We start from the raw sequence: 57,671 nt of genomic DNA, 5'->3' as shown, positions 1-57,671 counted from the left end.
ATCCTAGATGATCAAAGGACATCTTTCACCTATAAAAACAGTAACAGAGCGCAGATACCAATAGTCTATAATATAAAACAAGAAAACAATCAAAAAATGATACAGATACAGGACCTTAAAAAGAGCTTTAGAACCGAAGAAGTGGAGACCCTTGCCTTGAACAAGGTAAACCTTAACGTGGCCGAAGGCGAATTTGTGGCCATAATGGGGCCCTCTGGCTGTGGTAAATCGACCCTTTTGAACATCATTGGCATGCTAGACAACCCAACGGAAGGGCGCTACCAATTTGCAGGGCACGAGGTTGGAGGCTTAAAAGAACGGCAACGTACCCAATTGCGAAAAGGCAACTTGGGCTTTGTCTTCCAGAGTTTTAACCTGATCGATGAACTCACGGTCTACGAAAATGTGGAACTTCCGTTGATCTACCTAAAAATGAGCAAAGGAGAACGCAAGAAGAAGGTACAAGCCGTCCTTGAACGCATGAAAATCTCCCACAGGGAAAAACATTTTCCCCAGCAGCTATCCGGAGGTCAACAACAGCGCGTAGCCATTTCCAGGGCCGTAGTGACCCATCCGAAACTCATTTTGGCGGATGAGCCCACGGGGAACCTGGATTCCAAAAATGGGATCGAGGTCATGAACCTGTTGACCGAATTGAACCAGGAAGGAACCACCATCATTATGGTAACCCACTCCGACAGGGATTCGCATTATGCACATAGGATCGTAAACCTGTTTGATGGGCAGATCGTTACTGAAAGCCAGAACAAACCTATGGGCGCCATGATCTCTTAATTTAACATTCATCATCAAAAAACAACGTCATGCTCAGGAACTACCTAAAAATAGCTTGGAGGAATCTAATCAAGAACAAAGTGTACTCTGCTATAAATATTGGTGGTCTTGCCATTGGTATTTGTGCTTGCTTGCTTATTTTACAATACGTAAGTTTTGAACTTAGTTATGAGGATTTCCATACTAAAAAGGACCGTGTTTACAGGGTACAGCAAGATCGATATGACAATGGAAAGCTTTCTACCCAATGGGCTGCGGGGGCCTATGCTGTTGGCACGGCATTCAAGGAAGCCATTCCAGAGATAGAGGACTATGTGAAAGTTGTACCTGCCGGCGACCTTATCGTAAACGTGGCCAATACGCCTTTGAAAATTGATAAGGTCTTTTTTGCGCATACCTCCTTTTTCAGCATCTTTTCCTATCCCTTGATCCATGGTGATTTGGAAACCGTCTTGGATGAACCCAATACGGCTGCAATTTCGGAGACCACCGCGCTACAAATCTTTGGAACCCGGGAGGTCATTGGTAAAACCGTACAGGTGAGTGGCGGCTTGGCCTATAAAATTACCGGCGTGTTCAAGGATATGCCCGTAAACACCCAGTTGAAACCCAAGTTTTTGGCTTCATATCCCACTTTTTTGCAGTTAAGAGGCGATGATCAACCGGATACAAACTGGGTTTGGGATGGTTGCCTTACCTACCTTTTGTTGCGCGAAAATGTACCTCCGGAACAGGTAGAGGCCAAGTTCCCGCCCATAGTTGAAGAAAACGTGGGAGAGCTAATGAAACAGTTCAACGCCTCGGTCACCTATTACTTGCAGCCCCTGACCGATATACACCTCTATTCCAACTATATGGAAGAGCCAGCGCCCAATGGAGATGCCAAGACCGTATATCTGCTGTTGGGTATTGCCTTTTTTATTATCATAATCGCTTGGGTAAACTATATCAACTTGGCGACCGCCAGGGCCATTGGAAGGGCCAGGGAGGTGGGCGTAAGGAAATCGGTGGGCTCACAGCGAAGACAACTGATCGTACAATTCTTCTTTGAGTCGGCCTTGTTCAACGGACTGGCTCTGGTTGTGGCAATCGCCATTATGATATTGGTCCTTCCCGCCTTCAATCAGATATCCGGGCAACCGGTATCCTATACCTTGTTCACGACCGCCAATTTTTGGTGGGGACTTTCGGCCCTCTTCGTTGTTGGTGTGGTTTTATCTGGATCTTATCCGGCCTTCGTATTGTCCAGTTTTAGACCTGTTGAAGTCCTCAAAGGCAAGATGGTCGGCACAAAACAAGGGGCCTTGTTGCGAAAATCCTTGGTAGTGCTTCAATTCGCCGCCTCGCTTTTTTTATTAATCGGCTCGCTGGTAGTCTACCAGCAAATACAGTTTATGCGGAATCAAGCCTTGGGTATAAACATTGATCAAACGCTGGTCATCAAACCACCTATCGAGGCGGATTCTACCTTCTCCAATCAAAAGAAAGCCTTGAAGGCGTCCTTATTACAATATCCCGCTGTCAAAAAAATCGCGGTGTCCTCCACCGTTCCGGGAGAAGGTGGTGGAATCAACGCTGGAGGCATTCGGTTGGTGAACCAGGACGTATCGCATCAAAAGCAATATCGGTTCATGCGGGTAGACTATGATTTTGTTGATCTCTTTGGGGTAAAACTGATTGCAGGACGTAGCTTTTCAAAGGATTTTGGAGCCGATAAGGGCGCCGTAATCTTCAACAGGCTGGGAATAAAACAACTGGGCTTTGATCAGCCAGAAGAGGCCATCGGGAAACAAATAGAATTTTGGGGAGACCAATATACCGTGGTCGGCGTTGTTGAGGATTTTCACCAACAATCCCTTAGGCAAGCCTATGAACCGCTGATCCTATGTCTGGTCCCCGATGTCTATGGCTATTTCTCGCTAAGAACCAGTACAGGTCAGATTTCCGAAACCATAGCCCAGGTGCGCTCGGAATGGGATACTTTTTTTCCGGGCAACACCTTTGAATACTTTTTCCTGGATGACCATTTCAATGCGCAGTACAAAGCAGATCACCGATTTGGTCAGGTCTTCGGGTTGTTTACGGTACTGGCCATATTTGTGGCCTGCCTAGGGCTCTTTGGACTGGCATCCTTTACCACCTTGCAGCGGACCAAGGAAATAGGCATCAGAAAAGTCCTTGGGGCATCGGCCCGGGGGATCCTAAAACTATTGTACAGGGAATTTGCCCTTTTGCTAGTGGTGGCCTTTATCATTGCAGTTCCCCTGGCCTGGTTTATGGCCAACAACTGGTTGCAAGCTTACGCTTTTCGAATTGATATCCACTGGACATTCTTTGTTTGGCCATTTATTGCTGTCGCCGTAGTGGCGGTACTAACCGTAAGTTTTCAATCCGTAAAGGCGTGTCTGGCAAACCCAGTAACAAGCTTACGAACAGAATAATCATCAACTTATCCCAAGAACCCGATAGCTATCGGACGGGATCAAAAAACGAATCATGTTAAAGAACTATATCAAATTCGGTTGGAGGAACCTCATGAAAAACAGGGGGTACTTTCTCATCAATGTGTTTGGACTGTCCCTGGCCCTGACCATTTCTTTCTCCATGCTCCTTTGGGTGCACGATGAATACAAGATGGACAAGTTCCATGAAAAAGATGACCAGCTCTTTCGGGTAAAACGTACCATTCCTCTGGAGGCAGGGGTCCTGGATGTGTACGAGAGCGTGTCCTATCCGTTGCTAAAAACGGCCGCGGAACACCTTCCCGAAATTGAAAAATACATGACCCTAGGGCGCTCTTTTGACGATAATCTAACGGTCGAAAACATCGATCACCGTGCGCGGGGAACCTTCGCGAATGCCAACTTTTTCTCGGCTTTTTCCTATCCGGTATTACAGGGCGATATTTCCCAGTTGGATGAAAAGATGGAGGCTCTGGCCATATCCGAAAGTCTGGCCAAACGGTTTTGGGGGGAGCAGTGGACCACCAAGGCCCTGGGCAGTGTAGTCCATATTCACGACAATGGGGACTATACCGTAGAGGCGGTGTTTGCCGACTTCCCCGAGCAATCTTCTATCCAAAACGATTTCTACTACGGTTTCAACAGATTCCTAAGTGAAAACGACTGGATGCTCGGATGGGCCAACAACGGTATGCAAGGTGCCTTTCTGTTACGTCCGGATGCCGATCCGCTACAAGTAGCGGCCAAGGTAAATACCCTGTTCCAGTCCCATATTGAAGGGGAACACAAAGAAGGGGCCTTTTTCCAAAAATTTTCGGATGCCTATCTCTATGGCCAGTTCGATGAAAAGGCACAGGTAAGTGGCGGGCGTATAGAATATGTTCGCATATTTACCATTGCAGCCATTTTTCTGCTTCTTATTTCCTGTATCAATTTTATAAATTTGTCCACCGCCTATGCCACCAAGCGTGCCGGGGAAATTGGGGTCCGTAAGGTCGTTGGGGCTCGAAAAAACATGCTTATCGGCCAGTTTTTGACAGAAACCGCACTTATTACCTCCATTTCCTTCATAACGGCCTATATCTTTACACTCCTGCTTTTACCGGGAATCAACGCTTTTACGGAAAAGCAGATGAGTATTGATCTTTCCCAACCAGGTATCTGGCTGGGCATCTTGGGGGTATACCTCTTTACCACTTTGTTGTCCGGGGCCTATCCCGCATTGGTCATTTCTTCCTTTAAACCCATTAGGGCATTGAAAGGACAGGGGCAGGAGAAAAAGAAGACCATTTCGTTACGCAAGGGGCTCGTGGTACTGCAGTTTGGGCTCACCATTCTCCTTATCGTCTCGGCCATTGTGGTGCGTTTACAGATCAACTACATCCACAGCAAAGACCTTGGACTGTCCAAGGACCACCTGGTCTATATCCACCAGGACAAAAAGCTCACCACAAATTATGAAGTCCTTCGTAACGAATTGCGATCGGCCGAGGCCATAGAAGATGTTACCCTGGCAGGGCCTTCTCCCTTGGATATGGGAGCTTCATCGAGTGGTATCGTATGGCCCGGCAAGACCCTTGATCAGGGAAACATAGAATTCTCACTGCTCTGGACGGCCTATAATTTTCCCGAAGTTTTTAACATCCCCATCACCAAAGGCGTTTACTATCGGGAAGGTACCCGCGATACCCTAAGTATTGTGGTGAACCAAAAGGCGCTTGACATTATGGACCTCAAAGATCCCGTGGGGAAAAGCATCGAGGTCTGGGGAAAACCACGACAGATCGTAGGCGTCTTGAAAGATTTCCACAACCGATCGCTCTATGAACCTATTCAGCCCGCCATCTTCTTCCTGGACCCCGAAGATGCCGGAATGATGTTCGTAAAACTAAAAGCAGGCAGGACCAAGGATGCTCTCGCCGCATTGGGAACCACCTTTAACAAGGTATTGCCCGATGTTCCCCTGCACTACGATTTTGTAGATCAACAGTACGCGGCACAATACAAAAGTGAAGCCATTACCGGTACGCTTACCTACTACTTTGCATTCATTTCCATTCTCATTTCCTGCCTGGGCCTCTTTGGACTGGCCACCTTTATGGCCAAACAACGCACCAAGGAAATCGGGATCCGTAAGGTACTGGGGGCGAGCATTGGTAACATTACGACCTTAATCTCCAAGGATTTCCTAAAATTGGTCCTGGTGTCCATTTTGATCGCCAGTCCTATCGCCTATTACTTTATGTTCATCTGGCTCCAGGATTTTAGCTTTAGAATCGAAATTTCCTGGTGGATATTTGCCCTTACCGGTTTTGCCACCATGATTATTGCTCTGTTGACCATCAGTTTTCAAACTATAAAATCGGCGGTCGTAAATCCCGTGGACAGTCTTCGGACGGAATAAGGTCTCATAGGGTCCAAAAATACCTGTACAGCACAAATGAAATGATGAAATTATGTTAAAGAACTATATCAAAATCGCCTGGCGGAATTTTATCCGTCATAAGTGGTATTCGCTTTTGAATGTGGGCGGACTGGCTATTGGAATGGCCTGTAGCATCCTAATACTTCTTTGGGTACAAAACGAAACGAGCTATGATAGCTTCCACACCAATGCTGATGAGATCTACAGACTTACCGCCGATGCAGGGAACGATTTTAGAGCGGCCGTGAGTCCGGCCGGGATGATCGCGCAACTGCCCGATGAAATACCAGAAATAAAGTCGAGCGTACGAATGAGCGCCCCTTTCGAGGCCTTGATCGAGATAGGAGACCAAAAGTTCAAGGAAGCGCCTATTTTTTATGCCGACACCAATTTTCTGGACGTATTTACCTTTCCCCTGATCCATGGAAATCCCAATACGGCCCTTTCACGGCCCGATGGCCTACTGATTACGGCGTCTACGGCAAAGAAGTTCTTTGGTACTGAAAAAGCGCTGGGCAAGACCCTAAAGGTAGACCATAGGGATACCTTTACCGTTACCGGGGTTTTGGCCGATGTCCCCCCCAACTCGCACCTACAATTCAACACAATAATACCCATGACCCACCTGGCGAAGGTCGATAACGACCTGATCAACAAGGTCTGGGACAGCTTTAATTTTTACGGGTACCTCCAGTTCGAAAAGGGAAGTATTAGCGCACCGGCAAGTCTGGCCAGTGCGGTTGAAAAAATCAACAAGGCCTACACCGACCGAATCACTGAATTTGAGATTACTTTTGACCTACAAGCCCTAAAGGATATCCATTTGCATTCCGATCTGCAAATTGATGTGCCGGGCCATGGAAACATTCAATACGTAAATATCTTCTTTATCGTAGCCTTTATCATTCTGATCGTGGCTTGCATCAATTATATGAATCTTGCTACGGCGCGGTCCACAAGAAGAGCCAAGGAAGTAGGACTGCGAAAGGTCATCGGTGCCGATCGCCGACAACTGGTACTGCAATTTTTGGGCGAATCCGTACTGATTTCCTTCTTTTCACTGGCTATCGCCATAGGCTTGGTGTACCTGTTATTACCCTCCTTCAACGATCTTGCGCAAAAACAGTTGGTGTTTCACATTTGGGACGTTGGTGTTTGGGTGGCTTTGATTTTGATAGCCTTGCTTACCGGTCTCCTTTCTGGCAGTTATCCGGCCTTGTTCCTTTCGGGCTTTAAACCTATCAAGGTCTTGAAGGGAAGAATGAAGCTGGCCAATTATTCATTGTTTTTCCGCAATGGCTTGGTCGTTACCCAATTTGTCGTTTCCGTACTCCTGCTTATTGGAACCACTGTTATCTATAAACAACTACATTTTATCAAGAATAAAAACCTGGGATTTGAAAAAAGCAATTTGCTGTACATTCCCATGGAAGGCGAAATATGGGGCAAGCAACAAGCCCTAAAGACCGCTTTGGACCAAAATCCCTTGACTAGTGATTATTCCATTGTTTCGGACCTTCCAACCAATCTTATCACAGGGGACTTTGATCTGCAATGGGATGGAAAAGACCCTAATTCCCAGACCCTGTTTCCCAATATTTCCATTGACGAAAGTTTTATCGATGTGTTTAAAATGGAGATGCTGAGCGGTAGGGGGTTTTCAAAGGCCTTTCCATCGGACAGCATCAATTATATGATCAACGAGAAAGCCGCCAAAACAATGGACATGGATATCCATGAGGCAGTAGGGAAAAGTTTGACCTTTCGGGGCACCAAGGGAACAATCATCGGTGTATTAAAGGATTTCAACTACAAGCCGCTGCAATACGCCATAGAGCCCCTCTTATTGCGGTTAAATCGCCGTGGTGGCACCGTAGTGGTGCGTACCGCTCCAGGCCGCACGGAAAGTACCATTACCGCCTTGGAAAAGATATATAGAACGCTAAATCCTTCCTATCCCCCGGTCTACAACTTTGTGGACGCCGACCTGGATGCGCAATACCAGGGAGAACAACAAATGGGCGCAATCTTTAACCTGTTTGCCCTGCTGGCCATTTTTATTTCTTGTCTGGGGCTCTATGGTCTATCCGCATTTATGACGGAACAACGCTTTAAGGAAATAGGGATTCGAAAGGTTCTGGGAGCCAGTGTCCTACGATTGACCAACATGCTTTCCAAGGATTTTTTGAAAATGGTCGTCATCGCCTTTGTCATAGCCATACCGGTATCGTGGTACCTAGCGGATTGGTGGCTGCAGGACTATGCCTTTCATATCAATATACAGTGGTGGATGTTTGCTTTGGCCGGTTTTGCGGTCTTTTTCATCGCACTCACCACAGTTAGCTATCAAAGCATCAGAGCTGCCAATGCGAACCCCGTAAAAAGTTTACAGACCGAATAGGCCACCGTTACAGGCGGGCAGCACAATGAAAATAACAAATGAAAAAACAAGATCATGTTTAAGAATTATATCAAAATAGCCTATAGGAATTTACTAAAGAACAAAGCCTATTCGGCCATAAATATTGGAGGGCTTGCTTTAGGGATGGCCGTTACGCTCATCATAGGTCTTTGGGTGGAAGACGAACTTACCCATAACGATTATTTTAAAAACCGCGAGCGCATTGCTCAGGTGTACCAGTCCCAGACCTTTAACGGGAACACGGGCACTGGCCCGGCAATTCCTAGACCACTGGAAAAAGCCTTGCGTGAAGGCTATCAGGACAACTTTGAGCACATCGTGATGTCGTCCTGGAACTTTTCACAGTATTTGAAATACAAGGATATCAGCATCTCCAGGGAAGGTAGCTCAATGAAACGCCCCGCCCCGGAAATGTTGGATTTAGATATCCTTAAGGGGGAACGCGACGGCTTACGAGAGGTAAATTCCATTATGCTTTCCGAAAGTACGGCAGCCGATCTTTTTGGTTCGGAAGCCCCCATTGGCAAAGTGGTTAAGCTAAACAGCCAGTACGATATGATGGTGACCAGCGTTTATAGGGATATCCCCTTCAACAATTCTTTTAAGGACCTCAACTTCATCATTCCATGGGCACACTACATCACTACCCAGGACTGGTTAAAGGAAGCGGAGGACAATTGGGGCAACAACTCCTTTCAACTTTTTGTGCAGATTGCCGATAACACCACCATGGACAGGGTAACCTCTGTCATCAAGAACGTAAAAAATGATCTGAACGAGGAGACTCGGGAATTTAATCCGCAGTTGTTTCTATTGCCCATGAAAGATTGGCATCTGCGCTCCAACTTCGAAAACGGCAAGCAGGTAGGGGGCAGAATACAATATGTGTGGTTGTTTGCCATTATCGGTGCCTTTGTGCTGCTCTTGGCCTGTATCAACTTTATGAACCTCAGTACGGCCAGGTCCGAAAAACGGGCCAAGGAAGTGGGCATCCGCAAATCTGTGGGTTCCCAAAGAAGGCAGTTGATCAAGCAATTCCTGAGCGAGTCCTTTTTAGTAGTGGTCCTGGCCTATGTGGTCGCCCTCATTTTTGTTTTGTTGTCGCTCAACGGTTTTAACGAATTGGCCAAAAAGGACATTGCTTTCCCATGGGGCAGCCCCTTTTTCTGGGGCAGTTCGGTCATTTTTATCCTGTTTACCGCGATGCTTTCGGGCAGTTATCCGGCCCTCTATCTGTCCTCTTTTAAACCCGTTGATGTGTTAAAGGGCACCTTGCGGGCGGGCCGATTTGCCGCTACGCCCAGAAAGGTGCTCGTAGTAATTCAGTTCACGGTCTCGGTGGCTTTTATCATCGGTACGGTACTCATTATGCAACAGATTTACCATACCAAAAACCGCCCCGTAGGGTATGACAAGGAAGGGCTGGTCCAAATTCCCACCTTCAGCCAGGATTTTATCGGCAAGTATGACCTTATGAGGAGCGAGTTCCTCGCTTCTGGCGCTGTGGTGGAAATGTCTACCTCCAGTAGCCCCACCACCAACATATGGTCTAATATGAGTGGGTTCACCTGGGAGGGCAAACCCGATGGGTTCCAGGAAGATTTTGCATGGACGGAGGTCTCGCACGACTATGCCAAATCGCTCAATCTCAAAATACTGAAGGGTCGGGATTTTTCAAAAGAACTTGCCACCGATTCCAATGCGGTACTCATCAACAGGACAGCGGCAAAATACATGGGCATACCCGATCCTGTGGGCAAATACATCAAGGATTCTGACGAGGAAGATCCGAGAGATCCCCTTTTGATCATCGGTGTGGTAGAGGACATGATCGCACAATCGCCCTACGATCCTGTAAAACAGGCGCTCTATGTTTTTGATAAGGAAGGGGAATCTAACTTCTACAATCTAAGGCTGAACCCGAAAAAAAGTGCGGGCCAAAACCTGGAGATTATTGAAGGAGTGTTTAAGGAACACTTTCCCGACCTGCCCTTTCAATATCAATTTGTAGACGAGCAGTACGGGGCCAAGTTCGAGTCCGAGGAACGGATCGCCAGTTTGGCAGGGGTCTTTACCGCTTTGGCTATTTTGATCAGCTGTTTGGGACTTTTTGGCCTTACCTCCTTTGTGGCCGAAAGGCGTACCAAGGAAATCGGTGTCCGGAAGGTATTGGGGGCCACCGTTTTCAACGTTTGGCAAATGCTCTCCAAGGACTTCCTGTTCCTGGTCGTCTTTTCATGTTTTATCGCAGTTCCTATTGCCTATTATGTGATGAATGGGTGGTTGCAGGGTTATGAATATCGAATAGACCTGTCCTGGTGGATCTTTGGCCTGGCCATTATCGGTGCCCTGCTAATCACACTCTTGACAGTGAGCTTTCAAGCCATCAAGGCAGCGAGGGCCAATCCCGTAAAAAGTTTACGGACAGAATAAACATCAATCATCAAAAATGAACAATCATGTGGTCTAATTTTGTCAAAATCGCCCACCGAAAGTTATGGAAGCAAAAGGGTAGTTCCTTTACCAAGTTATTTAGTCTCTCCGTAGGGATTGTAAGCCTTTTTTATATCGGGATCTACATGCACCAGGAGTTGGCTTTCGATACCTTTCACAGAAACTACGAACGAATCGTAAAGATCAATACCTCCATAATGTCTCCTACCGGCGATCTTTCTTTGGGACTGACCGCCGCACCGCTAGGACCTTATCTAAGTAGCGTTGCTCCCGAGGTGGAAGCCTTGGCCAGAATAAACAAGGAATACGGCAGCCATTCGATCCGGAAGGGCGAACGGCTATTTTCGGAGAGCGAAAATATCTTCTATGCCGATCCGGGATTCTTTACGCTTTTTGATTTTGATCTAGTAAGTGGAAACAAGAACACTGCACTGGACGGACCCAACAAGGTGATCATTACCGAACGCATGGCCCAAAAATATTTTAGCTCAACGGATGTCCTGAACAAGGTGCTGTACTACGACGACAAACCCTTTACCGTTTCCGGGCTGATCCAAAAGATGCCCGCCCGTACACACCTGCAGTTCGATTTCCTGATTTCCATGGCCACCTTCTTTGCCAAGAGCGACCCAAATGCTGCCCAAAATTGGACATGGCTTCCCATGAACACCTATCTCCTTCTCAACAAAAGGGAGCAGATTGCACAACTGGAAGACAGGTTAAAGACCATACCCCAATACCTGGAAGAAAACCAAACCAATGATCGGTATTCTGCTTCCTTGGAGCCCTTGGACGGATTGCACTTTAGTGCGCCCAAATTGGGGGAATTGGGGCCCAAAGGAAAACGATCCGACCTTTATTTGCTCCTGGCTATTGGTATTATGATCTTGCTCCTGGCCATTTCCAACTTTATCAACCTCACTACGGCCCAGGTGGATGTACAGGGCAAGGAAGTTTCTGTAAAAAAGACCATCGGTGCCTCAAAAAAGGACATTTTTAAGCAGTTTTTCGCGGAATCCTTGCTCCTGACTTCCCTGGCCACCGTGCTCTCCGTGGGAGGGATTCTGGGCTCAGTTCCCTACTTTGGACATTTTATGGGTGCGGAGTTCAATATCGAATTCCTATTGCACCCGATTACGTTTATTTTACTCCCCCTGGTCCCCTTGGTCCTGTCCTTATTGGGAGGTATCTACCCGGCCCTGAAGTTCTCCAATATCGCTTCGGTGCCCGTGCTGAAATCGAAGGAAACAAAATATACATGGCTAAACACGAGAAGCTCGTTGTTGGTCTTTCAATTTTCCATTACCAGTGCCTTGATTATTGGTTCGCTCCTTATTTTGAAACAATTGAATTTTATGCAAGATCAGGAGTTGGGCATAGACATGGAACAGAAAATAGTGTTGGATTACGGCCCCAACTCCGGTATTGGAAACGCTTTTGAGGCCCTAAAGGAAGAGCTGGGCGCTGTTCCAGGGGTAAATCGTATTTCCTTTAGCTCCCATGTACCTGGACAGGTACCCAACGGGGTGTCTACCCAAATAAGGGATGTCAAGGGGCGTACGAGCAATGGGGAGATCAACCTTAACCTTGTGGACCAAGATTTTATCAAAAACTATGGCCTGCAGGTGGTAGCGGGGCGCGATTTTAGAAAAGGTGAAAACGATCTAACCACTTCCCTGATCCTCAATGAAGCCGCGGTAAAGGCATTTGGTTACGAAAACCCTATGGATATTCTGGGTGCTTCCTTTGAGCAATGGGGCGGAAACGGCACGGTGATCGGCGTGGTAAAGGATTTTAACTATATGTCGCTACACGAGGATGTGGGCTTGCTGTCCTTAAAGATTTGGCCGCAACAATTCATGAAGATTACCATGCAGTTGGGCAAGCAGAATTTTGAGGAAACCCTTCAAAATTTAAAAAGCAAATGGGCCTCCCTGTATCCCAATATCCCGTTCACCTATTATTTTGCGGATGATCATTTCAGGGCGCAGTACGATAAGGACAAACAGTTTGCGGGCGTCGTTAGCTTGTTTACCGTAGTCTCCGTTTGTATGGGTATTTTGGGACTGATCGCCTATGCCACCTTTTGGTGTGCACGGAGGAGAAAGGAAATGTCCATCCGGAAAGTATTGGGTGCCCAAGTACCCCTGCTGATCTGGAAACTGTACAAGGGATTTAGCATTCCTGTGTTGATCGGTTTTATGATTGCCGTACCCGTAGCCTATTATCTGGGTGCCCAATGGCTGGAACAGTTTGCCTTTCGGTTCCAAATCCGTTGGCATTTCTTTGCCTTGCCCCTGCTTCTTCTACTGGTGTTCGTATGGATGGCGGTGGGGATGCAGACCCTGCAAGTAGTACAGGCCAACCCGGTGGACAATTTGAAGGAAGAATGAAAAATGTATTAATTTTCCCGTTTTTACGGGTTCAAAATAAAAAAAATGCTCTTACAACTAAACCATATTTTTAAATGGGTCAACTCGGGCGGGCAGCGTATTTTCCTGCTCAAGGATATTAACCTTAACGTGGCCGAAGGCGAGTTCATTTCCGTCATGGGGCCCTCGGGATCTGGGAAATCTACGCTACTCAACGTCATCGGCATGTTGGATACCTTTGATGAAGGCACCTATGATTTTCTGGATACCTCAGTGCACAATTTAAGGGAAAAGCACCGGGCCAATCTCTATAAGGAATATATTGGCTTTGTTTTCCAATCCTATCATTTACTGGACGAACTTACCGTAAAGGAGAACCTGGAAATGCCGCTCCTGTACAAAAAACACCGGTCGTCGGAACGCAAGGCCCTAGTGGCCGACATGTTGGATCGTTTTAATATGGTCGCAAAAAAAGACCTCTTTCCAGCCCAACTCAGTGGGGGCCAACAACAATTGGTGGGCGTGGCCCGGGCCTTGATCGCGAGCCCCAAGCTTATCCTTGCGGATGAGCCCACTGGAAACTTGAACTCCGAGCAAGGCGAGGAGATCATGGAACAATTTAAACAATTGAACAAGGAGGGCGTAACCATCATCCAAGTGACACATTCGGAGAAAAATGCAGCCTATGGCAAACGCATCATCAAGTTATTGGACGGACGAATGGTCTAAAGCCCAGCTAAAGCTGATATTTCCTGTTTTTTTATGAAGATGATTTCACTGGAACCACCCCATGCAGATCAGATGAAAGGTGTTCTCGCTGCCATTCTTCGGAAGCAGCTGAAAAGCCCATATTTGAAAATAGGGGCATCCCCTGCTCCTTTTCATAGGCTTCCAGGTCCCAAGATTTTGTAAATACGGCACGTACCATCAGTTTCAAGGCCTTTAGTTTGTTCGTGAAGGTCTGTTTGGCCATAGGATGGGGCAACAGATACGTCCTGACCAAGGTTTCAAAGTCGTCCGCTTCCTTGCCCACGATGTCCCTTACTACCGAAGTGGGAGCGTTTTGGGACCAAACCTTAGCATGATGGCCTTCTTTTATGTAGTACCGCACCTGCGAGGCATCCCGTTTTGGCAAGCCACTGGCCTTCATCACCTTTAGGATCATTTTTTCCGAGAGCTGGGCGACCTTTACTTTTCTTTTTAGCACGTTGGATATAATCTGGGCCATTTGCTGCGCACTAAGTACTTCTTTCCCAGTGACCCGGTAGGTTTTATCCCGATGGGCCGCCGGATCGTTCAAAATATGCGCGGCTACCTGTCCAATGTCTTCATTGGAGGGTGGGGCATTTTCACCAAAGTCCGGGAGCATCCCAAATTGTGCGAGGGGTTCGGGAGTCAGGAAATAGACAAAACCGAAAAGCCCGGGATTCAGGATGGTCAAATTCAATGCACTGCGTTTGAACATATCATCTACCAACCAATGTTCTTTGGTATACACGGAATAGTGGGTGTTGGAACTGAGCCATTGCGTAAGGAGGACCACATGATCCACCTGGGAATCCCCTAGGGCAGATAGAAACACGGAACCTTGAAACAGCAGGTTGGGGTAGGTTGGAACAAAATATACCCGATCAATCCCTATTAGAGACTTTCTTACGTCCCTAATATCCAGAATATTCCCTACGAAAATCTCCGCGCCCATACGTTTAAGTTGGGTGGCTTTTTCGGAATTTGGATTGCGGACAAAGGCCCTTACCTCTACACCCAACCGGAGTAATTCCAGAGCGGTGGGAAATCCCGTATTTCCATTGGCGGCCGTAATCAATACTTTTGTTTTCATAAATTCTTGTTTTATAGGTCAATGACCTTCGGTGACCCTTGAAATTCGTCCATGAACTGCATAAAGTGCCTCACCACCTCTTGGGGTTTGTCCATATGCACATAGTGTCCGGCCCTATCGATAATCTGGAGCTTGGCATTGGGCAGTTTCTCTTCAATTTCGTGACCGAGTTGTAAATGGATAAAGCGATCGTGTTTGCCCCAAAGAATAAGGGTGGGAACGTTCAGCTCGTGCGCTCGCCTTTCAAAACGTTTCTGCTGCTCCCTAAAATTCTGAAAGTAGGATTTGAATGCTATTTGGGTGCTTTTGTTTCGGCCATCCCTTAAAAATGCTTCCTGAATTTCCCTGGGAATAGTGTGTCCTTTATAGAATCCTTTGTGATAGGCTATTTGTGCCGAAATTTTGGGAAACCATTCGATAAGCGCTTTCGCCCGTATAGAACCTTTCCTTGCAAAACTCTTTAATTCCCAAGAATTGTATTGGGGCCTTGGGAAAGGAATTCCATCCATGACCACAAGTTTTGATACCCTACCGGGATGCTCAAGTCCTACTATAAAAGCGGGCAATAACCCTATATCCGTTGCCATTAGTGCGGCCTTCGAAATCTGCATCGTGTCCATAAAATCTACAACGACCTTGGCGAAAAAAGAGGAGGTATACGCTTCTGCCCGTGGTAACGGCTCACTACCCCCAAAGCCTGGCCAATCTATAGCCAATAGGTGATAGTCACCGGCCAGGTGTGGAGCTACATCGTACCAGGCCTGTAAATTCTCCGGAACCCCGTGCAATAGTACCACCGTCGGGTTTGAACGCTGGCCCAGTTCCGCATACTGGATCTTGAGATCCAGCTTCTTTAACCGTACTGTTTTCGTATCAAGCAGTCGGTTTTGTTTTGTGTAATGATCTGTTTCCATTGTTTAGATTTTTACTGTGCTAGGTTTTCTATCGTTTCTGCATCCACGCCCCTAGGTAGCACATCAGAAAGGGCATTATGGGGAATACCACTACGGAGACCACGAGGTACACCGTAATCATAAGTGCCACCTTGGGATCTAGAAGGTGCATGGGGAAAAGTTGTTTCAATAACCAACTCATGGCCAAAATCATTGGATAAACTGTTGTGGCGGTCACTAAGACCTGTTTCCAATAGACCGGCCTTATCATTGGGGGGTTTTCAATTTTTTTCCCCTGCGTCGTTTGTTCCATTGCTTTCATAGTAAAGCGTCCATTGACGTTTTTAAAGCACAAATCTGTACTGCTCCTTTACCGAATATCTTCGCTTGTTGTTCCATATTGCATGGGTCTTAAAACCTTCGGTTTGAAACTTTACTACGTTTTGTTGTTGATTTCTTTTAATTGTTTTCATGATGTTGATTTTAAATGGTTCATATTATGTTGCATATACAACATTAATTTCAAATTTTTTTATGTCAAGTTTTTTTCCAATTTTTCGATAGGGTCCATGCCACCATCACCCAAAAGTTCCATAAGACGGTCCATAGCCTTTTCCCACTTGGGAATCAACTGTACCACTAGTTGGTTACCTTCTGCTGTGAGTTCCACATGGGGTCTGTAGTCATCAGTTTTACCTACCAAGCCCTTCCTTTCCAGAATCTTGATGTTTCTGCTCACGGTAGAACGTTCCAAACAGAGCACCTCTCCTAGCTTTCCCTGTTCTACCCTACCCAATTCGTGCATAGTAAAGAGAATGGTCATTTGGTTCTCCGTTACCCCGGAATCGGTCAGGCCTCCCCTAATATAGCCATCCGCTATTCGCGACAACTTTCGTAAACGGGATCCTATACACTGTTCCAAACGATACTTCATACAGCAAAGATAATACTATATGTTGCATATACAACCTTATTAACACTTAATTAACTTCCGATTCTTCGTATTGTTCCATTTCGAGGGTCGTGCCAGACAGCGCCCGAAATGTTATCCTGGATGTATTTGTCTATCGCAACCAAAAGTTTTTTACCAAACGTTTGGTTACTTAAAAAATTATTTATAAGTTTGATCAGTTACTTAAAAAAAAATCGTTTGAGACCAAAGAAAATTGAGGACAAGAAATTAATATTAAATCTAATGTCTGTATTGCGAAAAAAGGGATACGAAGGTTCTAGCTTGAATCAATTGGCCGAAGCCGCCGATTTGAACAAAGCGAGCCTGTACCATCGATTTCCAGGGGGTAAGAAGGAAATTACCGATGCGGTGCTTGACTTTGCAGATGAGTGGGTTAAAGACCATATCTACAAGCTGGTAGCCGATAGTTCGGTTCCTCCCCAGGACAGATTGCAAGAAGCCCTTAAGATCATTAGTGAAGATCTGTATGACAATGGCCATGAAATGTGCCTTCTAAGGGCACTGTCCATGGATGCCGGACAAGGTTTGTTTGAAAAAAAGATTAAGGGGAGCATGACTACATGGATTGATGCCTTTACCCTATTAGGGGTAGATTTTGGGTATAGCAAGGAGGAAGCTGGCCAAAAGGCGGTCCGGGTATTGGTGCATATTCAGGGCGGATTGGTGGTTTCCGAAAGCTTGGGTTCCGTGGAGCCCTTTAAAGCTGTACTAAAGGCTATTGAACAACTGTATCAGGAATCTTAAAAAAATTTGAAAAGAAAAGTAACCAAACGTTTGGTAAATAACTTGGGGAACAACATACAAAAAGTAAGCTTATGAAAGATCTAAAGCTAGAAGATTATAAGGCGATAAGAGAAACTGTCCAACTGTATATTGCAGGCGGCAGATCCGGGGAATCAGAACTTATGAAGAAAGCATTTCATGAAGATGCCACCATCTTCGGTTGGATGTACCCCAATGCCGACGACCTGACAGAAAAAACGGAGGTGGCAGGGCCCATTCAGTTGTTGTTTGATTTTGTCCACGATATAGGTCCAGCGAAAAACTTGGAAGGGGAATTTGTTCGTATAGATGTCGTTGGTACCTCGGCCAACGTGAGACTCGAGCTATATGATTGGCAGGGCACACGTTATACGGATACTCTGAACCTGATAAAAAAAGGGACCCAATGGCTCATTGTGGGTAAAATATTCAACCAACTGGTATGAACCATATGGCTAAAAAAAATTTAAAAAAGTTAGTTACCAAACGTTTGGTAAGTTTAAAAATATGCGCAAAAACTTCCTGCCTAGGGGGATAATGTCTAATTAAAAGGGACTATATGGGGAAAGGACCAGCAAATTGAAAAATCGTATTGCCGCTAACAGAGCGGCCAAAGATACTATGGAAATGCACCGCTCAAATTAGAAACGTTCGACTTGCGGTAGCAAAACCAAAATTGATTCAAAAAAAATATTAAAAACAATTACAATGAAAACTTTAAAAGCAATTTTAATAGCACTAACGGTCACCTTGACCACCTCTGTAGCCTTGGCGCAGGACAAAAAAGCAAATAACATTGACAATAGCAATATTGCCCTAAGCGGTTATAGTCCGGTATCCTATTTGGATTTGGGCCTAGCCCAAAAAGGGGACAAACAGTTCAAATCGGAACATAACAAGGTCATTTATTACTTCACCTCGGCAAAACAAAAGTCGGTTTTTGATGAAAATCCGCAAAAATACCTCCCGCAGTATGGTGGGTTCTGTGCTTTTGGTGTGTATGCCGGGGCCAAATTCCGAGTGGATCCCAACAAGTTCATCGTAAAAAATGGGAAATACTATCTGTTTTTGTACAATCTTGAATTGGATGCACAACAACTCTGGTTGGCCGAAAACAATCACAACGGACTGGTAACCACCGCAGATAAAAACTGGAAAAAACTCGTTGCTACCTATAATTAGGAGGAACACTACTCCGCCTACCTGCGGTGGGCGGTGTTTCAGGGTATCCTTTAGGAATTACCTATTGATATCAAAATCTAACACACATAAAAAAACAAACACCAATGAAAACACAATTTTTAAAATCACTGCCCACACTGTGTATAATCATGATAGCCAGCAGCGTGGTTGCTCAATTACCGGATCCCGGATTTGAAATAGACGGCACAACCGCAATGGTGATTACAGATCCCCAGAACGATTTTCTAAGTCCCAAGGGGGCAACTTGGGGAGTTGTAGGAGAAAGCGTGGTGCAAAACAATACTGTAGCCAACATCGAAACCCTGTTTAAGTTAGCAGAGGAGCATGGAATACCCGTTTTTATCTCACCGCATTACTATTATGAACATGACCATACCTGGAAATTCGAAGGGGCTCTGGAAAAGGTGATGCATGATATACATATGTTTGATCGCGGCGACCAATTGTCCCTTGATGGTTTTGAAGGTTCAGGTGCAGATTGGTTAGAGCCTTACAAAAAGTATATGGATAAGGATTTTGTCACCGTTGTGGGACCGCACAAAGTTTTCGGACCGGAGCAAAATGACCTAAGCCTGCAACTTAGAAAACAAAGGGTGGATAAGGTCATCCTGGCGGGTATGTCGGGGAATTTATGTGTAGAAGCACATTTAAGGGAATTATTGGAGGATGGATTTGAGATATCCGTAGTGGGAGATGCTACAGCCTCTGCCATAGTTCCAGGTTATAATGGTGACACAGCAGCACAAACGAATTTCAGATTTCTTGCAAGCCATGTGTATACCACGGAAGAGTTAAAAAACGAATTGAACAAATAATTATCAAAAATGAAAACAATAGCAATTAAATCAATCATCGGTGCACTTCTTTTTGTACTGGGTTCCTTTGTTCTCTATTCTTTAAATTCTACTGAAGAACTAGAAAGTCCAAATGAAAAAGAAGATAAAGCACATCCCACCACCTATAAGACCATTGAAGTGAATGGCGTGGATATTTTCTATCGAGAAGCAGGTGACGCTACAAATCCCACCATCCTTTTATTGCACGGGTATCCTACTTCGTCCCATATGTTCAGGAACCTGATTCCCGAACTGTCACAGGAGTACCATGTCCTTGCACCCGATTATCCCGGTTATGGGAGAAGTGAACAGCCTGCAATGGCCAATTTCAAGTATTCCTTTCATAATATGTCACGGATTGTTGAAGGTTTTTTGAAGGCGAAACAGGTCAACAGGTATAGCATCTATCTTATGGATTACGGTGCCCCCATAGGGTTCCGTATCGCGGCAAAATACCCAGAACGTGTAGCCTCGCTGATCATTCAGAACGGGAATGCCTATGATGAGGGTCTGCGCGACTTTTGGATTCCGATAAAGAAGTATTGGGCAGATTGTACCCTTGAAAACGGCAAAGCACTGGAAGGGTTCCATTCGCCCCAAGGTCTTAAATGGCAGTATACCCATGGAGTACAGGACAGCACCAGGATAAGTCCTGATAACTGGCATTTGGACCTCCAGCATTTAACACGACCCGAAAATAACGACATTCAATTGGCCATGTTCTACGACTATCGTACCAATGTGCCGTTGTACCCTAAATGGCAGCAATACTTTAGGGAATACCAGCCGCCCACGCTTATCGTTTGGGGAAAGAACGATTATATCTTCCCCGCTGATGGGGCCTATCCGTACAAACGGGATTTGAAGAATTTGGATTTCAACATCCTGGACACCGGTCATTTTGCCCTTGAGGAAAAAGGAGATGAAATAGCAGAGCATATTTTGAGATTTTTAAAGAAGCATGACATCAAATGATGTTTAACAAGGGTCAACGGGAGTTGTTATACCATGAAATGAACTCCCCTTGGCCTTTACTCCCTACCAAAGCGTACTTGTTGAGAGCCAAAATGGAACCTAAATGGGGCAACCCAATTGTGTTTTGACAAACAACTATGGTGGGATTCAGTTAGTGATCAAATCATATAACATTTTACTCATGAAAATCAGATATAACATTCAGGCATCACTATTCGCCGCGGCCTTATTTATGACCCATAGTGCGCCAGCACAAAATTTGAAGGACAATCCAAAACTTATGAATAAACACATAAACAGCTCATTACAAACATTTTCCATACCTGATGGGGAAACCTTTGATGGTACCTGGCCTTTTAAGGCTAACTACAGCGAAGCCCCAGGCTTCCGCATGCATTATATTGATGAGGGGGAGGGAGAAGTTATCCTAGCCCTTCATGGAGAGCCTACTTGGGGGTACCTGTTTCGGCACCTCATCGGGGCCCTTTCTCCAAAATACAGGGTCATCGTTCCCGATCATATGGGTTTTGGAAAAAGCGAGACACCCCAAGAGAGAAAGTATCTGTTGCAAGACCATATTGACAATTTGGAGCAGTTGGTGCTGGACCTGGATTTGAGAGACATCACTCTGGTCATGCACGACTTTGGTGGTCCCATGGGCATGGGCCTGGCCATCCGTCATCCAGACCGTATCAAACGTATCATAAGTACCAATGGCCCCACCCCACTTGGGCAAGCTGGCCTTGGCGATGCGCTTATGAAAAACGGGGCCACTTCGCCCTGGTTCAGTTGGATTTTTAAGGCCTTTAAACAAGGTACCTTGGAACAGGTCCTAGGGCAGTTAGACTACAATATGCTGAGTACGCTTAAGCTCAATGGCTTTGAAAACAACAACTTGATCACCCCAACCTGGTTATACGCATACAGCGCTCATTTCAAATCCCCGGAATACACCTTGGGAGCCATAGGATGGGCAAAAGGTTTTGCGGAAGGAACACATAAATTTGAAGCTGTGAACACGGCCACTGCCGAAAAACTCTCCAAAAAACCCGCGCTGGCCATTTGGGGCATGGCCGATCAAACGCTGCAAGCAGCGCATTTTCTTCCCCTGTTCCGCGAGGCCTTTCCCGAAGGTAGGATTCACCGCCTGCCAGAAGTGGGTCACTATAGCCTTGAGGATGCTCCTGAAGAAATTGCAATTCAAATCGAAGCGTTTCTTGAAAAATCATAAATCAACACATTATAATGAAATAGGGAACATGAAAGGAAGAATTATAAAGACATTTCCTAGTTCATTGATCGGATGTTATCGAATAGCACTCGGAATTATTTTCACGCTCGTAGGATGCCTTAAATTAACGTTGGAAACCATTCAACATGCATGGTGCATCCAATTGACAGAAATTAAGATTCCGTATTGTATTTTATTCTTTTGGATGATACCTTTATTGGAAATCCTTGCGGGAACTGCTTTAATTTTGGGGTTTTTATCCAGGGTTGCGGCTTTGGTGGTCTTGCCCATTTTAGCAATGGCCTTTTATGCATACCTCAATGTTAGCAATCCCGAGGCGTTCCTCGCCCAACCCTACGAGGCTTATTTGCCTTCAATAACGATTATGTTGGCTACAACAATTTTCATTTATGGAGGAGGAAGTTGGAGCATGGACCTAAGAATGTTTATAAAAAAATGAGCCAACAAGGCCTGTTATGGATGTTATGGCCCAGCAAAACATGAATTTTTAAACAAAGAAGCAATGCAGCAGCTAACGAAGTACATGGAAATTTGTGAAACCCTTGCACGCAACGCTGCTTCCAAGGGAAACAGTGCTGTCGGAAGTCTGGTGGTGTTAAATAATGAAATTGTGGCGAAAGCGGAAGAAGCAGTAGCTACCAAGGAAGACGTGAGTTGCCATGCCGAAATGGAAGCAATCCGCAAGGCCCGGAAACGGATCGGCAAGGACATGTCCGGTGCAATACTCGTAACCAACAAAGAGCCCTGCGTAATGTGCAGTTATGCCATTCGGTACCACAAAATAAGCAAAGTGGTCTATCAGGAACGCTCCGGTAGCCTGGGTGGGGCAAACAGTAGTTTTAATCTGCTCACTTCCCTTGAAGTGCCTTCGGGATGGGACCCTCCAGTTATTTGTGTTGAACTAAAAACATTAAAATAAAACAGTATGAACTATTCAAAATTGGCTTTTACAGATGCCATTAAAGAAATCCAGGAGAAAGAAGGAAGCAGGGAGGCTTATGAACAAATGGAGCAAATGATATTGCCCGACGGCCTTTCCTATAGGGAAATGAGTTTTATCAAGGAACGTGACAGCTTTTATGTCGCCTCCTATGGTGAAAACGGGTTTCCCTATATACAGCACCGCGGAGGCCCTAAAGGCTTCCTAAAATTCATTGACACCAAAACCTTGGGTTTTCTGGATTTCCGTGGGAACAAGCAATACATCACTACTGGCAATGTTAAAACGCACATCAAGGTATCCCTGTTCCTAATGGATTACCTCAACCGGACACGACTCAAAATCTATGCGGAGGCAGAAGTAGTTTCGCTAACGGAACGACCCGACTTATTGGAAATGCTGCAGTTGGAAGGATATAAATACAAGGCAGAACGGATCTTTTTGTTCCATGTAAAGGCATTTGACTGGAACTGTCCGCAACATATTACACCTAGATATACCGTGGAGGATATCTCAAAACTGGCCAAAGAGCGGGAAGATTACATAGAACATCTAAAAGGGGAAATCAAATCCTTAAAACAAAAACTGGAAAATTGTGGTCCGGATTCCGGCCTCGTGAATTAATGAATAACATAAAGATTTATCGGCCACAATTTTAGACCTATGGCTAAAAATCGATTGAAATTAAAAAATCAACATCCGTTTATAATGCGCTACCAGTTAGCGTAGCTCAATTGCATTAAAATCATAGGTACTTTTGGGCGATTCCAAAACAAAGGAATCCTTAAAGGAAACATGTTCACCAAGAATATCCAATAGCTAATCATAGTAGTTCACGACCACCCCGTGGCTGTCGCGATCTATGGCAAAATACCCAATGGCCACGCGCCGACTCCTTTCCTCCATCATTGCTTGATAGTGTCCCCCTTCAGGGCCTTCCTGATAAAAAAGTTTGGGAACCCACCAAATGGATTTTTCTACCGTGCCATCGGAATCATCTCCGCCCCGGCCCCCTCCTGCCGCTCCCTGGGACCTCCATTCGCAACCGTCACTCCAATGAAAAGTTCCGTTCTGCACGGCCAAACGCGCCTCACGTGCGGCGCACAATTCATATTCAATGGCCCGTACGTATGGGGGCAATCCATGCTTTGCACGGTATTCGTTAATCTGATTGACAGCGTATTCCCCTACGTCCACATAGCCACAGTAGGGATCGTCAGACATGGGCTGCATTACACCCTCGGCACATAAGGCCTCGGGGTTTCCCTCACCATCCGGGGACTGTCCTACAAGTGAGGTGGTCAGCCTTTGTTCTACTTCGGCATCGTCTATTCCCAAATCGATCATGGGTCCATGTGGATCTTCGTCCGATTTTGAACAGGCCAATTGCAAAAAAGTACAGCAGATTAAAACAAACGGAATGGGAATTCCGAACTTGGGGCTTCGTTTTTTCATTTTTAGTGTATTGTAGGTTCAAGGATTATATAACGTTTTTTTTGACCTTAAATTGCGAAATATAGGCGGTGGTTTTTTAACCCCTAGCCAATTTTTCCCTGAGCCCTACCGGAAGGTTGGGTTTACCAACTACCCGGAGCAAATCATTATAGCCTTGAGAATGCTCTTGAAGAAATTGTAATTCAAATAGAAGCGTTCTTAAAAGCTAAAAACCCCGCTTTTGAGCGAAAGGCCCATTTTCGGGGTTTAAAAAACATCGGAAGGCTCTTATTCAACGTTAAATCGGCGCTCCCGACGCAGCCTCGGTAGTCAAACTGACTACATCCTAATGTAAGATGAATGCCGTACGATATCCGTCCCGTGCCTCGGCATAGGCAAAAACGGTACTGCCGCCGGTATAATTGGAGGAGTCATATTCATATTGCCCATTGCAACTTTCCGCAAAGGCGTAGTAATACCCAATGGTACCCGAGGTAACGCTTTGGGTGGCGGTCTGTCCACAGGGTTTGCTCTGATTTGAATCGCTTTGGCCCGGAGCCGCAATGGATACCCTGTTCGTGGAACTTCTTGCGGTCGCGTTCGAAACCTTAAAATTGGCATTCATGTAATTGGTGATGTAGTCCGATGCCGTTTCATTGGCCGATTTTCTTTGCTCTGCCCAAGCCATGACTTTGGCGATTTCCAATTGGGATATCTGTCCGCCATCCAAGGTAATAATACGGGCAATAATCTGGTGAAACTCGCCTTCGGCCAATGGGGCTTCCGTGGAAGTCTGTGCTTCTAGAACGGGCGATTCCTCCTCGGTACATGCCCAAAGGGCCATAAGGGCAAAAACTGCCAAAAATGTTCTCTTCAATGCTAAAAATGTTTGTTTTTTCATCATGGTATATTTTGAAGGGTTAATCAAATAAGTAATTCATAGTATTGGCTTGAACTATTGTTCAGACCATCACAATGCTCTATGTACTAAGCTATTAAAAAAAACGAGTGTATAGGAAAAATCCTACTTCACAAAAGTACATCAGTAAAACAAGCTCCTGATAATCCCCATTTTTATTGCATTTTTTGGCACATTATCGCTGAAGTCTCCAAAATTCCAAAGCCACTGTTGTAGTAATGATGTGGTGGCCGACCAAAAAGCTAGCTTAGGTTATGGAATAAAGTGGAAAAAGACATCACATTTAGGTTTTTGAGATTACGTTATCGAACGCGTTTACCTTTGAGGTCTATGTAAAACGTTTTATTCTTATAGGTCACGCGTGCCTTGATTCTATGTTTGCCATAGCTTTCTTTTTCAAAGTTAGAAGCGTTTTGGTATTGAAAGGGCAAGATGGCCTCGCCATTTTTATTTATAAAACCCCATTTCCCGTCTTTTTTTACGGCAGCTGCGTCCACATCTTCAAACGGTTTGTTCCCTATACCTATCTTTACATCATCGTAAATAGGCTTAATGATTATATTTCCCTTCATATCCACTACCCCTTTCTTTTCCTTTTCAACAAAAAGGAGGTATACGGATTTGGACGTATTGCTACCTATATTGAACAACTCCACAGCCTCATATTGAGGTTCTATGACCATTTCGTTTTTATCATTGACAACTCCCCAAAAACCATTGCTCTTTATCGGGATAAACATTCTCGCTCCCTGGGGAATTACATAATAGCTGTATCCCTGATCTGCTGGAGAAGTGGTAATCATTTCATTCTTGCCTACTTCGTCATACATGGGCGGAACTATTTCATTTCCAGCCCTATCAATTGCCCCTACCTTGTTATCTATATAAACCTTTGCGTAACTAACGCCGCCGAAGGAGTATTCAAAGGTGTCCATGCGATCGTAAGACCGTTGCGATTTGAAATCATCCGTGATGTAATGCTCATCACTCTTTTCCAAAGGGGCAAAGCCCTTCTCGGTTTTCACACGGCCTCGAAGGCCTTTATGAATGGCAAAAAAACCACTCCCCACCCATCCGGAACAACTGACGGAATCATATTCAAAAGGTACTCTCGTCTCCCCTTTGTTGTTTATATAACCCCCTTTGCCATCCACTTTTGCGGCTATAAGGTCAGACATCTCGCAAGCCTCAATATACTGAAACTTAACGGGCACTATGGGTTGTCCATTAATGTCAACATAACCCTGTTTTCCGTCTTTTTCAACTTTGGCCATGCTCAATTCAGGTTTTCCGACATACCTATTTGAGTTACTGTTAACGTCTATTGTCCAAGCTGCCCAAGCATATCGGTCCGAAAAGCGCGAAATATTATCGTATATCCCGGGGAGTATCGTTTTGCCCTGTTGTCCAAAATCGACCAATCCCCATTTATCACCTTTCTTTACCCGGACAGGCATATCCCGTTGCCCCAAAATAGCATCGTATTCAAATTTCGAATGATGCTTCCCACTTGGGTCAATAAAAGCCCATTTACCACCAAGTTTTTCCAGAAAGTAACCGTTTAAGAGCTTGGTTTCCTCATATTGAAAATCCACGGCAACTTCATTATTGGTTGTAATGAATCCCCATAGTCCTCCTTTTTTTGCTGGGATATAGGTAGTGGAGTATCCCGGTAAAGAGTCATAAACAGCAGGAATAGCTTCCCGTCCCTGTTCGTCTATAAAACCGTACTTCCCATTCTTTTCAACAAGAGCCAAACCCTGCCAAAAATTACCGATATAATCGTATTTCACATAAAACTTCTCACGTGGATCCTTTTCTTTTTTTAAATTAATAATCCTGGTGGTATTCCTTTTTTTGGCATGCGCCTCATTACCCAATAGAAGAATACTTTCGAAGCGTAATCCGATAACTAGGTTACCCTTCGAATTAACCACTCCGTAGCGCCAACCTATTCCATCTGTGGAATATGAGGTATATCTAGTACCTGTTGAATAGTTTGTGTAACCGCCTCCGGTGGGTGCAGTTACAGTTTTGTATTTACCTACAACCCTATAGCCTTCGCTATTGGGTGCCCCTATATAGGAAAACCTTTTTGAAAGTGAGGATTGAGGGTAAACCATAAGCAGGCCAAAAAAGAAAAACAGCAAGGCAGTACATAAAGTTTTCATAACGCAATTTTTTAATACTATGCTAAAGCTAAATGTTTTTTTATCAGCTTCTTAGCACGTGTGTTGCATTATGTAACACTAAGAGTGCACCGTATTGAAAAAGGACAAATTGTTCTTTTGGAAAAGGCTTCTGCCAAAAAAATTTCAGAATAATGAACCTAAAAGACACTTTGGAGTTAGCGATACCTGACGGGACGAGGATAGCTACAAAGGATTTAAATCAATAAAATGAGCATACCATAGTACCGACTTTTCATATCATTCGTTCACTACATTCATCAAATACCTGGATTTACACTCATTGACAGATATGCGGTTTGTCTAAACCAGATTACTGATAAGCACCTTTCCCGATACAATTTTATTGTTGATATCCACGCCATTAAAATTCCCTATTACTCCGCTTCCTTTTTCAATGAAGTCGAGCGCATTGATATATATGGATGTTTTTTGCAAATGGAACATTCCGGATACCGAGAAATCAAGATGTAGGATTTGGCCTTTGTTCAGTACAGAGACCCGATCGTCCTCGATGATTATGGAATCGTTTAGACTAACAATATTGTAATGGTACTTTTCTATTTTTAGGTTTAACCCATAGGTGTTTTCCCCAATGGTGAATTCAAAGAAATAATTTCCGGAAGACCCCATCAATACCTGGGCGAACGGACTCTTTTTGGAAAACATCAACGGGTTTTTCCTTATGTTACTTTCAACGACCAATCTCACCTTATTGAGTTCCTGACAGATGATAGGGTCAAATGATTTGTTGTTCACTTCTTCCTCGACCTCCGCCTTGGAGCTGTATTTTTTCAAGATCATTTTTCCGGCGATGGCCCTATCGTATTTATCAAATCCCGAATAGGTTCCTATGAGGTAATGCCGTTCGTTGGGCGACGATTTTCCAATAAAAAAGATAAATTTTGCACCCTCACTTTTTTTATTTCCCACATAATACTTGGTGTCAAAATGTGCAAAGTCCTCACTTTGACTAATGGTCCCGTAAAATGTATATACCCCCTTATCCCCATTCTCATCCACGTACACGTATACCATTTCAATCGTTTTCCACTCATTATAAATAATGATCTGGCCCTTGTTCATTTTGTTGTCCTCGCCGAAATAATAACACACATAGTAGTAATCGCTCAAACTACCGCCCTGGTTCAATAATTCCAATTGCTTATTTCGCTGCTTGATGGTAAACAGGTCACTACCGATAAACTCGGTGATGTTCTTATATCCCAAATAATTAAAAAAGAGCGACTTGTATTCCCGGCTGATCTTAATGAGGGGTTTACCAGAGGAGGCTTCCCGATGTTTGTTATAAAGATATTTCCCATTCACATACCCCCGTAGTACAAGTTCAAGGTCATTCTTCAAGCTGGGTTTTTCCGGATCGTAGTTTCCAAAACCATACAACTGGGAATCTTTATACTTTTCGCCGATGTTGTGCGACTTCTTAAAATGAGCTATAACGTTGTACAACAATACGTTAAATACCTGTTTGGTCAACAAAAGGGTTTCATTGTCATCGCCTTTTAAAATATTTTCCATTAGATTCCAGAATATTAGTTAGGAATTACAAAAATAAAATAAATTATTTGGAAGATGTTTTTAGGAAAATAACCCTCAATATATTTAACCAACTAATTTTTAATCAAATAAGGCATGTTTAGAAAAATCGTATTCCTTGTAATCTTTCTCCCATTTTTCTGCCACTCCCAACATATAGAGATAAGCGGCAAGGTAGAAGCCGCTGATGGACCTTTGCTTGGTGTTTCCGTTATTGAAAAAGGAACCACCAATGGAACAACAACGGATTTTAAGGGTAATTATGCCATAAATGTAAGGAACGGGGCTACCATTGTCTTTTCCTTCCTGGGGTATAAAACCGAGGAAATCACTGCTGATAGCAACATTTTGAATGTCACCATGCAGGAAGATGCTTCCCAACTCGACGAGGTTGTGGTGCAGGGCTTCGATGGTGTGGTGGGGCGCGCAAGACGTAGGGCAGAATCGGTACAGTCCATACCCGAATCGGTCGTAACATTCACGGCCAAGGCCATCGAAACCAAGGGTATCAACAACATTCAGACTTTTGCCGATCAGATACCAAATGTAAACTTCACCAACTCCCAGAACATTGGTAACAACTTTATTACGGTAAGGGGCATTTCACATATTAGAAACGGTGAATCGCCCATTGCCTTTGTCATTGACGGTGTCACCTTGCCCGACCCCAACTTGATCAACCAGGAATTGTTCGATTTGGCACTTATAGAGGTGGTCAAAGGACCCCAAGGCGCCTTATATGGTCGAAACGCCATTGCCGGAGCGATCAACATAGTCACCAATGAACCCACCAATACCCCGAGAAATAAAATTGAGATGGGTTATGCCAATGGAAACCTGTTCAAGGCACAATTGTCCTCGACCGGTCCGCTTATCAAGGACAAACTGTTCTATCGTATATCGGGAACGTACAAGGAAGGCGATGGCCTGTTGGATAACACCACTTTGGGCACCTCCCCAGATTTTATCGAAGATCTATCCATACGCGCACAATTGAAAGCCAATTTATCTTCCAAAACATCCGCTACTTTAACGGCCCAATTGATCGATGCCGAGGCCGGGGCCGTATATTATGCCGTGCCAACCAACGGAAGTGCCAATATTTCCCCGGATGACTTTGACAATCTGGCCATTCAGGCCGACCAGTTGGGTGTTTCTACCCTGGATGCCTTTTATGGCAACCTTAAGCTGAATTTCAATCTAAATGATGTTACGCTTACCTCCTCCTCTACCTACAACAAAGGGGATAGGAACCATGTAGGCGATTTGGATTTTACTCCGGCCGATGTGCTACGTCAAATACAGGACAGCAATACGGAGACGATCAATCAGGAAATTCGCCTGAGTTCGGCAAACAATCCGGATAGCAAGGTAACTTGGGATGTAGGGGCATTCTACCAAAAATTGGACAAGCTTTTGGTCACTGATGCCACGGCCGATTTTGGATTCTTTGCGCCCCCATTTCAGCCATCCGGCACACAGTCAAGACTGGCCATTTCGGATTTTACCAACACCTACTCTACCCTTGCCGCTTTTGGTTTTCTAGATGTCAAGGTTTCGGATCGATTTACCATATCCGCCGGGCTTCGTTTTGACAACGACGATATTGAGCAGGACAACAGGACCCTGGGCATCAAACCCACTAAAACGGATTCCCAATTGCAGCCCAAACTGTCCCTGGCGTTTAACGCTACCGATCATATGTTGATGTATGCAAACTATGGGAGGGGCTACAGAGCAGGGGGGTTTAATCAGGACAACACGGTACGTTTTAATTCCGAATACAACGCGGAGATTACCAATAACTATGAGGTGGGCATTAAAAACAGCTATTGGAACGATCGGTTTATCCTGAACATTTCGGGTTATTACATCGATTTTAAGGACCAGCAACTGTACGCCTTGCTGCTCGATGGTGGGGCCGGTAATATTCTTATCGGAAATTTCAATGTTCCCAATAGCGAGTCTGTAGGTTTTGAAGCGGATCTGAAATTAAGAACTTCAAAATATTTGGACATTCTAGCGAGTTACGGTGTCAGCAAATCCAGGATCATTGAAGGGACATCGACAGTGAGTACCGGTGCCAACGAACAAATAGACGTTTCCGAGAGGAATACCCCCTTGATACCCCAGGACAGTTATAGTTTTGCCCTGGAATCCAGTTTTGACATCTCAAAAAAGATCTCCTTTAGCGGCAACATCAATCTAGAGGGTACCGGAAAAATTTATTGGCACGAAGACAATGCCGCATCATCTTCCGGTTATAGTTTGCTCAACGCCCGGCTAGGATTTACGTTCGATAAGTTTTCCGTAAATCTTTGGGGGACCAACATCACGGATACCGAATATATTACAGAATTTTTTGCGCAGACCTTTTCCAATGGCGGTTCCGATTTGGCATGGCTGGGTCAACCAGCAGCCTATGGGGCGGGTGTAACATACAGGTTCTGATTTTACCAGAAATGTTTCATCACAATTTGAATTAGTTTAAGTGTATTGAGGTGAATGTCAAGCCACTAAAAACACCATTAGTGGCTTTTTTTAACCAAATTATATAAATCATGTTATGAGAGTCGCAACAGACATCGGCGGGACTTTTACAGACCTTGTATGCCTGGAATTTGATCGCAAAACAGGGAAACCCACAGGGGTAAAAGTAGCAAAAGCGGACACCACGCCTGCCAACTTTGAGCAGGGAATATTGGACACGATCAACAAGGGAAAGGTAGACCTAAAGGAAATTGGGTTTTTCGCCCATGGCACCACAGTGGTAATCAACGCCCTTACCGAACGTAAGGGGGCAAAAACCGCATTGATTACCACAAAGGGGTTTAGGGACGTCCTGGAAATTGCACGCTGCAACAGGCCCGATCTGTTCAACTTCAATTTTGTGAAACAACCCCCTTTTGTGCCGCGTTTTCTAAGGTTCGAGGTAGAGGAACGCATAAATTACAAAGGTGAGGTCATCAAAGCGCTCAATACAGCGACCCTAAAGGCCATTCTAAAAACCTGCAAAGAAGAAAATGTAGCGTCCATCGCCGTTTGCCTTTTACATGCTTATAAAAATCCAAAGCACGAAATCCAGCTCCTTCAAGAATTGTCCAAGTTGACCAACAAGATTGAAATAATTGCATCGCACCAGGTAACCCGGGAATGGCGTGAATACGAACGTACAAGTTCCAGTGTATTGTCTGGCTATGTACTGCCCATCGCCAAAAAATACCTGAACAAGCTTGAAGAAAAGCTGAAGGCCAAAGGTTTGCAGGATGCGCCCTATATCATGCAATCCAATGGCGGGATTACCACCCTAAACGATGTAAAATCCAACCCTATCACCATGGTGGAATCCGGCCCCGCCAGTGGTGTTTTTGGAGCCATCGCCCTGGGAAAGGTTATTGGTAAAAAAGATTTGATCGTGCTGGATATAGGTGGTACAACGGCCAAATGTGCCTTGATAGAAAATGGCCAGGTAAAAATCACCACCAACTATAAAATAGAACACTCTAGAACGGAAGCGGGCTATCCCATTCAAACCCCGGTAATCGATATTGTTGAAATTGGCAATGGTGGGGGAAGTATTGCCTGGATAGATGAAGGGGGTAAAATGCACGTTGGTCCTAAAAGTGCCGGGGCCATGCCCGGACCGGCAGCCTACGGTCGTGGAGGAAAAAACCTGACCACCACGGATGCCAATATCATTACTGGGCGTATACATCCCGATTATTTTCTGGGAGGCGAGTTACCACCAGATCATGCCAGCATAGCCGAGGCCTCCAAACCCTTGTGCAAAACATTGAACGGCTCAAAGGAAGCCATAGCCAAAGGTATTCTTCGTATCGCCAATGCCAATATGATAAACGCCTTAAAACTTATTTCGGTAAACAAGGGCCATGATCCGAGGGATTTTACCATGGTGGTCATTGGCGGCGGCGGAGCCATGCACGGCGCAGACTTGGCGAGAGAGCTTCAAGTGTCGGAATTGATCGTTCCACCCCATGCCGGGGTGTTTTCGGCCTTTGGAATGCTCATGTCCGACATCAGGAGGGATTATATCAGAACTAACGTCTTAACCCTTGTCCGCCAGCAAAAGGATACCATAGCCGCTACGTTTTCTGAAATGCAAAAGGAAGCCATTTCAAATTTTAAAGCGGATAACTACAAAGAGGAAGACATAAAATTCACCTACTATGCCGATTTGCGCTATGCAGGCCAGGAACATTATGTAAAGGTGCTGCTTACGCATTTTTCACGGCTAACCGCCTTGGAGGACATCATTGCGCACTTTCATGAAGAACACGAAAAGCACTATTCATTTCGGTTGGAAGCTCCTGTGGAACTGGTCAATTTTCATTTGGTGGCAGAAGTAGCGGTAGAAAAGCCGGATTTTCCAAAAATGGACGCTTCGGGCAGAACCGTAGCCGAAGCCATTTTTGATCAGAGGGAAGTTGATTTTGATGATTTGGGAAAACACGATACCCCTTTTTACAGAAGGGAACTGTTAGCGCCAAATATGATGTTGCACGGCCCGGCCGTCATAGCAGAAACAGCCACTACAACAGTGGTTACTCCACTACATGAGGTACGGGTTGATGCGTACGGGAACCTCATTCTAACCCTTCAAAAAACAGCCTAATGGAAAAGTTCACCTTGGAAATAATACAAGATACCCTGGTTGCTGCAGGAGATGAGATGTTTCAAACCCTACAGCGCACCAGTATGAGTCCCATTATCTATGAATCCCTGGATTACGCTGTTGGCATTACCGATGCAAAAGGGGAACTATTGGCCCAGGGCAACGGGGTGACCGCTTTTCTTGCGGCTTTGGATTCCGTGGTAAGGGCTACTTTGGAAAAGTTCAATGGAAAAAATGCCCTGGAGGAGGGCGATGTTGTGATTGCCAATACCCCCTATGCCGGTGGGGGCACCCACCTATCGGACGTCTCCGTAATCTATCCCATTTTCTATAAAAAAGAACTCATTGCATTTACCGTTAACAAAGCGCATTGGACAGAACTGGGCGGAACCTTTCCGGGTTCGGTCTCTACCGTAGCCACGGAGATTTATCAGGAAGGTTTGCACTTTCCGTTTGTCAAGGTAAAATCCAAGGGAAAAATCAACGAGGCCATTGTGGATTTGATCAAGGCCAACGTTAGGTTGCCCGACAGTACGCTTGGCGACTTATTTGCGGGTATTGCAGCGGCGGGCGTAGGGGCTAAACGCGTGATTGCCATAATTGAAAAATACGGCTTGGAAACCTTTAAAAAGGCCAAGGAAGATTTTCTGGATTATGGGGAACGAATGTGTATTGAAGCCTTAAAGGAAATTCCAAACGGCGTTTACGAGGGCACCACGGAAATTGAGGACAACGGTTTTGGCGAAGGTCCTTTTCCCATCAAAGCAAAAATTACCATCACGGATACGGAATTCATCGCAGATTTTAACGGCTCGCACCCCCAGGTCAAAGGGGCGACCAATCTGGCCTTTAGCGGTTTGGTCACTGGTTGCAGAAGCCTTTTCAAAGCCATTACCACGCCCCGTATGGATGCGAATGGCGGTGCCTTTAGACCCATGAAAGTGCTTTGCGAAGCCGGCACCATTGTCAGTGCCGAGGCACCTTCGGCGGTATCGGTCTATTATGAGGTGTTGATTACCGCCATAGATCTCATCTGGAAAATCCTGGCCCCATTGATTCCGGACAAATTGCCCGCCGGACATTTACGCTCGGTCTGTGCCACCTTCATCTCGGGCATGCACCCGGACACCGATCAGTTTTACATACAGGCCGAACCCTTGGCCGGAGGCTGGGGAGCATCGGCCACCCATGATGGGAACCGGGGGCAACTTTCATGCGGCAGCGGGGAATCCTACAACATTCCGATAGAAATACGGGAAATGCGCTACGGTATACAAGTAGAACAGTACGCCTTTCACAATGAAGGGGGCGGTTATGGGGAATTCCAGGGCGGGAACGGTCAATATGTGGACTATAAAATTGTTTCGGACGGTGCGCGTGTAACCGCGGCTTTTCTAGGTGAAAAAACCAAGACCTGGGGCATGAAGGGAGGACATGACGGGTCTTACAATTATTTTATGATCATTCGTAAGGATGGTACCAGGGAAAGACATAGCCTAGGCACGAATATCTTCCTTGAAAAAGGCGATGTCGTACGATGTGTTACCGCTACGGGCGGGGGTTACGGCAATCCCAACAAGCGCCCAAAGGAGCAGGTGTTATTGGACCTAAAAAATGGGTATATCACCAAAAAGGAAGCCAAAGAATTTTATCATATTTAAAATGAAAGACACGCTGAAAATCATGTATTTGAACCCGATCGGCTTTGAGGCCTACGACGCTTTTTTTGCCGGTATGATCAAGGAAAACAAGTTCCCGAACACCGAAGTGCACGTAACATCCCTGCATCCTTCTGTAGGTCAAATGGACAATCTGGAATACAGGACCTATAACGCCCTTATCGCTTCTGATTTGATCAAAGCGACCCGGCAGGCGGCAAAGGAAGGTTTTGATGCATTGATCATTGGTTGCTTTTACGACCCGCACCTATTGGATGCAAGGGAGATTTCTGGTGATATGATCGTCGTAGCCCCATGTCAATCCTCCATAGAGATTGCCTTAAAACTGTCCAACAGGTTTTCGGTCATCATTGGCCAAAAAAAATGGGAACACGAAATGCAGACCACCATAAAGGAGTACGGTTATGGGGAACATTTGGCCTCCTTTAGGGATGTGAATATGAACGTCTGCGAATTTCAAAAAGACCATGACGTAACCGCCAACAATTTATTCGAAGCCGCCCAAAAAGCCGTAGAGGAGGACTTTGCCGAGTCCATTATTTTAGGATGTACCTGCGAATTCGGTTTCTATCAGCACATACAGAAAAAACTAAAAGTACCGGTCATAGATCCCTCTTTGGCCGCCCTTAAACAGGCAGAACAAGCGGCGATGTTAAAAAACAAGTACGACTGGAAACCCTCTCGCAAGTGGAGCTGTGAGCCCCCTTCGGAAACGGATATCGAACAATTTGGCCTGTTTTCGGAGGCCTATCAATTTGGGAATAGAATTATTGTAGCCTAATGGAAATAAAAAAGATTGCCTACCCTTTGCAGGAGGACCATTACAACAAAACCTTGTTCCATGTCAAAAATGGGCCAACCGAATTTCAATTCGGTACCGTGTTTTTGCGCAAAGGAACCCGTATCCCGGAAAAAGGAGTTACAAGGCACCCGAGTCATGAAATCTCAATCATCCAAAAAGGGAAAATAGAAATGCTGTGTGAAGACGGTTCGATCAAAGGATACCTGCAAACAGGGGATGTGGTCTATATCAAAGCATTTGAGGCACAGGCGGGTAATATCCTAGAGGACACCAGCATCATCTATACATTGATCACAGCTCATGGAAAATAATCAAAACACCACCAAATGGTTTAGTCTCGCTGGCGTATGGTTCGGCGGTATCGTAAGTGTACCGGCCCTCTTGATAGGAAGTACCTTGATCACAGCCCTTAGTTTCAACAGTGCGCTTTGGGCAGGATTGATCGGGTTCAGCTTTGTCGTATTTTTTATGTCATTGCTGAGTATTGCCGCTGTGGTAAAAAGAAAGGCCACGGTTGCGCTGGCGTCCAGTAGTTTTGGGGAAAATGGCGCAAAATTAATCGTAGGTCTTGTTATAGGCCTATCTACTTTGGGTTGGTTTGGCATTCAAAGCAACATTGCCGGTGCTTCTTTTTCCAAGATTCTGGTAGACATGAACGGCCTGGATGTTCCTGTTTGGGCTTCCTCCGTTTTTTGGGGCATCATCATGGTGCTTACCGCGGTCTTTGGGTTTAAATACCTGAAATGGCTCAATTACATCGCAGTACCAGCCATTGTTTTATTGTTGATATACGGCCTTGTTATTACCTTTAAAACCCACAGCTTTCAAGAGGTACTGAACTTTACGCCTACAACCAGAATGCCCTTTTTACAGGCTATTGGTCTTACCATCGGATTTATTTCCGTAGGCGGGGTGATTTCGCCCGATTACAATCGCTTTGCACATACAAAAAGAGATGCGGTTTTGGGTTCCATTTTCGGGATTATACCCTCGGCGCTCTGTTTACTGGCTATTGGAGCCATTTTAGCCATCACACAGGGCACCTATGATATCGTTGAAATATTTTCGTCCCTGGGATTTCCTTTCTTTGCCATGTCTATCCTTATCCTGGCCACATGGACTTCCAATGTGATGAATATCTATTCCTCGGGCTTGGCGTTTAACAAGCTGTTCCAATTGGACGATGCCTCCCGGTCCAGAACAACCTTGGCAGTTGGACTGGTGGGGATACTGTTGGCCGCTATTGGCATCCTTTCCCATTTTATGGGCTTTATTACCCTCTTGACCATTACGATTACGCCCATCGCAGGGGTGATGATCTCCGATTACTACCTGGCAAAAACCTATCAGGAAAAACCAAAAAAAGTAAATTGGATAGGTATCATTTCATGGTTCCTTGGGGTAATGGTCATGCTGCTGATGACTTCACAGCTCAAAAATATCTTGGGAATTGTGGTGGCTGCGTTCATCTATTACGTACTTCAAAAACGCTCAAACAAGCATGCGAAAAATCGATAAAAATGACATAGAGTATATTGCTATGGGCTCAACCGTCCTGGGAACCGGTGGCGGGGGCGATCCCTATATCGGAAAGCTTTTGGCCAAAGAAGCCATTAATACATACGGTACGGTTTCATTGGTAACGGCAGAAGAACTGAACGATGATGCATTGGTAGTACCGATCGCGGCCTTTGGTGCGCCCATGATCCTCGTGGAAAAGTTATTCTCTGGGAATGAGTTCATCAGAGCTTTCGAAATGATGGAAAGTTACCTGGGAAGAAAAATCGACGCGGTGATGCCCGCGGAGGCGGGAGGGCTCAATGGGGTTATTCCCATATCCATCGCAGCTCAAAAACAAATTCCGTTAGTAGATGCAGATGGTATGGGCCGGGCATTCCCCCGTCTTGAAATGGTAACTTTTACCTTGCACGGCATTCCGGTTTCCCCGATTACCCAAGCCGATGAAAAAGGGAATAGAAATGTCTATCACACCATAGACAATACTTGGGGCGAAACACTGGTGGGTGCCACGACCATTCAGATGGGTGGCAGTTGCGCTATTGGGTGTTATCCGATGAGCGGGGCACAGGTAAAGAAAGCTGCCGTGCACGGTATCATTTCCTACGCCCAAGCGCTAGGAGAGTCCATTTTAGATGCCAAGGGGAAAAATCAAAACCCTCTGGATTCCTTGGTGGAAGCAGCAACGGCCATCAAACTGTTTACGGGCAAAATAAGCAATGTTACCATTAAAACCGAAGGTCGATGGAACAAGGGTATCTGCGAGATTATGGGGCTGGATGAAAATCAGGGATCCCTTATGTTGCTCGACTTTCAAAATGAATTTTTAATGGCAAAAAAAGATGGCCAGCCCGTCGCGATTACCCCGGACCTGATCGTGCTCATAGATGCTGAAAATGCACAGCCCATTACCGCCGAAACCATTCAATATGGTACTCGCGTAGTGGTTTTGGGCATGAAAGCGGATAAACAATGGCGCACATCCCAGGGTATTGAATTGGGAGGGCCAAAAAAATTTGGTTATCCAGAAAAATACGTGCCGCTCGAAGAATTAAATAAAAGATACTAAGATGTACTACAAAATAGGAGTTGATGTGGGTGGCACAAATACTGATGCTGTATTGGTTTCCCACGATAATCTTATCCTGGCAAAGACAAAACAAACCACCACTTTGGATGTCAGTAATGGCATAGAAAATGCTATTGGGAAAGTAATTGCAGACGCCAAGGTTCCCAAACAGGACATCAAGTATATTATGTTGGGCACAACGCACTGCACCAATGCACTTGTGGAACGTAAAGAACTGAACAAGATAGGGGCTATTAGAATCGGATTGCCCGCAAGTAGTGCCATACCCACCATGACCGATTTTCCAAAAGACCTCAAAACCCTTTTGGGAAAACATATTTACATGGTACACGGAGGCTATGAATTTGACGGAAGGTTGATCAGCCCCTTAAACGAACAAGAGGTAAAGGACTACCTTCTTCAGATGAAAGGGGCAGTGGAATCATTGGCCATTACCGGTATTTTCTCCAAAACCTTGCCCGACCAGGAATTGCAAGTAGCGACCTGGGCCAAAGAAATATTGGGCGATGCCGTAAGAATAAGTTGCTCCCATCAAATTGGCGGATTGGGTTTGTTGGAACGTGAAAATGCCGCAATTCTCAATGCGGCCTTACAAGATGTAGCCTCAAAAATGGTAAAAGCTTTTAAGGATACCGTGAGGCGTTTGGGCTTGTTATCGCAATTGTTCATTGGTCAAAACGATGGCACCCTGATGTCCTTGGAGCAGTCACAGGATTTTCCGGTACTGACCATTTCATCCGGGCCAACCAATAGTATTCGAGGAGCTGGAGCCCTGTCGGGGGTAGCCAATGGAATTGTAATTGATGTTGGAGGCACAACATCTGACGGTGGGGTGCTGGTCAATTATTTCCCCAGGGAAAGTACCCAGGCGGCGCAAATAGGCGGCGTACTTACCAATTTTAGAATGCCCGATATTGTCGCGGTCGGTATTGGAGGGGGCACTATAGTGAGGTTCAAGGATGGAAAATGCCATTTGGGGCCCGATTCTGTAGGGTATATGCTGAAGGAGCAAGCCGTTGCCTTTGGGGGCCATACCTTGACGCTGTCCGACTTCTTTTTGGCAAATGATGCCTTGCAAATTGGAGGTGCCCTAGGGATAAGAAGCCTAAAAGAAACCATAGAAAGGATTTCAGGACAAGCTTTTTCCGAGGCTTTGGCATCGGTAAAATATCAAATTCAACTTGCCATTGAAAGGGTGGTGGATAAATTAAAAACGGATGCTGCGGAAATTCCCGTAATCGCATGCGGCGGCGGGGCATTTTTGCTGCCCAAAACCATTGACGGGGCGTCGGAAGTACTATTTCCAGAGCATTTGGAAGTGGCCAACGCCTTTGGAGCCTGTATTGCCCAAATAGGTCATGAGGAGGAAATGGTGGTCAATACCCTGCAAAGTGATGAAAAACAAGCCATGGACAAACTCATGCTGACCGTAAGAAAGGCCTTGTTGCAAAATGGTGCTTTGGAGGACAGTATTAAAGTGCTGGCCAAAGAATCGACTCCCCTAGCCTATCTGCCCGGGGCGGTAAAACTGAAAGTGAAACTCTGTGGCGACTTGATTACCTAACGGTTACGATTTGGATTCAGCCGTGTTTTTATCCCTCCAATAAGAGGCCAGGGACGAGCCCGAAATGTTCATCCAAGGTCCAAAAACTGCGGGTGCGAGCCCCATAGTCGCCAACCTACCCATTTCAAGGGCAATCCCAGAGGCCAAGCCCGCATTTTGCATCCCCACTTCAAATGCAATGGTCCGCGCTGACGCTTTGTCCAGTCCAACCAAACGCCCACCCGTGTATCCTAAAAGGTAACCGCAACAATTGTGTGCGATGACCACAGCGATCAACACCAGACCAAGGGTCAGTAAGGAATCCCTACCCGCTGCGGTAATAATGGTAATGATAATGGCGATACCCGCCATGGATATAATCGGCATGGCCTTGTCCAACCACTTAAAACGGCCATGGACCATTTTATTGAAGATCAGCCCGGCGATAATGGGTAAAATCACGATTTTCATGATACTCCAGAGCATCCCTAGGAAGTCGATCGGCACCAATTGATCCGCCAACAACTTCATAAAAAAGGGCGTGACTATAGGGGACAGGAGGGTGGCACAAGCCGTAAGGGTAAGCGATAGGGCCAAATTGGCTCCTGAAATATAGGCCATTACATTGGAGGCCAGTCCACTTGGTGAGCACCCGACCAGAATGACCCCTGCGGCGATTTCCGGAGGAAGACCGGATACATAGGCCAATCCAAACCCGATAAAGGGCATAATGGTGAATTGTGCCAATAGGCCTACCAAAACGCCTTTCGGCATTTGAATGACCCCGCGAAAATCCTTAAGGCTCATGGAGGTGCCCATTCCAAACATGATGACCATCAAAAGGGGCACGATCAGTTTTTTAAGACTAAACCCACCTATCTCGGTAAAAAATTGCGGATAGAACATGGAGGCCGCCACGGCGGCAAAAATCCATATGGTAAAGGAAAACCCCTTGAGTTTTTTTGAAGTCTGAAAAGCAAGGGCAAGGGTCAAGAAAAATAACACTGCCAGGGGACCCGTTTTTGCTCCTTGGCCCAGCACCAACATCACCAATAGTATGAGAGAGACCAATGCACTTAAGACAAAAGAGTATTTACCCAAAGCCCTCATAATCGAATATTACGTTTAATCAAGGCTAAGAAATTCTTTACTTTTTCTTCCAATTGTTTGTGGTTTCTTTTCTCGTTTTCTACGACACCAAAGTACAGAATAAATTAATCGAAAATAAATTGAATGAAATTTTGTCCTTGATTTAGTTTTCTTGAGTTTTATACCCATAAATTTAAACTGTTCACAAAACCTTCCTTTTTACATGCTCTGGCAGAAAAAAGTATAAGAACCATGTCATTAAAAAAAATAATCAAATATATAAAGCGAATGTTATTGGTCTTGGTCACACTTTCCGTTCTTGCGGTAATCGGTTATCTGTTGTTTGTAAGTTACTATCCTTCCTTTGGGGGTGACGTTTCCAAGGAACTGCAGACCAAATACAGCAGTTCGGAGAATTATAAAAATGGTGCATTTGTCAACAGAAAAAATGTCCCGGAGGATTTAAGTTTTTGGGAAACCGTTAAAATTGCGCGGAAGTTCTTCTTTACCAAGGTACCCAATGGAGTACCTAAATGGAATGTAGTGGTGGAAACGCTGGACTCCGTACAAATAGCGGATTACCCAGGGAAAACCCGCTTGATCTGGTTTGGACACTCGGCCTTTCTATTACAGATGGAGGGCAAGAATATCCTGATAGATCCTATGTTTGGAGACGTACCGGCCCCACATCCAATACTGGGCGGGAAACGTTTCAGCAAGGAGTTGCCCATAGCTGTGGAGCAGCTTCCGAAAATTGATGCGGTAATCTTCTCCCATGACCATTATGACCACTTGGATTATGAATCGGTGCTTAAGCTAAAGGATAAAGTGGAGCACTTTTACACCCCTTTGGCCGTAGGCGTACATTTAAGGGCATGGGGCATTGAACCGGAGCGTATCGTAGAGCTGGATTGGTGGCAGAATGTCACCCATGGGAATCTGGAGTTTGTATGTACCCCGGCGCAGCACTTTTCTGGACGAAAATTTGGCAATAGACAAAGTACACTGTGGAGTTCATGGGTGATACGGTCGTCCTCGGAAAGCATCTTTTTCAGTGGCGATAGTGGCTATGGTCCACATTTCAAGGAAATTGGGGAAAAATACGGTCCTTTTGATTTTGCCATGATGGAGTGCGGACAGTACAACGAATCCTGGCCCGATATCCACATGTTTCCCGAGGAGACCGTGCAAGCGGGCAAGGATGTTGGTGCCAAGGTGGTCATGCCTATACATTGGGGCGCCTTTAAATTGGCCCTACACTCCTGGACCGACCCTGCTGAACGCGCGACTACCAAAGCAAAAGCCGTGCAAATACCTTTGGTAATCCCTAAGATTGGTGCTCCCATAATACTGGGGTACTCAGAGGACAGCAATTCCGATTGGTGGAAAGATTGAGGAGATGTTTGGTGTGATTGCCTAGGATTAAATCAACACTATTTCTTTTGGATTGATTTTTGATATTGACTACTCAAATCATAGTTTTCAAAACCACGTGCTGTGCTGTCTAAATTTCGTCTACATACATCCTTGTTGGTAGTCTTCTCGTTCTCCCTGATATGCACAGGTTTAAGAGCCCAAAAGCCGTTTTGGGGGGGCAAAGACAAAAAATTAATTTTGAACGTCGTTGATAACTTCGACAATCCAACAGCCCTAGTAAAAATGTTTCCCAAAACGTACAATAGATTGGCCAGTGCCCACCTAGGTTTTGGTTATAGGATTATTAGCAGGAGTACCCCGGGTGGCTATATCAGTATTAACTGTGATTTTCTTTATAAGAAGGATTCTCTAGTTGGATACCGTCTAAGACCCGAACTTCCCGATAAACCCAAACTACGGAACAAATATTTGAACTGGTACGCAGGAAAATTTGAGATTTCAGAAAACCATAAAGTGAAGCCGTATTACCACAATCGAAAATCGTTTGAGGCCCCGCTAGACAATTATTCAGGAGACAAAAGCACTAAAGTGAAGGTCCGGGCCTATATGTCTCCCACCTCTGGTCTTTGGTACGGAGGCAGAGGAGGGTGGTCCATGTCACTATTGCCAAACAGAAAACACTTTCTTGCCCTAGAGCAATCGTTGACCAGGGAAATTGTTATGGAATTAATGTACAGTAAAAATCCCGCAACAAGATTAACGGCAATTGAATATTATTATAAATACCCTGAACTGTTTGAAGAAAGCAAAGAAGAGCTTGATGAGTGGATTGAAATTATATTTAAACAGGTTCCAAGGATTTCCACCTTGAGAGGCTGCTTAGGAGGGCAGGAAAGCGCAAGGAAATTGGTCGAAGAATACGTTAAATTATCCGTAAATTAGCATGATTTCGAAGAAATCAGAAAAATGACTAAATCAGTACTTCACAAAACACTTACTCACTTCATCGTATTGGTTTGGCTAGCCAACGGACTCTTCTGCAAAGTACTCAATCTGATACCCAGACATGAGGAGATTGTTGGCCGGATACTTGGTGAAGCATATTCAAGACCATTGACGATAGCCATAGGACTCGCAGAAATCGGAATGGCCATTTGGATTTTAAGTGGTGCAAAAGCGCGCTTAAATGCGGTACTTCAAATCACTGTTGTTGTTATGATGAATATGCTTGAATTCATCTTGGTTCCAGACCTTTTGCTATGGGGAAAGCTCAATGCGCTTTTTGCATTCTTGTTTATACTTTTAGTTTACATAAATGAATTTCATTTAAATAAAAAGGCCGAACGGATATAGCATGCTCAATTACTTAAAGAACCACCCTTTTGCCGTAGAAGCGTTTTTTGAAAGCTCGCTTGTCTTGACGTTCGCTGTTCCTAAGAAGCAACTGGAAAAACTTGTCCCTGAATGCTTGGAACTGGACACCTTCAAAGAGAGCTGGGCATTTGTCGCTATGGCTATGGTTCAAACCAAAGCGCTGCGACCAAAAGGGTTTCCAAAATTTATCGGTAACGACTTTTTTTTAATCGGTTATCGCGTGTTTGTCAAGTATACGACCAATGCAGGGAAACGATTAAGGGGATTGTATATTCTTAAGTCAGAGACCAACAAAAAGAAGATGGAATTTTTCGGCAATATGTTTACCCACTACGATTACGGCACTAGCGATATCGCCTATTCAAAAAAAAACAGCATAACAGAAATAAAATCGATACAGTCCAACTTTAATATTAGAATTGAACGTAATGAGGGGGATGTTCCAATACCTCCAGATTCGCCCTTCTCAGATTGGAAGGAAGCGAGGCGGTTCGCGGGTCCCTTGCCGTTTACATTCACCTATAGCCAAGAAGCCAAAGAAGTTCTAATCATCGAAGGCGTAAGGCAAAACTGGAAGCCGAAACCTGTTCGGGTCATTGATTACACAGTTTCCTTTTTGAAGACCTTGGATCTGGAGCATCCTGTTTTAGCCAATGCCTTTATCATTGAGAACGTTCCATACCATTGGAAAAAAGGAAGGAAGGAGCAATGGAACAACTAAGAAAACCTTTTCAGGGAGTTACTAATATCCTTCGTTTTAATTGGCACTTTTATGTCCTTTTCTTTGGATTTCTATGCCTTCTTTTGTTGTTTGTCCGCTACTTCAATGAACCCTTTAGGTCCTTTTTCCTCTTCACCTTGGTCGTTGTAATTGCCATAACGCTTGTTTCAGTGCTCGTTTCGTATTACGTCTACGATCTTTCGGGACTGTATGCCTTCGATTGGCTGGGCAAATCGATGCTTGATGGGAAAGGAAGGATAGTGAACATTCATGCCGGTTTTGACGAGACCAGTGTTTTATTGAGGACCATATTAGATCCTTCCGAACTCGTCGTGCTCGATTTTTACGATCCCAAAAAACATACTGAGGTAGCTATCAAAAGGGCAAGAAGGGCGTATCCTGCATTTCCTGATACCATCAGGGCAGATACAACCCACTTGCCACTACCTGATCATGTGGCAGACGAGGTGTTTACCATTTTAGCCGCACATGAAATCAGAAATGAGGAAGAACGAATTATTTTCTTCAAGGAACTTAGCAGAATCCTCAAAGCAAATGGAACGATAATTGTTACCGAGCATTTAAGGGATATTGCTAATTTTCTGGCATACAATATTGGTTTCTTCCATTTTTATTCCAAAAAGACTTGGTTGGATACTTTTGATTCGGCCGGGCTGCTAGTGAGGAAGGAAATAAAGATCACACCGTTTATAACCACCTTTATACTTGAAAAAAATGGAATTACACCTTAGGATTATCGGCGTTCTATTGGTTGTCTTGGCCCTTGTACATGTTATTTTTCCAAAATACTTCAATTGGCCTCGGGAAACAGCAAACATGAGCTTGATCAATCGCCAAATGATGTATGTGCATACCTTCTTTATCGCTTTTACGGTTTTCCTAATGGGACTCTTATGCCTTACATCGGCCCAGGAGGTGGTAGAAACGCCTCTGGGAAGAAAAATTGCCCTAGGCCTTGGGGTCTTCTGGGCCATACGTTTCGTTATCCAACTGTTCGGGTATTCTCCCAAGCTTTGGCGGGGCAAGGCCTTTGAAACAACCATACACATTGTCTTCTCTTTGTTATGGTTGTATATGTGCATTATTTTTTTTAGTACCTATTTTGCCCAATAAACCATTAAAATCTCAAACTTCCAACCTCAAGTTCATCTTCTTCCTTGTCGAGTCTCACTATCGTTGTTTTACATTCTTCATTAGGTCTACCATAATTGGTATACATTGTAACCTTTAAAACGGTTGGACCGGATATTTTTTGAACGTCATCGGCGTAATAGTCTATCAAAATTTTGTACTCACCCTTAGGCGCATTCCTCAACATAAATTCCTCCGGTCCATAGCCCTCGGTCATATCTTCTGACATATGACCCCCAATATTGGTTTCTTGATTTTTGAAATATGCCTTTTCGCCCTTTGGGTCTTCAACCCATAGATCGATATCAGTATCATTATGATTCCAATCGATTACTATTCTTATATCTACGGGAATTTCCTTAAACTTTTCTTCTTCGACTTTATTTAGTTTCAGTTGTTTTCCATATTTGTTGACTAATCTAGTCAACTCAACAAAAGCAATTTGTTCTATTCCATAGAAACGTTCTTCTTCATCTTTTTCCAACAAATCGCCATTGTACAACTGGTAAAACAAATCATATCCTTTTTTGATTTCGCCCGACTTTTCATATGCCAATGCCAAATCTCTATATGACTGTGGTTCTTCCGGTCTTAACTCCAACACTTTCTCGTATACTACGGCTGCCAGTTTGTACTGCCTGAAATATTCCAGCTTATATCCTAAAGCTTTTATGATTTCATGGTTGTTCAATTCAACTTCCATTAGGTTGGTAAGAATTGTAATTGCCAGACCATGTTCCCCCTTTTTATCAAAGAAATCGGACACATCTAAATAAAAAGATGGACTATTGGAATATTCATCCCTAATTTCCAAATACTTCAAATAGGCTAATTCAGCAGTTGGTTCTTTTTCCAAAGCCTTTATGTACGGTGTGTCGGGATTCCAGGATTTCAATTCTATTTTTTCAGCTATTTCTTGATTTAATTTTTTGATAGCCTCTTGATTTGATTCCAGGCCATCTTTTGTGGTTATGATTATAACTCCATTCGCAGCCCTGGCACCATAAATTGCCGATGCACTAAGGGCTTTCAAGATTTGTATCCCCTCAATATCTTCCGGATTTAATTCCTGCATAGGATTGCTGGATGATACTAGGCCATCTACAATATAAAGCGGATTGCTATTATTGGAAATTGAACTAACCCCCCTAACCGTAACAAGGTTACTCAAACCCTGTTCTCCAGCATTATGGGTGATTTGAACCCCTGCAACCCGTCCAGACACAGAATTTGTTGCAATCGACGTAACGGAGCCGGTCATATTGACTACTTTTTCCACACCATATCCAACTACTACGACCTCATCCAAATGGGATTCGTCTGCCTCCAACGAAATAGAAATACTCTCCGTATTGCCAACTATAGTGCTAACAGTTGTATAGCCTAAATAAGATAAAAGAAGTTCATCATTCTCTTCCGCATTGATAATAAAATTACCGTCAAAGTCGGTTGTAGTTCCGTTTGCAGTTCCTTTTACGACCACATTTGCCCCCGGTAAAGGCGCACCATCTGCATCCAAAACTGTACCTGAAACTATTCCTCTTGTTGAATCAATGTGTATTCTCGCAAATACCGAACGGTTATCTGTGGAGTCGGATGCTCCAGAAGTGGTTGTATATGCTTGGTTGTTTTGGGCACCAGATGCGTCTTGACCTGTATTGTTTGGCGTATTTTTTTTGAGTTCTTTTATTTTCTTTTTTGGGTATTTCGTGGCATACCAATCCAATATTTTTCCATAATCTCTAAATAGATTCTCTTTTCTGCTATTTAAATATTCCAAATTATCCGCTTCCTCTTGCTCTAAATTTTTAACGCGTTCTTTATACTCCCTTTTCAATTCCTGAGGAGGCTCAATACGATAACGTACATAATCTTCAATTCTATCCAAAATCAACATTGAGGTATAATCCGTAACCAAATAATATGTTTTGGCAAGTGAAATTATCTGTTCTTTGTTTTCTTTTTTGTTAGCATTGAAGTGCTTCAATTTTTGTTTGGCCCATAGTCTCTTGACCAACTCGGTTCCCTGCGATTTTTTAATTGGAACTTTGATACGCTCCGTTACTTTACCTCGATAACCGAATAGTAATTCAATAGTTGTTTCATTAGAAAATTTTCCTGAAATGGAAAAGTTTCCCGAAACATTGATTTTGTTTTTTGGATACACCTCATAGATGGAACGGTTATGCTTTGTACCCAAAAATTGAAACGTCTCTTGTTTAAGGGCATTTAGGGCTTCTGTTTGTAGTAATCGAACTAGATTGACATAATTACCACCAGAGGAGGTTGCTATTTCTCTAAGCGCTTCATGATTGGCGGAAGTAGTCGAATTGATGGTGTAAATTGCTTGTTTATTCGCGGCGGAAAAATCCCCAAGGTTTGCTAACCCGTCTGTGAACAAGAGTGTTTCGTCGGAATTTTGAGGCAATGATTTAAATAGGTTCATAGCTGTTCCACCGTCATAATTCGTTTCCCTCAGTGTTTTTTTTAATTCATCCCAATTTCCGTTTTGAATTTTAAACGTTTTGCTCTGGTGAATGGCATTGCTAAAAGAAATAAACTGAACCTCAACATCTCCCAAATATTCGAAATATTCGTTTAAAATTTCCAACTCCTTACTTAGATTTCTATTTCGTAATGAATAGGAAATATCCCAAAATATTGCGATTTTTTTAGGTTTTTGTTTTAATCGAGTATTCGGTTTAAGTGTTTGGTTTACAAAAAAGTAATCTCTAAAACTCAAGACTTTTTTTGCGTTATTACTATTTGGCACTTGGACTATTACAGGTGAAGTGGGACGATGATTTTGCCTATTTAAACTAGCGAGATAAACATCCTTTTTTTCTTTAAAAAAGAAGTCTGTATAAGCATCGCTTTTTATTTTAGGCAGTCCTTGTCCATTAAACACCTTCATATTTATGGAGAAGGTATCTAAGGTTTCCTTTAAACCCAACGGCAGTTCATAAGTTTGAAACTGATTCCTCGTGGACAATTCTTGTTCAAAGGTGAGTACGATATGCTTATGCTTTTTGGGTAAGATTGGATAAACCCTAGCCTTGTAGTTATTTCCTTCGGTTTTTTCCAATAAACCTGGGTCGATATTCTGTCTTACGGTGCTTTCGAATGCTACCCGTGCTAATTCTTTCTCTACGATAACGGCTTCCCGAAGTTTGTCAGTGACATCCATGGCAAATCGAGATACCGCCTGTCCTTCACCTAAAGGAAATACCAATTCTCCTTCCAAGGTTCTATCCAGTTCATTATAAAACTTCATGTCATACGTTGTCGAGGCAAAATTGCCAACTATTTTGACATCGATTCTTAGACTTGTTAATTTTAATCTGCTTGAATCCTTTAGTATGATTTCAAGAGATTCTTGGGCAAAAGCCTGTACACATATGGATAGGAATATGAATAGAATGAACTTTCTCATGGTCGGTTGTTTTGTGGTTTTGGGTAAAACTCCATATAAAACTTGATATATGAAATGCGAAATGAGGGAAGTAGTATTTTCAGTGAGTCAAGGCGACTTTTCTTCGTAACGATTTACCGCATTCGCCAACTTCTGCAAAATCCGTTTCCGCAATCGTTCCGGTTGTAAGACCTCTATGGCCTCGCCAAACCCCAAGATCAATCGTTCCAATTCAAAATTGAGTTTAACCTTGATATTGACCTGGATGCTCCCGTCCTGGTTTTCCTTTTCCAGGACCTGGGAATGGTGAAGGGGCTTAGTCAGCACATAGGGTGCATTGTGCCGGTCTATCCAGAGTTTGATGTTCGACGCACGTTCTCCCTGGTTTACGGTTACCCCTACCACATCCGTATAAAAATCGTTCGCATCAAAATCATGTTCCACATAGGGAACATTGAAATCGTAGTCTATAGCAATGATACGGTCTAGGGCCAGGTTTACAATCCCCTTTTTTTTATTACCCATACCGATCAAAAACCAGCGGTTGTTAAATTCCTTCAAAAGATAGGGGTGAAAGCTAATCACATTGGCCACCACTGCCTTAAACGACTTGTATTCCACTTTTAGCACCACCTTTTTCTGGATGGCCTGGTAGAGTTCGTCCAACCAATGCAAGCCCTTTAAATTTTCGTTCTTGTCCAAATGGATTATGGAAGATTGATGGGTTTTCTCGGTGTATACCTTGTCTTCCAACCGCTGAATGATGCCTCCCAGTTCGGAGAACAGGGAAAAGTCCTTAAACTGTTTCAGCATTTCCACCGTCTCGGAAAGCACGTTCATATCATTTTCCGTTAGAGGGATGTCCGTTATGGAATAGTCTTCATCCTCATATTTGTAATACTTTTTATCATAGACGATAATGGGGGCATTGTACCCCAATTTGTCACTTCGCATCAGCTGAATGTCCAACTGCACGGTTCGTTTGCTCACATTCACTTCCCTACCTTCATATTCATAGAGCGCATCGGAGCAAGCGGTGATCAAATCCTCCAAGGTCCACCTTCGATAGCTGTTTTGAAGGCATTTGTCGATTGTCTTATACCGGATCAAGGCATTTTTGTTAAGGGCCATTGTTATAGTCGATTTAATTCGTTGGTCAAATTGGTTCTTGCCCGGGCTTCAAATTTGGATTTAAAGTCTTCGGTTTGATAAATGCTGTCTTTGCTTAAAAAGTGCTGCAGTACCTTTTTTCTACCTTTTCGATACAAAAGATGGGGTATTTTGACATACTCCTTTCTAATTTTAAGCGCATAATCGTCGTACATCGCTTCGGGTTGTCCTAAAATTGCCAAATCAAAGTCGATTAGATAATTTTCATCATTGGATTTGCCTTGGTGATGTTTTGTACAAAGAATGAGCTCTTTGATTCGGTCAATGCCTACCTCGGGATAGCCAATATGTTGCAATACCTGAACGGCTTTTTCGGCACTTTTCTCCTCATTATCCTTCTTCCAAACACTGTATACATAGTCGTGGTAGTAGATAGCTAGCATAATTTCTTCTTCATGCTCAATAACATCCTTGTGTATATCATAGTAAGAAAAGAGTTCTACAAGATGATTTAGGTTGTGGTACTTTCGAAATGTTTGCCGGTACACCCCTTTCAACGCCTTCCACAATTTGATTACTTCAGTCTCCTCCGGTAGATATTTAGACAAGATTCTTATGTATCTTTCCTGTAAATCCATAGCACTATTTTATATAAAATTAGAAGAAAAGCATAACTACGCAAAATAATTGCGTACATGAATCGCAAGTTTGTACCGGAGTCATAAAGAAGCTGGTGCGCTAGCTTCATGTAGCGCCCCGCCGAACGAGGGAGTCGGTGGGGCTAATTAAAGAAGAAATCATGGAAAACAAGACAATTACAGGAAAAACATTGATCGATTTGGGATTCAAATCGGGAAAATGGTTTCCGGAAGCATTGGAACATATCAATACCCACCAATTGGCGGGCGATGCCATGTTGAACTATCTAGAACAGTTCAAGCCAGGTCCTATTCAGAAGTTGCGTTCACAAGCAGTTGCTTTTTCCATCAATATAAAAGCGGAAAACGAATTGGAAGAAGGCAATGTGAACTCGGTGCTTGAATCTATGGACATTCTAATGCGCACTCCTACTGTGGTAAACGGTGCCGTAATGCCCGATGCTTGTCCGGCAGGCCCTAAGGGAACCATTCCCGTAGGTGGGGTGGTCGCTGCCAAAAACGCTATTCACCCAGGGATGCACAGTGCGGATATCTGTTGCTCTGTGATGTTGACCGATTTTGGTTCAACCGATCCAAGGGATATTTTGGACGCCGCCCATGCCAGTACCCATTTTGGTCCAGGCGGAAGGGACAGAAATACGCAATATCGATTTCCTACCGAGCTTTTGGAAGCTTTTGAGGGAAATGTATTGTTGAATGATGGACAGATGGTTCAAATCGCACGATCGCATTTGGGTACCCAAGGGGACGGTAACCATTTCTTGTTTGTAGGTACCTCCAAAAAAACCGGCAATACCATGTTAATTACCCATCACGGTTCACGAGGCCCAGGAGCGCGTTTATACACCAAGGGAATGAAGATTGCGGAACGCTTTCGACAAGAAATTTCCCCGGAAACCCTAAAGCAGAACGCATGGATTCCCTTTGATACCGAAGAAGGACAGAATTATTGGAAGGCCATGCAAATTATAAGGGCTTGGACAAAGAAAAACCATGAAGTTATTCACGATGCGACCTTGAATACTTTGGGCGTAAAAACTGAGGACCGCTATTGGAACGAACATAATTTTGTATTTCAGGATAACGATATATTCTATCATGCAAAAGGCGCAACCCCTTTGGATGCCAAGTTTATGCCCGATATTACTGGACCACGATTGATCCCTTTAAATATGGCTGAGCCCGTGTTGGTTGTTGACGGAAAGACGACCGCAAGCAATTTGGGCTTTGCGCCACACGGTGCAGGACGTAATATGAGCAGAACGCAGCATAAGAGGAACAAGGCCGAATTCACCAATGAGGAAGTATTCCATGAGGAAACCAAAGGTTTGGACGTGCGTTTCTTCTCCAATGAGATCGATGTTTCAGAACTACCAAGCGCGTACAAAAACGCCACTACGGTTCGAAACCAAATGAACGACTTTGGCTTGGGGGAGGTACAGGACGAGGTGATGCCATACGGTTGTATCATGGCCGGAGACTGGTTAAAGAATGCGCCGTGGAAAAAAAGAAGAAAGTAATGGGTGTTAAATTTCTATTGGACATCAAACATCCTGTTTACCAGACAAACCCAAGCTTTCTGTTATCAATGGATTATTCATCGATTTGCGGGAGGCGTTCTATTTGGGTTCTAGCGATGCATCCTATCCAAAATCTCCATGATCTCTGTCTTTTTTCGAACCGATACAGGTACGTTTTCCCCATTTTTTAACATCAGATATCCACCATCGGTCTTGATAAAGGCACTTATGTATTGGAGATTCACCAAATGACTTTGGTGTATACGCAAAAACTCGTAACGCTTCAGCATATCGGAGAAATATTTCAAGGTCTTGGTAACAAAGATTTTCCGCTTATCCTTAAGGTAAAAAATGGTATTGTTGCTATCCGATTCGCATCGCACGATATCGTCCAGGTTCACTATGATGATTTTGTCCAAGGTATGCAAGGATATCTTGTCAGGTTTCCGCTCTGGAGCCGATAGGGTATCCTTTAAAATGGCAAGGCGTTCCTCATTTGGCCCTATCTGTTCTTTTGCCCTGGTAATGGCCTTTCCCAATGCTTCATCCGAATACGGTTTTAGTACATAGTCTATGGCCGCAAATTTGAAGGCACGAATGGCAAATTCATCACTGGCGGTGATAAAAACAATCTTGGATTTTAGGTTTGGGAATATTTCCAATAGATCAAAGCTGGTCCCATCCCCGAGCATAATATCCAAAAAGAGGATATCCGGTTCTTTTTTTCGCAATAATTTAGCCGCTTCCACGACACTTCTGGCGGTGCCGGTGACCTTAATTTCCGGATACCGGGTTTCGATATCACTTTTTAAGAGCTCTAAGGCATCGAGCATGTCTTCAACAATAATCGCTGTGTGCATAGGACGGTCAATAATCGGTTTGTAAAGGAATTTTTAATGATATCTGGGTTCCGATCACGGTTTTATCACCGCTTCGGATCTCTTCGATTTGTAAGGCATCTTTTCCCGAAATGGATTCCAATCGTTCCCGGGTCACCACAAGGGCCATGGATTGATGGTCGGTTTTTGTCCCCTCCATCTGCGATTGAAAAATGCCAGGCCCATTATCCTGTACTGTACAGTGCAAGAACGCTTTGGAAGTATAGAACCGTATCTTCAGCTCTCCCGCCCTATTGCTCTTGAGAATACCATGTCTTATAGCATTTTCCACAAAAGGTTGTATAAGCATTGGTGGTAGGTGTATTTCCTCCGCATCGGGCACGGTATCCGCGCTAATATCAAAGGAAAAAGCCTTAGGCGCCATAAGCTGTTCCACTTCTATATAATGGCGTAACGTTTTTATCTCCTGATCTAAGCTAATGTAATCTTTCCTGGAATTGTATAAGGTTTCCCGCAGTAGGGTGGCAAAACTATTAATGGTGGCATTCATCTTTTGGGGCTTTCGGGTCCCCATGGCCTTTATCCCATTGAGTACATTAAAGATGAAGTGTGGGTTCATCTGTAACCTTAGGGCTTTTTGCTCCAAGGAAAGCAAATGGTTTTGCAACTGTAATCGTTCTTGTTCCTCCCGGTTCCGCAACTTTATTCTTCCTATGTACCAAAAGGTCGTTCCTATCAAAAGTAAAGTGACCAACCCTAACATCGTTAATTGGAACCACAATTTCCTATGCAACGGACGGTCTATATGAAATCTGAATTGTATCGGGTCGCTCTCCTCCCATCTATAGTTTCTGGACTGCACTGAAAACAAGTGAGGTCCATAGGCGAGGCCCAGTAGGTTTTGACGGTTTTCCGAAGACCAGGGGCTCCATTCCGTCGTGTTTAATTTATATCGAAATTGAATTTCATCAGGATGGGCAATGTCCACCGTGTTATACCCAAAGGTCAATTGGGTTTGTTCAGGTTTTAACTGCAGGGTCTTATCGCTATTGGTCCATTCCTTCAAGTTAATGGAATCAACAGCCCTATAATTCACCTCCAGTGCCTCAAAATGGATTTGTGGCTTTTGGGACTTTATACCGGGATTGCCTGGTTTGTATTGTGTTAATCCGTAAATAGCGCCAAACCAAAGGTTTCCCATCGCATCCTTGTCCACAGCGTTTAAGCAAGTTTCTATTCCCAAAAAGCCGTCATTTCTTCCAAAATGAAAAACATCGACAATCTCATTCATCTTGTTCAACGCAATTTTATCAACCCCCTGCTCGGTACCCGCCCACAAATAACCCTGATCGTCAAAAATAAGCTGATAGATATTCTCCGAGCCAAGATTTTTTGCCCCGCTAAGTTTTTGGAAATTTATCGTTCCGTCCAAATCGGACCACCAGATACCGCTGCCAGCCGTACCCAGGAACAATCTGTTGTTGTGGAACAGCAAAGTTCCAATGGAGAAGCGCTCATCCAAAACTTGTCCCAAATGGGTGACCTTCCCCTCGGAAAGATATCCCAACGCTCCGTTTTTGGTGGCATACCACAACCTATCCGCTGTATCCGTCGCCAAATCCCTGATAAAAAGGTCCTCGATTCCATCTTCCTTTCCAAAGACTTTTTTAACCGCTAGGCCCTTCTTCCCTGGGTAGAACAGGAACTTTATAATGCCACTGGAATAGGTGGCTGCCCAAATCGTATTTTTCTTGTCAGCATAGATATCACTAATCCAGTTGGACGGAAAGCCCATGTCCGTATCCAGAATATGGGTTCGGACCTTTTTGCTCACCAAAGTGTCCCTTTTAATGCGTAGAGTATCGGTACTATCCACTGCTATACTGTCTACGAGTACAGTTTCTCGGAAAAGCACCCCTCCCCCATCGGTACCTGCCCAAATATTGCCCTTGGTATCACTTGTAATGGTCTTGATCTTCACTTCAGAAATCTTAGCAGCATTGGGAATATGATGAATTCCTGAGGAGTCTATACGGACCAGTCCGGCTTCGGAGTTTGAAACCCAGATTCCGTCCAAGGCGGAATGTACCGCATATACACGATTACCCATCAGGCCCGTATTTTGGTTGTAATGTTTAAAATTGTTTGGAAAATATTTATAGAACCCTCCTCCTGACGTAGCTATCCAGATATTGGACTGACGATCGGCCATGACCTTTCTAATATGGGAAACGGCCAATCCGTTGCTGCTGTTTAAGTTTCCTTTTTCAACATAGGTATCCGCATCCAGTATGGTAAGGCCATTGTTGTCCGTAGCTACCCATAGCTCATTTTGATTTTGAATGGAAATGGCATTGATCCGCAAAGGCTCTCGGATCAAAATGGCATCCGTTGAATTTTTGGGGTCCAAAACGTAGATGCCATCATTAAAGGTTGCCCCAAAAACTTTCCCTTTGTGCGCAATTACGGAGGTAAAGTTGTTGCTCAGTAGTCTTTCCTTGGATGTGGCCTCCGTATTTAAATCGTTCAATTTCCATAAGCCGTTATTTGTGGCTGCCCAGAAAACGGCACCATCAAAAAAAATGGTATTGACAATGCTGGAATCCAGTTCGGGGTGAATAAAAACCTGTTCCAGACCAGTACCATGCAAAAGCCGATATATCCCCCGATTGGTCGCCAAATAAAGTACATTTCCCCGTTGATGGATTTGATTCACCTGAGGTGATTCAAAATTTACAAATCCTTGTTTTGTTTTTATGGAAAGGCCCCGTTTGCTTCCAATATAGAGGGTGTCATTGCCAAAATGAAGTGCGTGGATGTAATTGGAAAGTAGGCCATTGCCCTGCTTCCACACCTGGAAGCTGTTCCCGTCAAAATTGCAGAGTCCGCCACCTTGGGTACCCAACCACAAATACCCCTTCGCGTCCTGGACCATATCATAGACTTGGGATTGTGGCAAACCATCTTCAAGGGTGTATGCCCTAAGTTGGTTGGCCTGACCCCATAGTGACCCTGTGGTCATCAAAATACTTATGAAAAGGAAATAACGGGTAGCACGATGCAACTTTTTCGAAAATTTTTAAGGTTATAAACAAATATAGTAAGAGACTGTAATAACGGGAATACCACTATAATATTTGATACAATTCCGTATCGTTTAAGTGGAGGGTTCGGTACTCGGATGGGTCCTTAACCTCCATAACGGGCTGCATTATACAAAGTACGGTTGTCTTGCCCTTTACATAAAGTATTCTTCCCTCCACAAAGCTTTTCCATCGGTATTTCTCAATGGGAATGCCCAATTGAAAAAGCGCTTCTGCCACCGCCTCGTTTTCTACCAGCCAATCCATTAGCACTTCCCTGGTTTCAAATCCTGAGATTTCCGTTCCGGCGTCAAATGTAAACTCCCAATCCACCGGAATGTTGAACTTATAACTATAGGCCTTGCCAAAACGATGTTCTTGTCTGGTTTTCAAGGCCGTAAACCAATCAATATCCACATGGGGATAATTTGCCTTGAATGTTTCTGAAAGTGCCCGAGGTCCGGGAGATTCGGCTGTGGGGTAATATCCGTAGTACGGTTTCGCCAAATAATGCGCAGCATATTTTCCTCCAAAGATGTTGAAAAAGGAGGAGGCATATACTTTTGGAGCTTCCTCGGCGGTAAAGACCTGCTTCAATTCTTGCATCAATGCCCGATTTTCCCCTAGGCCGCATGAGTGAAAAATAATCTTTGTACAGGCCGTGATCGTGTTTCGAACTTTCGGAATTTTGCCCGTTGCCAGGGCTGAACCTAAGGTTTTTACGGAAGTTCGTTCCCCGAATTTGTTCGTTTTCAGGGACATTCCCAACCAAGGGTTGCCATGGCTTACGATATGGATCTCATCAAATCGCTTTTGTTTGTTGGAATTTTGGTTGAGCCATAGCACAATTTCTTCCAAGGAAAATAAATGGGTGATCACCGGGATGTTCCGTGTTTCAAAATACTCCCTGGCCTTGGCATAATAGGTGGTGTCCCCCTCGTCAAAACCGGTAATAAAGGCCACCGATTCCTCGGTTGTAGCTACTTCCATTGGCAAAGCGGAAACCGCTTCCGTAACTATTGGAAACGGTTCCCTGCCACCTATAAATAGAAAAAGTAAAAGGATATAGGAACTTTTCATAATTCGCTGGAATTTCCGGTACTTACAATGATATCATTTGAGCCAATGGGGGCGACCTCCTTTTTGGATAGTTTGTAACCATTCCAGGTATAAAGACTGGTAAGCAAGGAAGAATTGTCCGTAATTTTCCCATTTTCCAGGTTTTGGTAATCGGTAATTTTGGTTTTTAGGATAATGGTACTCTTCATGCCCTCCATGTCCGAAGGAAAAACGAAGGATTCACTTTTCGTATAGGTCGACGCTACCGTGGGTATTAAATTGGCCACGTAGGTAAACTTACCATTATT

At 44.3% G+C, this 57,671-nt stretch carries 48 protein-coding genes (1 of these 48 cut by a window edge); 31 read left to right on the top strand and 17 right to left on the bottom strand.

From position 1 onward, the window contains the following. Positions 1 to 96 precede the first annotated feature (96 nt). Genes ACRD67_RS14130 through ACRD67_RS14100 form a run of 7 tightly spaced genes read left to right on the top strand, consistent with a single transcriptional unit; the run spans position 97 to position 13,659 of the window. Positions 97 to 795, top strand: a complete 699-nt coding sequence (locus ACRD67_RS14130) for an ABC transporter ATP-binding protein (RefSeq protein ID WP_430967854.1) — start codon at positions 97 to 99, stop codon at positions 793 to 795. Between the two features lie 29 nt (positions 796 to 824). After that, complete coding sequence (locus ACRD67_RS14125; RefSeq protein ID WP_430967853.1) at positions 825 to 3,236, top strand: ABC transporter permease; 2,412 nt, start codon at positions 825 to 827, stop codon at positions 3,234 to 3,236. A gap of 55 nt (positions 3,237 to 3,291) precedes the next feature. Further along, positions 3,292 to 5,661, top strand: coding sequence for an FtsX-like permease family protein (locus ACRD67_RS14120; protein ID WP_430967852.1), 2,370 nt, complete (start codon positions 3,292 to 3,294; stop codon positions 5,659 to 5,661). 52 nt (positions 5,662 to 5,713) lie between these two features. Then, positions 5,714 to 8,083, top strand: a complete 2,370-nt coding sequence (locus ACRD67_RS14115) for an ABC transporter permease (protein ID WP_430967851.1) — start codon at positions 5,714 to 5,716, stop codon at positions 8,081 to 8,083. A gap of 54 nt (positions 8,084 to 8,137) precedes the next feature. Then, positions 8,138 to 10,537: an ABC transporter permease gene (locus tag ACRD67_RS14110; RefSeq protein ID WP_430967850.1), complete on the top strand. Its 2,400-nt coding sequence runs from the start codon at positions 8,138 to 8,140 to the stop codon at positions 10,535 to 10,537. A 26-nt stretch (positions 10,538 to 10,563) separates the two neighbouring features. Then, complete coding sequence (locus ACRD67_RS14105) at positions 10,564 to 12,951, top strand: ABC transporter permease (RefSeq protein ID WP_430967849.1); 2,388 nt, start codon at positions 10,564 to 10,566, stop codon at positions 12,949 to 12,951. 45 nt (positions 12,952 to 12,996) lie between these two features. Further along, on the top strand, positions 12,997 to 13,659 hold the full coding sequence (locus tag ACRD67_RS14100; protein ID WP_430967848.1) for an ABC transporter ATP-binding protein: 663 nt from the start codon (positions 12,997 to 12,999) through the stop codon (positions 13,657 to 13,659). A gap of 31 nt (positions 13,660 to 13,690) precedes the next feature. Here the strand turns inward: ACRD67_RS14100 and ACRD67_RS14095 are convergent, their stop codons facing one another. The 5 genes from ACRD67_RS14095 to ACRD67_RS14075 are packed head-to-tail and all read right to left on the bottom strand — an operon-like array spanning position 13,691 to position 16,597. After that, positions 13,691 to 14,770 (bottom strand): NmrA family NAD(P)-binding protein, encoded by a 1,080-nt coding sequence (locus ACRD67_RS14095; RefSeq protein WP_430967847.1) that lies wholly within the window; start codon positions 14,768 to 14,770, stop codon positions 13,691 to 13,693. An 11-nt stretch (positions 14,771 to 14,781) separates the two neighbouring features. Beyond that, complete coding sequence (locus ACRD67_RS14090; RefSeq protein ID WP_430967846.1) at positions 14,782 to 15,684, bottom strand: alpha/beta fold hydrolase; 903 nt, start codon at positions 15,682 to 15,684, stop codon at positions 14,782 to 14,784. Between the two features lie 28 nt (positions 15,685 to 15,712). After that, positions 15,713 to 15,976 (bottom strand): putative antibiotic biosynthesis monooxygenase, encoded by a 264-nt coding sequence (locus tag ACRD67_RS14085; RefSeq protein WP_430967845.1) that lies wholly within the window; start codon positions 15,974 to 15,976, stop codon positions 15,713 to 15,715. 31 nt (positions 15,977 to 16,007) lie between these two features. Further along, the gene (locus ACRD67_RS14080; RefSeq protein ID WP_430967844.1) at positions 16,008 to 16,136 is read right to left on the bottom strand and encodes a hypothetical protein; all 129 of its coding nucleotides are present in this window, start codon (positions 16,134 to 16,136) and stop codon (positions 16,008 to 16,010) included. Positions 16,137 to 16,195: 59 nt separating this feature from the next. Beyond that, a complete protein-coding gene (locus ACRD67_RS14075; protein ID WP_430967843.1) occupies positions 16,196 to 16,597 on the bottom strand; it encodes a MarR family winged helix-turn-helix transcriptional regulator in 402 nt (133 codons plus the stop codon). Between the two features lie 216 nt (positions 16,598 to 16,813). On the opposite strand from ACRD67_RS14075, the gene ACRD67_RS14070 reads away from it, so the two are divergent. The 9 genes from ACRD67_RS14070 to ACRD67_RS14030 all read left to right on the top strand — a co-directional run bounded on the left by ACRD67_RS14070 (position 16,814) and on the right by ACRD67_RS14030 (position 23,228). After that, entirely contained in the window at positions 16,814 to 17,380 is a 567-nt protein-coding gene (locus ACRD67_RS14070; RefSeq protein ID WP_430967842.1) for a TetR/AcrR family transcriptional regulator, read from the top strand. A 71-nt stretch (positions 17,381 to 17,451) separates the two neighbouring features. Then, the gene (locus tag ACRD67_RS14065; protein ID WP_430967841.1) at positions 17,452 to 17,844 is read left to right on the top strand and encodes a nuclear transport factor 2 family protein; all 393 of its coding nucleotides are present in this window, start codon (positions 17,452 to 17,454) and stop codon (positions 17,842 to 17,844) included. A gap of 262 nt (positions 17,845 to 18,106) precedes the next feature. Further along, positions 18,107 to 18,580, top strand: a complete 474-nt coding sequence (locus ACRD67_RS14060) for a YHS domain-containing (seleno)protein (RefSeq protein ID WP_430967840.1) — start codon at positions 18,107 to 18,109, stop codon at positions 18,578 to 18,580. A 104-nt stretch (positions 18,581 to 18,684) separates the two neighbouring features. Then, complete coding sequence (locus ACRD67_RS14055) at positions 18,685 to 19,416, top strand: isochorismatase family protein (RefSeq protein ID WP_430967839.1); 732 nt, start codon at positions 18,685 to 18,687, stop codon at positions 19,414 to 19,416. A 9-nt stretch (positions 19,417 to 19,425) separates the two neighbouring features. Continuing rightward, complete coding sequence (locus tag ACRD67_RS14050) at positions 19,426 to 20,412, top strand: alpha/beta fold hydrolase (RefSeq protein WP_430967838.1); 987 nt, start codon at positions 19,426 to 19,428, stop codon at positions 20,410 to 20,412. Between the two features lie 280 nt (positions 20,413 to 20,692). Further along, complete coding sequence (locus ACRD67_RS14045) at positions 20,693 to 21,643, top strand: alpha/beta fold hydrolase (protein ID WP_430967837.1); 951 nt, start codon at positions 20,693 to 20,695, stop codon at positions 21,641 to 21,643. After that, positions 21,630 to 22,103, top strand: a complete 474-nt coding sequence (locus ACRD67_RS14040) for a DoxX family protein (RefSeq protein ID WP_430967836.1) — start codon at positions 21,630 to 21,632, stop codon at positions 22,101 to 22,103. Before ACRD67_RS14045 ends, ACRD67_RS14040 begins: the two co-directional genes overlap by 14 nt. Before the next feature lie 63 nt (positions 22,104 to 22,166). Beyond that, complete coding sequence (locus tag ACRD67_RS14035) at positions 22,167 to 22,583, top strand: nucleoside deaminase (RefSeq protein WP_430967835.1); 417 nt, start codon at positions 22,167 to 22,169, stop codon at positions 22,581 to 22,583. A 6-nt stretch (positions 22,584 to 22,589) separates the two neighbouring features. Continuing rightward, on the top strand, positions 22,590 to 23,228 hold the full coding sequence (locus tag ACRD67_RS14030; RefSeq protein ID WP_430967834.1) for a pyridoxamine 5'-phosphate oxidase family protein: 639 nt from the start codon (positions 22,590 to 22,592) through the stop codon (positions 23,226 to 23,228). A gap of 195 nt (positions 23,229 to 23,423) precedes the next feature. Here ACRD67_RS14030 and ACRD67_RS14025 read toward each other — a convergent pair whose 3' ends face one another. The 4 genes from ACRD67_RS14025 to ACRD67_RS14010 form a co-directional block, all read right to left on the bottom strand. Beyond that, positions 23,424 to 24,059, bottom strand: a complete 636-nt coding sequence (locus ACRD67_RS14025) for a CAP domain-containing protein (protein ID WP_430967833.1) — start codon at positions 24,057 to 24,059, stop codon at positions 23,424 to 23,426. Positions 24,060 to 24,384: 325 nt separating this feature from the next. Beyond that, on the bottom strand, positions 24,385 to 24,915 hold the full coding sequence (locus ACRD67_RS14020; protein ID WP_430967832.1) for a hypothetical protein: 531 nt from the start codon (positions 24,913 to 24,915) through the stop codon (positions 24,385 to 24,387). A gap of 344 nt (positions 24,916 to 25,259) precedes the next feature. Next, positions 25,260 to 27,128 carry a WG repeat-containing protein gene (locus ACRD67_RS14015; protein WP_430967831.1) on the bottom strand — a complete coding sequence of 623 codons (1,869 nt, stop codon included), beginning with the start codon at positions 27,126 to 27,128 and terminating at the stop codon, positions 25,260 to 25,262. 321 nt (positions 27,129 to 27,449) lie between these two features. Beyond that, positions 27,450 to 28,685: a hypothetical protein gene (locus ACRD67_RS14010; RefSeq protein ID WP_430967830.1), complete on the bottom strand. Its 1,236-nt coding sequence runs from the start codon at positions 28,683 to 28,685 to the stop codon at positions 27,450 to 27,452. Between the two features lie 114 nt (positions 28,686 to 28,799). On the opposite strand from ACRD67_RS14010, the gene ACRD67_RS14005 reads away from it, so the two are divergent. The 8 genes from ACRD67_RS14005 to ACRD67_RS13970 all read left to right on the top strand — a co-directional run bounded on the left by ACRD67_RS14005 (position 28,800) and on the right by ACRD67_RS13970 (position 39,989). Further along, the gene (locus ACRD67_RS14005; protein WP_430967829.1) at positions 28,800 to 31,154 is read left to right on the top strand and encodes a TonB-dependent receptor; all 2,355 of its coding nucleotides are present in this window, start codon (positions 28,800 to 28,802) and stop codon (positions 31,152 to 31,154) included. Positions 31,155 to 31,269: 115 nt separating this feature from the next. Continuing rightward, positions 31,270 to 33,336 (top strand): hydantoinase/oxoprolinase family protein, encoded by a 2,067-nt coding sequence (locus ACRD67_RS14000; protein WP_430967828.1) that lies wholly within the window; start codon positions 31,270 to 31,272, stop codon positions 33,334 to 33,336. After that, positions 33,336 to 34,997 (top strand): hydantoinase B/oxoprolinase family protein, encoded by a 1,662-nt coding sequence (locus ACRD67_RS13995; RefSeq protein WP_430967827.1) that lies wholly within the window; start codon positions 33,336 to 33,338, stop codon positions 34,995 to 34,997. The genes ACRD67_RS14000 and ACRD67_RS13995 overlap by 1 nt, the downstream gene beginning before the upstream one ends. Position 34,998: 1 nt before the next feature. Beyond that, positions 34,999 to 35,796 carry an aspartate/glutamate racemase family protein gene (locus ACRD67_RS13990; RefSeq protein ID WP_430967826.1) on the top strand — a complete coding sequence of 266 codons (798 nt, stop codon included), beginning with the start codon at positions 34,999 to 35,001 and terminating at the stop codon, positions 35,794 to 35,796. Then, on the top strand, positions 35,796 to 36,128 hold the full coding sequence (locus tag ACRD67_RS13985) for a hypothetical protein (protein ID WP_430967825.1): 333 nt from the start codon (positions 35,796 to 35,798) through the stop codon (positions 36,126 to 36,128). The genes ACRD67_RS13990 and ACRD67_RS13985 overlap by 1 nt, the downstream gene beginning before the upstream one ends. Then, positions 36,118 to 37,335 (top strand): cytosine permease, encoded by a 1,218-nt coding sequence (locus ACRD67_RS13980; RefSeq protein WP_430967824.1) that lies wholly within the window; start codon positions 36,118 to 36,120, stop codon positions 37,333 to 37,335. The genes ACRD67_RS13985 and ACRD67_RS13980 overlap by 11 nt, the downstream gene beginning before the upstream one ends. After that, on the top strand, positions 37,319 to 38,404 hold the full coding sequence (locus ACRD67_RS13975) for an S-methyl thiohydantoin desulfurase family protein (protein ID WP_430967823.1): 1,086 nt from the start codon (positions 37,319 to 37,321) through the stop codon (positions 38,402 to 38,404). The genes ACRD67_RS13980 and ACRD67_RS13975 overlap by 17 nt, the downstream gene beginning before the upstream one ends. 1 nt (position 38,405) lies before the next feature. Then, entirely contained in the window at positions 38,406 to 39,989 is a 1,584-nt protein-coding gene (locus ACRD67_RS13970; protein WP_430967822.1) for a hydantoinase/oxoprolinase N-terminal domain-containing protein, read from the top strand. Between the two features lie 3 nt (positions 39,990 to 39,992). Here the strand turns inward: ACRD67_RS13970 and ACRD67_RS13965 are convergent, their stop codons facing one another. Continuing rightward, on the bottom strand, positions 39,993 to 41,078 hold the full coding sequence (locus tag ACRD67_RS13965; protein ID WP_430967821.1) for a bile acid:sodium symporter family protein: 1,086 nt from the start codon (positions 41,076 to 41,078) through the stop codon (positions 39,993 to 39,995). A 231-nt stretch (positions 41,079 to 41,309) separates the two neighbouring features. Between ACRD67_RS13965 and ACRD67_RS13960 the strand changes: the two genes are divergently transcribed. The 6 genes from ACRD67_RS13960 (at position 41,310) to ACRD67_RS13935 (ending at position 45,663) form a co-directional block, all read left to right on the top strand. Next, on the top strand, positions 41,310 to 42,452 hold the full coding sequence (locus ACRD67_RS13960) for an MBL fold metallo-hydrolase (RefSeq protein WP_430967820.1): 1,143 nt from the start codon (positions 41,310 to 41,312) through the stop codon (positions 42,450 to 42,452). A 219-nt stretch (positions 42,453 to 42,671) separates the two neighbouring features. Beyond that, positions 42,672 to 43,376, top strand: a complete 705-nt coding sequence (locus ACRD67_RS13955) for a hypothetical protein (protein ID WP_430967819.1) — start codon at positions 42,672 to 42,674, stop codon at positions 43,374 to 43,376. Between the two features lie 24 nt (positions 43,377 to 43,400). Beyond that, positions 43,401 to 43,787, top strand: coding sequence for a DoxX-like family protein (locus tag ACRD67_RS13950; protein ID WP_430967818.1), 387 nt, complete (start codon positions 43,401 to 43,403; stop codon positions 43,785 to 43,787). A 1-nt stretch (position 43,788) separates the two neighbouring features. Further along, entirely contained in the window at positions 43,789 to 44,529 is a 741-nt protein-coding gene (locus ACRD67_RS13945; RefSeq protein ID WP_430967817.1) for a DUF2071 domain-containing protein, read from the top strand. Further along, positions 44,517 to 45,281 (top strand): class I SAM-dependent methyltransferase, encoded by a 765-nt coding sequence (locus ACRD67_RS13940; RefSeq protein WP_430967816.1) that lies wholly within the window; start codon positions 44,517 to 44,519, stop codon positions 45,279 to 45,281. Before ACRD67_RS13945 ends, ACRD67_RS13940 begins: the two co-directional genes overlap by 13 nt. After that, positions 45,265 to 45,663 carry a hypothetical protein gene (locus tag ACRD67_RS13935; RefSeq protein ID WP_430967815.1) on the top strand — a complete coding sequence of 133 codons (399 nt, stop codon included), beginning with the start codon at positions 45,265 to 45,267 and terminating at the stop codon, positions 45,661 to 45,663. Before ACRD67_RS13940 ends, ACRD67_RS13935 begins: the two co-directional genes overlap by 17 nt. 4 nt (positions 45,664 to 45,667) lie before the next feature. On the opposite strand, the gene ACRD67_RS13930 is transcribed toward ACRD67_RS13935, so the two are convergent. From ACRD67_RS13930 to ACRD67_RS13920, 3 genes are all read right to left on the bottom strand, one after another. Beyond that, the gene (locus tag ACRD67_RS13930; RefSeq protein WP_430967814.1) at positions 45,668 to 49,114 is read right to left on the bottom strand and encodes a DUF2135 domain-containing protein; all 3,447 of its coding nucleotides are present in this window, start codon (positions 49,112 to 49,114) and stop codon (positions 45,668 to 45,670) included. An 87-nt stretch (positions 49,115 to 49,201) separates the two neighbouring features. Further along, entirely contained in the window at positions 49,202 to 50,224 is a 1,023-nt protein-coding gene (locus tag ACRD67_RS13925; protein ID WP_430967813.1) for a helix-turn-helix transcriptional regulator, read from the bottom strand. Positions 50,225 to 50,226: 2 nt separating this feature from the next. Beyond that, positions 50,227 to 50,841, bottom strand: coding sequence for an HD domain-containing protein (locus ACRD67_RS13920; protein WP_430967812.1), 615 nt, complete (start codon positions 50,839 to 50,841; stop codon positions 50,227 to 50,229). Between the two features lie 161 nt (positions 50,842 to 51,002). Between ACRD67_RS13920 and ACRD67_RS13915 the strand changes: the two genes are divergently transcribed. Beyond that, positions 51,003 to 52,382: an RtcB family protein gene (locus ACRD67_RS13915; protein WP_430967811.1), complete on the top strand. Its 1,380-nt coding sequence runs from the start codon at positions 51,003 to 51,005 to the stop codon at positions 52,380 to 52,382. 110 nt (positions 52,383 to 52,492) lie between these two features. Here the strand turns inward: ACRD67_RS13915 and ACRD67_RS13910 are convergent, their stop codons facing one another. The 4 genes from ACRD67_RS13910 to ACRD67_RS13895 all read right to left on the bottom strand — a co-directional run. Beyond that, entirely contained in the window at positions 52,493 to 53,242 is a 750-nt protein-coding gene (locus ACRD67_RS13910) for a LytR/AlgR family response regulator transcription factor (protein WP_430967810.1), read from the bottom strand. 7 nt (positions 53,243 to 53,249) lie between these two features. Beyond that, positions 53,250 to 56,243, bottom strand: a complete 2,994-nt coding sequence (locus ACRD67_RS13905; protein ID WP_430967809.1) for a ligand-binding sensor domain-containing protein — start codon at positions 56,241 to 56,243, stop codon at positions 53,250 to 53,252. A 106-nt stretch (positions 56,244 to 56,349) separates the two neighbouring features. Next, positions 56,350 to 57,384 (bottom strand): hypothetical protein, encoded by a 1,035-nt coding sequence (locus ACRD67_RS13900; RefSeq protein WP_430967808.1) that lies wholly within the window; start codon positions 57,382 to 57,384, stop codon positions 56,350 to 56,352. Beyond that, positions 57,381 to 57,671, bottom strand: partial view of an SH3 domain-containing protein gene (locus tag ACRD67_RS13895; protein ID WP_430967807.1) — the final stretch only. 612 nt of this gene lie beyond the right edge of the window; 291 of the gene's 903 nt are visible here — the last part of the coding sequence; its start codon lies off the right edge, out of view — the gene reads right to left on this strand; it ends in the stop codon at positions 57,381 to 57,383. Before ACRD67_RS13895 ends, ACRD67_RS13900 begins: the two co-directional genes overlap by 4 nt.

The organism is Eudoraea algarum (assembly GCF_050589645.1).
Taxonomy (GTDB): domain Bacteria; phylum Bacteroidota; class Bacteroidia; order Flavobacteriales; family Flavobacteriaceae; genus JBNGOQ01.
Note: the sequence above shows the minus strand (reverse complement) of the source record. Positions and strands in the feature narration are given on the sequence as shown.

Bases quoted from the DNA above. Each gene is read 5' to 3' on its own strand.
- ACRD67_RS14085 (WP_430967845.1), bottom strand. From the start codon at position 15,976: ATGGAACAAACGACGCAGGGGAAAAAAATTGAAAACCCCCCAATGATA.
- ACRD67_RS13995 (WP_430967827.1), top strand. From the start codon at position 33,336: ATGGAAAAGTTCACCTTGGAAATAATACAAGATACCCTGGTTGCTGCA.
- ACRD67_RS14100 (WP_430967848.1), top strand. From the start codon at position 12,997: ATGCTCTTACAACTAAACCATATTTTTAAATGGGTCAACTCGGGCGGG.
- ACRD67_RS14090 (WP_430967846.1), bottom strand. From the start codon at position 15,684: ATGGAAACAGATCATTACACAAAACAAAACCGACTGCTTGATACGAAA.
- ACRD67_RS14045 (WP_430967837.1), top strand. From the start codon at position 20,693: ATGAATAAACACATAAACAGCTCATTACAAACATTTTCCATACCTGAT.
- ACRD67_RS13915 (WP_430967811.1), top strand. From the start codon at position 51,003: ATGGAAAACAAGACAATTACAGGAAAAACATTGATCGATTTGGGATTC.
- ACRD67_RS14110 (WP_430967850.1), top strand. From the start codon at position 8,138: ATGTTTAAGAATTATATCAAAATAGCCTATAGGAATTTACTAAAGAAC.
- ACRD67_RS14025 (WP_430967833.1), bottom strand. From the start codon at position 24,059: ATGAAAAAACGAAGCCCCAAGTTCGGAATTCCCATTCCGTTTGTTTTA.
- ACRD67_RS14095 (WP_430967847.1), bottom strand. From the start codon at position 14,770: ATGAAAACAAAAGTATTGATTACGGCCGCCAATGGAAATACGGGATTT.
- ACRD67_RS13920 (WP_430967812.1), bottom strand. From the start codon at position 50,841: ATGGATTTACAGGAAAGATACATAAGAATCTTGTCTAAATATCTACCG.
- ACRD67_RS13930 (WP_430967814.1), bottom strand. From the start codon at position 49,114: ATGAGAAAGTTCATTCTATTCATATTCCTATCCATATGTGTACAGGCT.
- ACRD67_RS14115 (WP_430967851.1), top strand. From the start codon at position 5,714: ATGTTAAAGAACTATATCAAAATCGCCTGGCGGAATTTTATCCGTCAT.
- ACRD67_RS13910 (WP_430967810.1), bottom strand. From the start codon at position 53,242: ATGCACACAGCGATTATTGTTGAAGACATGCTCGATGCCTTAGAGCTC.
- ACRD67_RS14030 (WP_430967834.1), top strand. From the start codon at position 22,590: ATGAACTATTCAAAATTGGCTTTTACAGATGCCATTAAAGAAATCCAG.
- ACRD67_RS13980 (WP_430967824.1), top strand. From the start codon at position 36,118: ATGGAAAATAATCAAAACACCACCAAATGGTTTAGTCTCGCTGGCGTA.
- ACRD67_RS14130 (WP_430967854.1), top strand. From the start codon at position 97: ATGATACAGATACAGGACCTTAAAAAGAGCTTTAGAACCGAAGAAGTG.
- ACRD67_RS13905 (WP_430967809.1), bottom strand. From the start codon at position 56,243: ATGACCACAGGGTCACTATGGGGTCAGGCCAACCAACTTAGGGCATAC.
- ACRD67_RS14010 (WP_430967830.1), bottom strand. From the start codon at position 28,685: ATGGAAAATATTTTAAAAGGCGATGACAATGAAACCCTTTTGTTGACC.
- ACRD67_RS13925 (WP_430967813.1), bottom strand. From the start codon at position 50,224: ATGGCCCTTAACAAAAATGCCTTGATCCGGTATAAGACAATCGACAAA.
- ACRD67_RS14005 (WP_430967829.1), top strand. From the start codon at position 28,800: ATGTTTAGAAAAATCGTATTCCTTGTAATCTTTCTCCCATTTTTCTGC.
- ACRD67_RS13950 (WP_430967818.1), top strand. From the start codon at position 43,401: ATGACTAAATCAGTACTTCACAAAACACTTACTCACTTCATCGTATTG.
- ACRD67_RS13985 (WP_430967825.1), top strand. From the start codon at position 35,796: ATGGAAATAAAAAAGATTGCCTACCCTTTGCAGGAGGACCATTACAAC.
- ACRD67_RS13900 (WP_430967808.1), bottom strand. From the start codon at position 57,384: ATGAAAAGTTCCTATATCCTTTTACTTTTTCTATTTATAGGTGGCAGG.
- ACRD67_RS13940 (WP_430967816.1), top strand. From the start codon at position 44,517: ATGGAACAACTAAGAAAACCTTTTCAGGGAGTTACTAATATCCTTCGT.
- ACRD67_RS14035 (WP_430967835.1), top strand. From the start codon at position 22,167: ATGCAGCAGCTAACGAAGTACATGGAAATTTGTGAAACCCTTGCACGC.
- ACRD67_RS13965 (WP_430967821.1), bottom strand. From the start codon at position 41,078: ATGAGGGCTTTGGGTAAATACTCTTTTGTCTTAAGTGCATTGGTCTCT.
- ACRD67_RS14015 (WP_430967831.1), bottom strand. From the start codon at position 27,128: ATGAAAACTTTATGTACTGCCTTGCTGTTTTTCTTTTTTGGCCTGCTT.
- ACRD67_RS14075 (WP_430967843.1), bottom strand. From the start codon at position 16,597: ATGAAGTATCGTTTGGAACAGTGTATAGGATCCCGTTTACGAAAGTTG.
- ACRD67_RS14125 (WP_430967853.1), top strand. From the start codon at position 825: ATGCTCAGGAACTACCTAAAAATAGCTTGGAGGAATCTAATCAAGAAC.
- ACRD67_RS13945 (WP_430967817.1), top strand. From the start codon at position 43,789: ATGCTCAATTACTTAAAGAACCACCCTTTTGCCGTAGAAGCGTTTTTT.
- ACRD67_RS13935 (WP_430967815.1), top strand. From the start codon at position 45,265: ATGGAATTACACCTTAGGATTATCGGCGTTCTATTGGTTGTCTTGGCC.
- ACRD67_RS14050 (WP_430967838.1), top strand. From the start codon at position 19,426: ATGAAAACAATAGCAATTAAATCAATCATCGGTGCACTTCTTTTTGTA.
- ACRD67_RS14055 (WP_430967839.1), top strand. From the start codon at position 18,685: ATGAAAACACAATTTTTAAAATCACTGCCCACACTGTGTATAATCATG.
- ACRD67_RS14065 (WP_430967841.1), top strand. From the start codon at position 17,452: ATGAAAGATCTAAAGCTAGAAGATTATAAGGCGATAAGAGAAACTGTC.
- ACRD67_RS13975 (WP_430967823.1), top strand. From the start codon at position 37,319: ATGCGAAAAATCGATAAAAATGACATAGAGTATATTGCTATGGGCTCA.
- ACRD67_RS13960 (WP_430967820.1), top strand. From the start codon at position 41,310: ATGTCATTAAAAAAAATAATCAAATATATAAAGCGAATGTTATTGGTC.
- ACRD67_RS13990 (WP_430967826.1), top strand. From the start codon at position 34,999: ATGAAAGACACGCTGAAAATCATGTATTTGAACCCGATCGGCTTTGAG.
- ACRD67_RS13970 (WP_430967822.1), top strand. From the start codon at position 38,406: ATGTACTACAAAATAGGAGTTGATGTGGGTGGCACAAATACTGATGCT.
- ACRD67_RS14000 (WP_430967828.1), top strand. From the start codon at position 31,270: ATGAGAGTCGCAACAGACATCGGCGGGACTTTTACAGACCTTGTATGC.
- ACRD67_RS14105 (WP_430967849.1), top strand. From the start codon at position 10,564: ATGTGGTCTAATTTTGTCAAAATCGCCCACCGAAAGTTATGGAAGCAA.
- ACRD67_RS14080 (WP_430967844.1), bottom strand. From the start codon at position 16,136: ATGAAAACAATTAAAAGAAATCAACAACAAAACGTAGTAAAGTTTCAA.
- ACRD67_RS14120 (WP_430967852.1), top strand. From the start codon at position 3,292: ATGTTAAAGAACTATATCAAATTCGGTTGGAGGAACCTCATGAAAAAC.
- ACRD67_RS14060 (WP_430967840.1), top strand. From the start codon at position 18,107: ATGAAAACTTTAAAAGCAATTTTAATAGCACTAACGGTCACCTTGACC.